We start from the raw sequence: 57671 nt of genomic DNA on the forward strand, positions 1-57671 counted from the left end.
GATCACTCCGTTCCCCCGCCCGTTGCCGAGCAGGTCAGTGTTCTACGTGGGTCAATATTCGATGCAAATTACTGCGTAGGGTGGGTCAGGATTCCGCGCAAATCAACACCCCGCATTCATAATTTTGCTGCGAAGCACTTTCTGTCCGGTCCATAACGTCCCTGTGAAAATTGACGGAAAACGAGCTCGCACTCACATTTTTGCTCCGAAGCACTATCTCTGTTCAGTCGATGCGCCGAGCGGCGATGTACAGAAATGCCTCGGGAAATGTCGGCGGGATCATTGATGGACAGAAATCCGTGCGGGAAAAGCCGAAAACGGGCTTTTCTGACATTTCCCCCCGGGTTTCTGTGCAGACAGCCGGAATTACCACCCACATTTCTGTTCCGTCGATATCTCTATTTAGCGGAAACACGACATCTGAACTTGGGACTCACATCCGAAATGTTGATAATTTATATTATGTCAAATAGCTTGGCTGACTCCGACACTGAAAATTACATTTGTCTGAAGATTGTGCGAAATTGTAAGCACTCTGTTATATTTCGCGCCGCTTCTGATTTTCAGCAGGATTCCAGGTGTCCGCAGAACCACGTCACGGCTGCCTTCATGAGTTTCTCGCCCTGACCGAGGGCCTTTCAATCGCCGCCGTCGCCCGGACATTGCGCTGTTGCTCGCGCTCGGTCCGCAACTACGTGGCCGGCCGCTCGCCTATACCGTGGCACCGCATCGAACTGCTTCGCCTGCTCGCGCTGGAGAATTCCGCGGCGCTCAACAAATCCAGCGGCGCCACGCGGGAGGAAGAAACCCCTGTCGTTGCCAATATCGAACCCGATCCGGCCGCCCCTGACGTTCCGCCTTCCGAATTGCTCGCGTGGGTCGGCGTTCACGCACCGCATTTTCTGTCGAGCCGACGCAGCTTCGCGCTGTACGTCCGCGGATGGAGCGTTGTCGAAAAAATCCGACGTGCAAAGCGCAACGGCACGTTTTCGACCGTGCTCGCGCACTGGCGCCTGCTGGCGGTCGAGCTGCCGCGCATGTGGCGCTCTGGCCGGATGTTTGCGGGCATCGACCCGCCCGCATACGTACACGAGGAACAGGCGCCGTGACGTGGGCGATAGATCCGCAACTGAACCTGAATCAACACAGCCGGCGGCGCGCAGACAAGAAACCTCGCTGCGCGTCGCGTAACCTTGCAACAAATATTTATCGTATGTACAATAAATTGCAAGGGATCGAATTCGACCCGGCAAAAGACCAGGTCAATCGCAGCAAGCACGGAGTGTCACTGGCTCTTGCCGAGAGCTTCGAATGGAGTAGCGCGATCGACGCGCTTGACGACCGGTACGCCTACGGCGAGCAACGCTTTATCGCGTATGGCTTGATCGGCGACCGTGTCTATTGCCTGGTCTATACAGTGCGCGGCGAAACGCTGCGTGCGATCAGCCTTCGCAAGGCAAACAAACGTGAGGTAAGCGACTATGTCGAGCAAACGCAGCATCGTGATGCCGACCGATGAGGAAGATGCAGTAATCAATCGTGGCATCGCGGCAGATGCCGACACGCGAGAACTGAGCACCGAAGAGATTCGACGGATGCGCCCAGCACATGAAACTCTTCCAAAGCGGGTCGGTGAAAGTTTCGCGGCTGAACTGTTGAAGCGTCGAGGCCGCCCGCCGGCTGACATCACCAAGGTCGCGACTAGCGTTCGCTACGATCGCGATGTGCTCGACGCTTTCCGTGCAACTGGTGAAGGTTGGCAGACACGCATGAACGACGCCCTGCGCGACTATGCCAGGTCACACGGAATGATGTGATGAAGGCCCGCTTCCGCGGGCTTTTTTTCTTGTCCGTCTCCCCTTCCCTGCGTGCGCTTCCAAGCCGCGGCGGCCGTCTCCGTCGCGCTACGCCACGCGGGCACAGCGTAGACCTTCGTTACCTGGAATACATTTGCCGTGACAGGTTACGAGGCATAATGCAAGCCTCTCAGGTTCTGGCACGGCCCTCGGAATAGCCAGAACCTTTCGCCGACCGATTTCCGGTCGGCTTTTTTTACCAGATAGTGCCGCGTCAACTTCCGCGACGGTCTCAGGTCGACCCAACTCGGACCGTTGGCGCCCGGTCACGAACGTCTGCAGTCAAACCAATATCGGGCGTTCCCTCATCGTTTCCGTGATCGGCGGAGCGCATGTATCGCCCAGTATCGAAGCACACCGAATCAGGCGGTGCGAGGACGAAATCACCTCGTGCCGAGGTGCGGTATGCCTGCGTGTAGCTGAGGCATGATCCGCCACCGCCCCCAAAAATGGCACCTACCGCAAGCCTGATGACGCGATCGGTCACTGCCGGATTCCGGCCGACTCTTTAGGATTGGTTCGGCCTGAGCCACGCGGAAACCGCACGCAGATACGCACGCAAGCGCCACTCGCCCGATCACGGGGCGGATCGGGCAATGCCTGCAAATATTTCGATTGGCCGCTCGGCACGGGCCTACCAGACCCCTACGATCACAAGGACAAGCAGCATGAAGTCTCATCTGATCTCACGACGCATGGTCATCTCCATGATGTTCGCTATCCCCGCCCTGTTTCCCGTGTTGCCGGCCTATGCCCAATATGTTGCCGCCGACGCGATCGTCGGAACGTGGGAAGCAGACGACGGCACGATCAAGCTCGCCATGGTCAAAGACGGACCGGAATTTCAAGCGCATCTGCTGTACGGCAATCAGGTCGTCGAGTCCGACAATGTCACGTTCAGGAAGGATGCGAAGAATCCCGATCCGGCGCTGCGCTCGCGTTCACTGAAGAACATCGTGTTCCTTCGCGGCCTTCGCTGGGAAGACGGTAAATGGATCGGTGGCTCGCTCTATGACGCCTCGTCGGGTCGGACCTACCGTTGCGAGGTGGTGCTCGAAGACGACAAGATGCGCCTCAGGGGATACATCGGAATCCCAGCTCTTGGTCAGACCCGTGTATTTCACCGCGTGAGTCAGTGATGATGCTGCCATGGTCTGCGCCTTACTACGCGCCACAGAATTGGCGTGAATCGCAACCGCAATGGCGCCTTTCGATAGTGCGTAGGCGTCGCGTAGCCGGTAACGTTCACGACAGTCAAACCCTGCAGAGAGACAACGATGTTTGATAGACGTAAAAAGACGGCGCTTGTGACCGGTGCCTCGTCGGGAATGGGCAAGGAAATCGCGACGCAATTGATACGCGACGGCTACCAAGTGTACGTCGCCGCACGCCATGTGGAAAAGATGAGCGACTTGGCGCAGTTGGGCGCGAGGCCGCTGCGGATGGATATTTCCAGCGAACCTGAAATCATGTCGGCTGTCGATACGATTCTCGCGGAAGTGGGCGGCGTCGACGTACTCGTCAACAACGCCGGATTCGGTCTGTACGGGTCAGTCGAAGACATCAGCATCGACGAGGCTCGATACCAGTTCGAAGTCAACGTGTTCGGCACCGCCCGGCTGACGCAACTGCTCCTGCCGGCGATGCGCAGGAAGGGGGCCGGTACGATCGTCAACATCACGTCAATGGGCGGCAAGATCTATACGCTGCTCGGTGCCTGGTATCACGCGACGAAGCACGCCCTCGAAGGGTGGTCGGATTGTTTGCGGCTCGAACTCGCGCCGTTCGGTATACGTGTCGTGATCGTGGAGCCCGGCTTGATCGAGACGGGATTCGGCGATGTGGTTGCCAGAGGTCTGCTCGCGCGATCCGGCAGCGGTGCCTACGCGCAACTGACACAGGCTGTCGCGAAGTCCACACAGGAAGCCTATGGCAACGGACGCGGCACTGACCCGGACGTGATCGCGCAGGTCGTGTCGCAGGCGGTGCGCGCACGAAAGCCGCGTACGCGCTATGTCGCGGGCAAGTATGCGAAGCCGATGATCTTGCTGCGAGGCTGGCTGGGAGACCGGATGTTCGATCGGCTGATCACGAGCCAGATGGGCTAGGATGGGCGTGCATCCGCATAAAGTCGGCGCATAAGCGGAGTGATGTGTTCCACACGGGATCGAACGATGAGCGGCGTCATTTCGGACAGGTGCAAAGTACCGCAAGCGTTCTGGCATGCAATCGCGCACGCCGGCCTGCCGCCTGCCGCGGTTCTGCGGCAGGCCAGGCTTCCAGCCACGCTTCATCTGAACGCCCAGGCGCTCGTCAGCACGGAGCAATACTTTGCGCTGTGGAAAGCGATCGAGCAACTCACGCCGGAGCCGGGGCTGGGCATCAAACTGGTGACACAAGCCGACACGGCGACCCATCCACCATCCTTACTCGCCGCATTCCACGCCCGCGATTACCGTGACGGCCTGCAGCGGATCGCCCGTTTCAAGCGGCTCTGTACGCCAGAGAAGCTGCACATCGCCGAAGACGGTGCCGAATGCATAGTCACTTCCGAGTGGTTGTACTCTACCGAACCCGAGCCGGCGATTACGACGGATGTTGCGTTCGCGACGCTCCTCGAACTCGCTAGGCGGAGCACTGGTCAGCACCTGACGCCGCGCCGGGTGGAGTTCATCCGGGCAGGCCCGAAGCACGACGTTTACCGCGAGTATTTCGGCTGCACGATCCGCTACGGGGCATCGCGCAATGCGCTGGTGCTGAAGTCAGCAGACTTGGACAGGCCGTTTGCCAGCCACAATCCAGAACTCCTGGAGATGCTGACGCCTGCACTCGCCGCCGCGCTGGGGGAGTTCGACGCGCGCAGTTCGATTCGCGTGCAGGTAAAGGTCGTGCTCAAGCGATGTCTGGCAAGCGGCCGGCCGGAACTGCCGGACGTCGCGCGCGACCTCGGCATGAGCGAACGAACGCTGCAAAGGCGTATCACCGATGAAGGTGCAACGTTCCGGGACCTGCTCGCCGAAGCGAGGCAAGAGCTCTGGCGGCGACTGCTGTCGGACCCTGCGGCAGGCAACGACGAGGTCGCCTGTCTGTTGGGCTATCAGGACCCGAGTTCGTTCTATCGCGCCTTCCGGGACTGGGAAGGCGTCACGCCCAATCGGTGGCGTGAAATGAACTCAACGCGTCCTGCCGCCGAACCGACCTGATACGTATGGGATAGCAGGCCCCGTCGCCGCGCAAAGTACACCCGCTTTTCCGCTTGGCGCGGTGTGCAACAAGCCTGACGGATTTCGCCAATGTCGAAGATGCGATGAAGCGGTACAAATCTCCCTGCAATCGCTGAAACCGCAATCCACTTCGAAAGGCATTCCATGACAGGCAAAGTATGGTTCATTACCGGCGCATCCCGCGGCTTCGGTCGCATTTGGGCCGAGGCCGCGCTCGCGCGCGGCGATAAGGTCGCCGCGACGGCGCGGCAGGTGGTCAGCCTCGACGCGCTGGCGGAACGCTATGGCGACGCCGTACTCCCGCTCGCGCTCGATGTGACCGATTCCGCCCAGGTAAGTCACGTCGTCGCGCAGGCTCATGCGCACTTCGGCAAGCTCGATGTCGTCGTCAACAACGCAGGCTATGCGCTCGTCGGCGCGATCGAGGAAGCGAGCGAGGTCGACGTGCGCGCCGAGTTCGAAACCAATTTCTTCGGCGCGTACCGTGTCATCCAGGCCGCGTTACCGTTTCTGCGTCAGCAGCGCCGCGGTCACATCATCGGCGTATCGAGCGTCGCCGGCATTGTGGCCGGGCCGATCGTCGGTTTTTATCACGCGTCGAAATGGGCTCTCGAAGCACTGCACGAGAGCCTCGTCACAGAAGTCAAGGGCTTCGGGATCAACGTGACCCTACTCGAGCCTGGCGCATATGCGACCGATTTTTCGAGCCAGGTGTCGCTAAAGCTCGCAGCCGGCATCGACGCATATGCGGATCTCAGGGCGCTGGTCTTTGCTTCGAGTGGACAGATCGATTTCGGCGACCCGCAGTCGACCGCAGAGGCCGTCCTGAAGATCGTCGATGCGCCCCAGCCGCCGTTGCGTCTGTTTTTGGGCACCGAGGGGCTTCCACTCGCGCGCGCAGTATATGCCGAGCGCCTTGCCACCTGGCAGGAGTGGGAGCCGGTTTCGAGCGCGGCCCAAGGCGAGTCGAGCCGACGGGACATCTCGCTCTGATCGCGAGTCGATTCCGGCAATCAACCGTGCCTATCACGTGTGCTTCAAGCCACAGTCGCCTTCGGATGTACCGTAGCGCTGCGGCGCACCGATGCCCATCGGGATCCACCCCGTTTCGTGAATCCGTTCGTCGGACAACTGATGCCCTTACATTTTTCGTGCACGATGTGCGGCCACTGTTGCCGCGGTCTTCGTATACCGCTGAACCTTTCAGAAGCTATCGACTGGCTGAGCGACGGTGGAGAAACGCAGCTCCTGTGCGAAGCCATTCCGTGGCCGGCGGAGCCAGCTGTTGACAATCTGCTTGCCGCATACAAGTTTCAGCGTTCGTTTCCAGCGCTGAGCGGTACGTTACCGTTACGCGTGATCGTGACGGTCGTGGCTGCGTTCGACGGCCCGTGCCCTCACCTGAAATCCGATTTGCGGTGCGGGGCGTACGATCGCCGGCCGCGCGTCTGTCGCATTTATCCTGCGGAGATCAATCCGTTCATCGCGCTTCGTCCGGCTGGGAAAGGATGTCCTCCGGAGGCGTGGGACAATCGTTATCCGGTGCTGGAAGCGTCGGGGCGTTACGTGGACCGCACGCTCACGGCCGACATCGAGGCTCTTCGCGCAACGGACATACGAGACGTCGAAGCAAAGCAGATACTGAGTAGCGTCCTTGGCGTCCGCGCGGCCGCACTCGCGAATGAAGGCTTCGTGGTCGTCTCACCGGGCCGCGAGACGATGACGCGAGCAATCGCGCTTGCAATCGACAAGGTTGAAGGCCTCGACGGCAATGTGTCGATCGTATCGTGGACCCTGATCTCGAATCGCTGCAGCACAAGGGACACGCTCGCTTCGGTCGATGCGCAGGCTGCAGCGCCCGAAGCATTGCCCGATGGGCAAACGTATTTGGGATTTGACGCGTCGAGAGACGATTGAGCTGTGGTCGCTGTCTCCGCAGCGGCGCCCGAGCAAGAGGAACAACAAGCTATACGCACGTGCATGCTCTGCGTGGACTTCACCTGCTATTCGCAGCGAAATATTGCTGTGTTTAGTCTGCCAGGTGAGTGGCTGATACCTGCCCAGTACCGGGCAGTGAGCATTCCAGTCCAAGCGGCGGCAAGTGGCCGACTGTTGCCAGACGTAGGTTTGGGTCACTGGCGATGCCCGCTATCTCGCCGAACATCCAACGGCCCAAGCAAGTGACTCGCGCATACGTCGAAAATACCTCGCACGACCGGGTTCCGATAGTCCAGCCGCCAACCATCGGTAAACAGGTTGCTGAGGTACGCCGGGTCCTTCATGACCGGGAAGACCAGCATATTGGACGCAACCAGGAGCGACTCTTTATGCAATCGAAGTCGCTCGACCACGTTACAGTTGCCACCGTTTGCCTTTAGCCACAAGCTCTCAGATTCAATCAGATGTTCGAGCTTTAGCCATTCGCCCGACCTGGCGCGGCCGACCAGTTGCGAGACGACAAGGTAGGTCAGCAGCTCGTTACGGGCTTCGTCGTCGAGATTGTAAGGAATTATCATTTGTCCCCCACCATGCGCACAGGATCAACCGGGGACTCACTAATTCCCTCTCCGCCTGCAGGTGTCAATTGTAGCAACCACGCCACTCCAGCGGTTCATCGCCCTACCGCCCCCCCTTCCTGAAATGCGAGCGGTGCCGGCCGGTAGTCGGATCGTCGCGCACTTCCATTTCGAGATCAGTCGTCAGGCCGCTATCGGCGATCGTGTGCCTCGCCTTTTTCACAAGCCAGGGCGTGTCGTTGATTTCCGGTTTGAAGCCGGAAACGTTGACCGGCATTTCGGGGAACGCTTCAGGCACACCGATCGCGAGGTGATAGCTCATGGTCGCCTGGCTACGCTGCGTGCGGGCCAGCTCGGCTTCTGCTGCTGCGCGCGCTTCGGCTTCGCTCGCATAGTCCTCTGGCAATACCTTGACGTTTTTATTGTTTTCGCCACCGACCACTACCGACTTGCGTCTGGCTGCGCCGGCGGAATGGTAGTGCGCTCGCACGGCTGTATAGCTTTCGCGCTGCGCGACGTGGTAGCGATGCTGGTCACCGCTTGCGCGCGTCAGGTCGAGCGCGTCGAGCGTCTTTCCGCTCGCGGTCTTGCCGGCTCCGACCGGCATAAACAGCAAGTTGAGATCCTTTACGTTCATCACGGCATCGTATCGGCGGGCGAGGCGCGTCAGAAACGACATGTCGCTTTCATGCGTCTGGTCGATGTGCGCGATCGCGACCTGCGCGAGTGCATCGGCGATCGCTGCTTTCAGCGAGTGGCGGCCGGCGATCGCGCGCACGATCGAGCCGAGGGTTTGACCGTGCCAGCTCATTTCCCGCCGCTCGTGCATCTCGTTCGTCATCGACGCCGAGCGCGCGCGGATCGTGATGATATCGGGCGCGCCGCTGTGTTCGACCTCGTCGACGGTGAACGTCCCCTTGTCAGTCAGCGGCTTACCGACCCATCCAATTGCGACCTTGATATCGTCACCGCGCTTCGGTATCGCGAGGCCGTTGACCGCGTCAGCCGCCGCCGTAAAAAGGTTCGTCGGCGATACCTTGCGGGTCGCGTAGGGATGCGCTTCGGGGTTTTGAGCTGCGAATGAAAGTATCTCGGTGCCGAGGCTCGCGGGGCTATCGGTCACGGCCAGCCCGATCAGATAGGCCTGTTTCGTGTCAGCGAAAGACAGATCGATTTCGCATGACGTGTAAATCTTTTGTTTGGCCTTCGTCATGGCGACGAGGTCAGGCGTCGGGACGATTTGCGCATACAGGCCGAGCTTGCCGGCGAGCGGGCCAGCTTCATCGCGGGTTTCGAGCGCGATCACGTCACCATATGCCTTGAACGGGCCATCGGGCACCGTGCCGCGAATATGTTCGAGATTGACGCGTGCGCCATACAACGCAGGGTTGTAGTTCTTCGCCATCTGCGCGAGCCATTCGCGCGAAATGCTGCGCCCGTCAGTCGTCGCACCTTCAACAGCAATGCGGAAAAACTTGCTTGCCGCATGCTTCGCCGACTCGCTGGCACCGGCCGCCGCAACAGAGCCGATAGCGAGCGCGCCGGCGCCGAGGTGGCCGCCGATGACGTCGGAATGATCGAGAACGCTACTCACGGCGAGGGTCGCCGCGTGTACGTCTAGCGTGAAGGCGAAGGCGATCACCGCAACGGCGAACGACATTAGCGACAGCTTGCGAGATTGCATTTGTTAGGTCTCCAACAGGGGCGAAAAGGTTGGTTAGGCGTGAGTCCATATCTTGCTTTCGCGCCCGCCGGGACTCAACGGTTGGCATATGTTCCCGATATGGGTACAGACGCCTGGGGATGCTCGCGCGTGCGCGTCGCGAGAAACTTGGGGCCATGCTAGAAGCCGCTGAAATCGCCCCCGTACTGGAATCAAATGCAGACCCACGCCGTATCGCCCGCGCGCTCTACTGGCAGGGTTGGCGTGTCACGTCGATCGCGCGTCATCTGGAGATCAAGCGCGCGACCGTCGAGGCTTGGAAACAGCGTAATGAATGGGACAAGGCGACGCCGATCGAGCGTATCGAGTCGTCGCTAGAGACGCGGCTTGCGGTGTTGATCGCCAAGCCGGAAAAAGACGGCCGCGACTTCAAAGAGGTCGATTTGCTCATGCGGCAGGTTGAGCGCATGGCGCGTGTCCACAAGTACGACGAGACAGGCAGGGAAAGCGATCTAAACCCCGCGATCGAGGCGCGCAACACGGCGCCGCGCAAGGCCAAGGCAGCACGCAACGAATTCAGCGACGAGCAACGAGATAGGATCGTCGAGGCTTTCCGGGATTCGCTGTTCGATTATCAGAAGGTCTGGTATCGCCAGCGCGATCAGCGCACGCGCAATATCCTGAAATCGCGGCAGATCGGCGCAACGTGGTATTTCGCCCGCGAGGCGTTGGTTGACGCCATCGAGACAGGCCGGAATCAGATTTTTCTATCGGCCAGCAAGGCACAGGCGCATGTGTTCCGGCAGTACATGTGCCAGTTTGCGCGCGAGGCCGCAGACGTTGACCTGTCCGGTGAGCCGATCCTGTTGCCGAACGAGGCAATGCTTTACTTTCTCGGCACGAATGCCCGCACCGCGCAGAGCTATCACGGCAATTTCTATTTCGATGAGTATTTCTGGGTCGGTGGCTTTCGCAAGCTGAACAAGGTCGCATCGGGCATGGCGATGCATAGCAAGTGGAGAAAAACCTATTTCTCCACGCCATCGAGCATGCAACATGAGGCGTATTCCTTCTGGACTGGCGACCACTTCAACCGTGGCCGCGCCAAGGCCGATCATCTGCATCTGGACGTAACGCACAAGGCGCTTGCACGCGGGCGGCTTTGCGAGGATCGGCAATGGCGCCAGCTCGTGACGGTCGAAGACGCCGTGGTCGGCGGGTGCAATCTTTTCGACCTCGACGAACTGCGGCTTGAATACAGCCCCGAGGAATATCTCAACCTGTTGATGTGTCACTTCATTGATGACACAGCATCGATTTTCCCGCTTGCCGACTTGCAACGCTGCATGGTGGATTCGTGGGAGCTGTGGGAAGACTTCAAGCCACTAGCGCCCCGCCCTTTCGCTTACCGGCCTGTATGGGTCGGCTATGACCCTGCCCTGTCCGGCGACTCGGCCGGCTTGATCGTGGTGGCGCCGCCGGCGGTGCCGGGTGGCAAGTTTCGCGTTTTGCACAAGGAGCAATGGCGCGGGATGGACTTCGAAGCCCAGGCCGATGCGATCAAACGCATCACGCAAGATTTCAACGTCGAATACATGGCGATCGATACGACCGGCATCGGCCAGGGCGTGTACCAGCTCGTTCGCCAGTTCTACCCGAACGCGGTGGCGCTCAACTACTCACCGGAGGTTAAGGGCCGGCTCGTACTCAAAGGCTTGTCGGTGATCGGTAAGGGCCGACTCGAGTTTGACGCTGGGTGGACCGATCTCGCGCAATCGTTCATGGCTATCCGCAAAACCATGACCGCGAGCGGAAAACAAGTCACCTATGAGGCGAGCCGCAGCGAGGAAACCGGACACGCGGACCTTGCATGGGCTTGCCTGCACGCGCTCGGCAACGAACCGCTAGAGGGCATGACCGCCAACAACACAGGCTTTATGGAGTTCTCAAATTGAGCAAGCGCACACACAACCATACGCACGCTGCAACACCCGCGTCGGCCGCACCACCGCCAGCGCGAGCCGAGGCTTTCACGTTTGGCGACCCGATGCCCGTAATGGATCGGGCCGAGATCCTGGATTACGTAGAGAGCTGGTCGGCCGGCGAATGGTTCGAGCCGCCGGTGTCGTTCGCCGGCCTGGCGAAGTCATTCCGCGCCGGCGTGCATCACAGCTCCGCGATTTATTTCAAGCGGAATGTGCTGTCTTCTACGTTCATCCCCCACAAGTTGCTCACTCGCGAAGAATTTGACAAGTGGGCGCTTGATTTCCTGGTGTTTGGCAATGGCCCTGTAGAGAGGCAGAAGAACCGGCTAGGCGGCACGCTCGCGCTCAAGCGCGCGCCGGCAAAGTACATGCGCCGTGCGACCGATTTGCAGCGTTTCTTTCAGGTCAACGGCATACAGGAAATGCACGAGTTTGAACCCGGCGTGATCTTTAACTTGATGGAACCGGATATCAACCAGGAAGTGTATGGCCTGCCCGAATATCTCGGCGCGCTGCATGCAGCATGGCTGAACGAATCGGCGACCCTATTTCGTCGTCGCTACTATGAGAACGGATCGCACGCCGGATTTATCCTGTACATGACGGATGCCGCGCAGAAGCAGGAAGACGTAGACGCGTTGCGCGAGGCGTTGAAAAACAGCAAAGGTCCAGGAAATTTCCGCAACCTGTTCATGTACGCGCCGAACGGAAAAAAGGAAGGAATTCAGCTAATCCCGGTCTCCGAGGTCACGGCGAGAGACGAATTTTTCAACATCAAGAACGTGACGCGCGATGACTTGCTCGCCGCTCATCGCGTACCGCCGCAGCTAATCGGCGTGGTGCCGAGCAACACGGGCGGGTTCGGGGCCGCAGACACGGCGGCCGAGGTATTCGGTGCGAACGAAATCGAACCGTTACAGCGCCGCTTCACGCAGCTCAATGAGTGGTTCGGCGACGAGGTCGTCCGGTTCAATCCTTACAGTATCAAGAGGGCGTCCGCCGCAGCTTGAGCCGCATCCTGCCGACCGCGAGGGGCTGTCTCCGAGCCTGTTTAGACGTCCGTTGAGTCGTTGCGAATGGCGGTTCCAGTCTGTAACGCCCATTGGCGATATTCGGCGGCGCGGTAATTTTCTGCCTACGGCGCAGTTACGGTCTTGAAATCAGACCGAAATTTTGTCGACTAAGACGCCGTGGTATTCCGCGTCCGCACACCTACGGGGCGCGGCTATAGAATCCTGTTTCGAATTATATTGTCGATAGTTTCCTGTTCGTCAGTGCTCAGGTCTGAAAACTTAGATTTTCCCCTATACACCTTTTTGGTTACATAGTTCTTCAGGAGCATCGCATCATTTCGTATCCTAGAAGCTTCCCGCTTCTTCTCCCGAGCATCGAGAAAAGCTGATAGAAGAGGGAGGCTTGCAGTGAAGTTCTTCGTAATGGACGCGTGCAGATTCTCTGGACTGCGAAAATCATCCAGACTCGCAGTTTTATAGGGCGTGGCAGTACTCTGATCGTTAGCACCGGCTCGATCAACGAGCGCGTCCCACAGGCCAAGACTATCCCAGGCGGGCGGCCCGTCGGCAGTCTTCGGCTCATCGTGTTTCTGCGTTCCGACCCACGAATAAAAATCTGTCCAGGACGTCCCTTTTCCAAAACCCGTCTGCTTCATCACGCAGTACCATTGAATACGATGGCTAAACTCGCCATGTCCATATGAGACGGTCGGGTCTTTGAATGGCTGTCGCTTTTCGATTATTTGTCGGAACTCATCTGCCGGCACCAATCCAGTCAGCGTCACGGCCCGCACTGGTTTGTTGGGGGCCCTGACGCCAAGTACAAAGTTATTCGCAAACTCGACTTGACTGAGTACAGTAGTCAGAAGACCCTGAAGGTGAGTAGCGATTTTTTCGCCGCTTGCGCGTGAATGGAAATCCGACTGGGCCGCTTGGACATCCAATTTAGCGCCATTCAGACGCTGATTGGCCAAGTGGTGCATTTCAGCCTCGAGTTGCCCCAATTCAGTCGTCATGCCTTGACGGTCACTCAAGTAGTGGCCGACCTGACCCGTCAGCGTACGTGCCGCAGACGGCCACTCCTTTTCTGCTCCACGCATGCGCACCTTAATTTCATTGATGACCTCATCAGTGGAAACCGGCATGACGTCTCCCATGAGTGCTGTTCAAGAGGTTGGTGATTCGAGTTTCAATAAACATTCCGGGTTCGCGCGGTTGACATCGCTTGCACATGGGTTTTCGTATGAACAATACCGCGAAGCGGGCTGTTTGCCAACGTGGTATGCGATCGGCTTGGTTGCAGCCGCTTCGCGTCCTTCCGCCTGCGAGCGAATACGCGATTACGTCTGCCGCGCTCGTGAGCGGCCGCCGCCAACATTGAAGCAGACGATGCCTAACTGGGCGCAAAACGTCGGGTTGCATGGCGCGGGCACTTGTACTTGTATTTCTCGATAGCGGACACTCAGAAGAACTGAGTTATGCAGGTCACTAATGACAGTGCGCACTATGTCTGCCGCCAAAAACGGAAGGGACGTTCTGGGGGGGGGGTGTGGCGAGCCGATGGCCTAAGGCCGCTCAGGCCGTATCCGGAATACGTGGCGGCTCCCGACACGGTTTCCCGGCCCACGTGGACTGGTCGCGAGCCGGCAGCGGGGTGCGGGACCAATTTGGCCGCTGTTCGGTCCTAGCGGCTTCAGGATCGCAGTCCCCCTCCCCGCCTGCCGTCCTCTTGGGTGGATGGTTTTGATGCAGCATGCGACCGCGCGCCGCAGCACCAGTCTGCGCATGGTCCCGGGGAATTTCAGGGACGGCGGGATGATGCGTTGTGATGCGCGCAGCCAGTCTTGCACGCGATTCACTGTTCGGTTGCCCGTCGCAAGTTCGACCAGTTTCAGTCACTCGCCGGTTGCGTCGCAGGGCCACTCACGCGACAGCTCCGTGACGACTAGCTTTGAAACAAATGGCGCCGCTAGATAGTGAAGTACGAGATATTCCGTTCGAGATCTGTAATGCACTGCTCAAAGCTACCGCGGGGCATCTTTTTTTCAAGAATATTCATTTTTTTCTTATACAAAAGAAAATAAAAATTTCGGAGTATGAACAGTAAAAAAGAATGTGGTGACACAGGCCGGTCCACCGGAATTCTACAGTTTTCAAAATGGCCGAAGGTGAGATGCGAGTGCGGATGGTGTCGCGGTTTGTAGTTGATAGGATCGTAGTCAAATCGTACTGGAAACCGTACTATTTTCCTTAATACTATATCGCCATACACCTCGTCTTTCTTGTAGAGTTCAGGCGCTTCCTCTACCGTTGGTAATTTCGGACAGGGGAAAAATGCTAGACGGTGTTTCGCAAGCAAAGCGTCAGCGTCCGTGCTGAAGGAATATTGAAAAATCAGCAGGCCGCCATCCGGAAGCTTGATGTGATACTGATTGTTCTTGTCAAGCTCGGCATACATATCAGCATACGGCACATCCCGCAATGCGATAGAGGTCGCTTTCAGGTCGCCAATCGATTGAAAAGCCTGCGACCGTGATTGCACCGGGCGAAATTGAGCAACGGAGATACCCGCTTCGATTGCGCGAGTCATCACGATGTCTAGTTGTGCGCTAACATCGGCAATTTTCATTTTTATTTTCCGGGCGCCCTTGCTTTTTTTAGATCCTCGATCAGTTTATCGACATCGATGTCGCCGGAACGGGCCGCCTGCAATAGCTCCTCATGTTGACGCTTTAACTTGCGCTCACGCGCAATTTGTCTCGGAGTTGAATCAACGTTTATGAGGCGGAGCTCCTTCTTTTGTTCATCGGTCGGATAGGTAAAGGTTAGTTTGTAATCTTGTTCTTTGAGGCGCTCCCACTCTTGAGTGAGGGCGTCCATTCGGGGGCCAACGCCAAGAACACGTACCCATGCCTTCGAGCGCGTAATCGCCGTGAACAAGCGATTTCTGACTAATGCGACCATCGATTTGGTGAACGCCGAATAACAATCGTGGGCGTTGATAATATACACCATCCCCGCTTCGTTACCCTTCGCTCGAAAAATACCCGTGAATGTGACCGCCCCCGTCTTTGTAAAAATGTCACGCGAGGTGCTAACGCCCGCAATTTCCGAGTTAATCCCGGCTTCGAAAAGCAAAGCTCGAACGTGTCCCACCGCCTCAGTAGTTTTTATAGGGTCAGGATTGATAACTACGATATCTTCCGGGCGAAGCTCCTCGTCTCTTATATCGTGTTGGACGCTTTCTGCGAGCCAAGCACTCTGTGCCAGAGGACTCTCGAAACTTAGGAACTGGATCAAGTCATCCGGTGCCGAATGATCTTCAAGAAACAGCGGAGACGTCTGCGCGCTTCGTGCGAGTGTTACAGGACGGCCAGGGGTGATCGGTCCATCGACGATAGAGTAGCCAACGTCTGTCCAGAGCGAGTCATGATCGAAAAATTGAACGAGTCCCTGATCTCTGTAGATGCCGAAGCCAAGCGCATGGGCTGTTGCAAGCACGGGACGAGGATTTCGGTAGCATTTTTCCAAGATAATGTCTTGACGAGGCACCGCCGTTTCAGACGAGTCAAAAGTGACGACAGGCTTGCCCGTCTGATCTTTACCAAACAAATCCTCGGGTGGAAGAACAGCGTTTCCAGTCAGCGATTGGAGTTCGTCATAAGCGTATACGAGTCGCTTTGGGTCTCTTAGAAACCGGTAGCACAATCGCAAAAATTCGGGCGGGAAATCTTGAGCTTCGTCGACGAGAATCAGATCGTACAAAGGCCTTTGCTCTTCCTGATGCTTCAGCGCATCGGCGCATGCTCCCGCAAAAGCGCGGTCGGATGAGGCAAATTTGGCCTTGGCCGTTCCAAAGTCCAAGAATGGAATATTATGCTCGCGGCAATACTTGTGATATATGCCATCTTGTTCGCGATCGCCGGGGCCGCCCCAAGCATTAATGATGTCGATGCAATCCCAATCGGGCTCCATGCTGGTTTGCTCGATTGTAAAACTGTTGATAAGTCGCTTGAACTGCTCCTTCAGAGAGCGCGTATTAAAAGTGACCGCAATTCGCCAGTCAGGATTCTGCGAATGCAGATATGCGACCTTCAACGCGAGGATGATGGTCTTTCCCGAGCCCGCTAGGCCGCGAATTCGTTGAATACCTTCGACGGTTTCAATGACTGCTCTGGATTGATGTTGATCGAGATTCGCAATCGAATCCTCGACTTTCTTAAGACGCGCACCTCGGGAATTCGGCTTCTTCGGTTCGCGCTTTTGTTTGCCTGCGCGAATTGTCGTAACAACTTGAATCGCCGCTAACAGGTGGGAGAATAGGTCCACACCGTCAATTGGCTTCCCTTCCAAGACTTCCTTCACCAGGTTGTCACGGTTTGTGCAGATATATGGATCTTCGTTTGCGGGTATCGTTCTTTTTGCCGGTGCGAACGCGAACGTCTGGATATCAAAAAGAAGGTTGCGGCCTTGTTTAAGTGTCGGGTAAGGCTTTAACTTCACTTCGAGCATAGACGCAATTTCATCCAGCCGCGCCTTGTAGTCCCCGAGATCAACCCCTTCGACGAGATCAAACGCGATAAGGCCATACTTCTTGGAGAGAAGCAGCGCATCGAACTTCACGGGGCCGAGCGGGGAACCGATAATCGGATAACCGATGTAAAGGTACCCGTCTATTTCCTCGACGACCGACAATAGATCAGCCAAAGCCTTTCCGGCTTCCGGCTTTTCTTTGTTGGAGCCCCAGATGATGTTCAGCATAATTTTCCTTGATCCGGCAGGCTCAGCGACCGTGGAGCTACCGGCGACGGCTGTTAATAGTGCGTACTCGCCGCTAGAACATTAGCGACAATTCCCGGGATTGTAACAGCTACGCGCCGGCGCCGACCTAGGTAGGACGGGCTTCGCGCCCCGCCAAAGCAACGCGTTTCTGCACCTCACCGCAGCAGGCAGATTAGAGTCAAAGGTAGATTTGCCTTCCGCGACAGCAGTCATTCGCGATCGATAACCTGCGAACGTCGTCAAACCGACGTACAACGACCCGACCAACGGGAATACTCGAATGACGGCAATGGCCGAACACGCTTATCCCAATGCGCTAGGACGAACGGCCGATGCGCCTTGGAAGCCGCCGTTGAGGTCGCGCAGGCTCTATGGGCCGCAATGCCGGCGACATATGCACTCTTCGCAAGTGGCCAACTTCGGTCATTATCAAGTGGGCAAGTGACTGGATTGAATTTGTTGCGCTAGCTGTTTGCGGATGGTTGCGGCCTTCGCCTGCGAGCATCCAAGGTGTTTCCGAATCTCGGCGACTGTGCCGCGTAGCGTTCCGTTGCAGGTCGCGGTCAGCACACGGGTAAGGTCATCCGCCTGCTCGCCCGCCGGTAAGGTGGCGGCATCCTGCCGTCCGGATGTCCCGTTACCGCTGTGCGCAACGAGTGTACTAGCGCGCATTACTGGTGTGACTGGCAGTACGTGACTGGCGTCCTGTGCCGGCGTGACTGTCTTAACGGGCGCTTCCGCAGGCCGTAGAGCAAGCAACCAACAGAAGCAGGCGACACCTTCAATCACCACTGCAAACGCCATACCGGCTACTAGATCGACGCGATCGGCGGCGACGCCGAAATCAGTCAACAACCCGGCAAGCGGATCAGCTTTCGCCGCTGCGCGCTCGGCGTCCGCGCGATCAAGCGCCAATTCGCGACGCATCACTTCGGCCGACTCGGCGTCGAGTGCAACGAGTTTCGCATCAAGGGTCGTGTGTTCGATGCGGACCGCTGCACATCGGTCGCCGCACTTACGTTCAGTCACGCGGGCCAGTCGCGCGACGATGCTGGCACGGTCATTGGCGATTTCTGCCAGATTGCGACCGGGAACGGAGACTACCGGGACGACCGCCGCGCGGAAGTCGCCGGCGTGTTTCTCGGCCATGACGAAAAACACTGCGTGGCCGTAGCAGGTTGCTGTCATGCAGCCGATCCAAAGCGCTAAGCCGAGCGCCCGAATCCGCCAACCATGCGGACGGCACAATGCGGGGAGCAGGTGAGCGGCGACAACCAGCACGATGCCCACGCAGACCAGGAGCACACGCTCCGCAAATAAGCCGCCCCGCTGCCATCCGGCCAGTATCGATAGACAGGCCGCAGTTATGGTGGCCGCGAGTGCGAGTAACGCTGGTGGTGGTCTCATTGGCATAGTCATCCCGTTTCGCTCCCCCGGAGCTGGTTAAAGGTCAAACTGCAATTCGGTGTTGCTTCGCCTCTGCCGTTTAGGTATCGGCAGTTCGGGCGGGAACATTTCGAGCTTCGTTCGATATGTGTGACCGCACGTCACGTCATCGCACTGAAAGTCTATCTCCCAGTTTGTCGCCGACTTCTTTTCCATCGCTCGCGCAATTCCGCGAGCGCCACAGTGCGGGCAAGCGATCGTGAATCTCACGGCCGGGTCTCCCGATTCAACGTCGTCCGCGCGTTCACCGCGCCGCGCAGCATGGTCGACGGCCGCACTTCGAGCGACACGCCTTCTCGCGGCCGGGACGACGCCGACAACGAAAACAGGATTTCGAACCCCGCCGGCGTGCGATAGCCGCAGTCTTCGCAAACGAAGTACATGCGGCGCAGCGTTGTAGACAGACCTTCGGTATGGCGTGCGTCAATTTCGCCACCGCAGCACGGGCAATCGATTTGCATTTGTGTCACGGGAATTCCTCGCTCTACAGGTTCCATTGGCCCCATTTCACGCCGTTCCCTTCCCCGCTGACGCTGATTTCGTTGCTGTGATCCAGATGCGCAACTGGATCGACCACCCCTGGCCAAACGCTGCGCGTACAGTTATTGACACGAGTCCGAGTGCTCGCGGCTTCGCCGCTGCGCTGAACCTTCCGCCACTCGTAGCGAGTGGCCGGAACAAAAATCTCTGTTTCCTTCGAGTACGCGCACATACCGTCTACGATGTAAGCAGTGCCCGTTGCTGCAACACCGTGCGGCACCTTGACTGGCGCAATGCCGTACCGGCCTTCGCGGTGCTGTGTGGTGCGTTTAACGTAGATCAGGCGTTCTTCGCCCGCGATGCCGCCCATCGCTCGCGCATATTCAGCCCAGTCCGCCTTGTGGGTTTCGGTCTTCTGCGCCGCATGCCACGCCGCCACGATTTCCGGCGATTCCTCGGCCGGCGGCAAGTCTTCGGCCTTCACACGCCGCAGCTCGCGCCACACGCCGACAGGTGCACCGCCGAACTGTTGAAACTGGCGGATACCCCAAAGCGCGGCCCACGCTTCGACACGCTGCGATGGCGTAATTTCGTCTTCGCCCCACATATCCGCCTGGACGATGTAGCCCTCCTGCGTCTTGTGGTCGCCGACCGCGTGGCCGTCGATATTCTTCGCGATGTACTTCGCGATATAGCCAACTGCCGAGCCCTTGGCGCTGTCGATCCGCTGAAACTTCACGCGCCGTTCCTGCGCGCCTGCCTCATTGCCCGAATCGCGCAGACCATGGGCGCGAATCACCGCGCACACGCGATCGATGTTGTTCGAGAAAATCAGACCGTGCCAGTGCGGTGTGGCGTCGTGGTGCGGCTCGGCCACGCGCATCCCGAAATAGGTCACGCCCTCGCGTTTGAGTTGCGCGCGAATCCGTGCCCACACCTTGCGCAGATACACTTGCCCGTCGCGAGCCGATGCGCCGTTGTATTTCTTGTTTGGAATGAACCGGGAGCCGTTACCCAATTGCCGGATTGCGTGAAAGCGGCTTGGGCAGGTGAGCGTGAACATCACGCCCTCGAAATGAGCCGCCACGGCGAGATCTTCACAGCCGCGCAGACGCGTCATCAGTTCACCGCGCTTGAGTGCTTTGTTGGAAATGCTCTTTGCCGCCAGCTCGGCAAGCGTGAAACGGTGGCCGAGTTCGTTTTCGAGCGAGACCGATTCGAGCGTGGCCGCGTTGCGCCGGTTTTGCGCGATACGCCGGCGCACTGCCTCATCGCTCGCATACGGCTCGGCCTTGTAGTGAACGTAATGCAGGCGGATATTTGAATGTTCCAGCGTGCGGATATGCAACCGTCGCAGTTGGCGGCGCCACCACAGTTCACACTTCACGCGCAGCACCTGTTGCGCCGGATCATCAAACGCTGGCATAGGCACGCCATATGCCGCACAGGTGCGCGCAGCGACCACGAGCGCCTGGGCAACGTTGAGACCCAGCGCACGAAGCACAACATCATTAGCGAGCCTGCGCGCCTTCATGCAGATTTCGTAGTCGGAAGCGTCGGGACGCACCGGCATTGAATCTGGCGCGTGTTCGCCGACAAACGCGCTCATGCTGCGCTCGGCCGCGGCCATATCGAACATGTACGGCGCACCCATCTTGCGGGCGCTTTCGCGCCCCGCGACTTCCGCCGTCCGGTATGCCCGTCGATACCATTTGTACGGGAGGCGCTTACGTGCCTTCTGCACAGCCGGCAGCTTCGGCAGCTCGGTCTCCGCCGCGTTCGCGTAGATCCACATCACTCACCCGCCGCAAGTGAGTCGGCCAGGTGAATTCGTACCCACTTGCAGCGCATACGCGAACAGACAGAGCCGTAAATCATTGCGATCCACCTGGCTCAGTCAGGCTTTCCGTTCAGCCAGGCAACACGGCCGGCCGCTTCTTCTGGCGAACCACAATCCGACTCCGGACGCCACTTGCCGGACGGATCGTAGAAACCTACGGTGTAATTCACGCTGGTAAATCCTTCGCTGTCACGGGCGCGCTCGGATTCGATATAGACGTACATTCGTTATCCCCTAGTCGATCAACTACAAACAACCGGCTGCACCGGTACGGCGTAATGGTCCTGCGTCTCTCCATGCACGCCACACCACGCGAGGATGGCAAGTAGCGAGATCAGCCAGATTGCCCACAGGGGCATAGGCCTGTCGAGTTTCGGTTTTTCCATGGAATGCCCTATCGAATGACCCGGCGCCGCCGCGCCATCTTGTTCAGGAGCGGCCGCAGCTCATCCAGCGCACGGGCTGCGGCCAGGTCTCCGCGCGCGGTACGCGCCGGGGCGTACAGGACGAACGGGGGCACCATCACCCCGGCGCCAACGCCAAACGCGGCGAGATCTTCAATCAGTTCGCCGAGTCCCTGCCTCAGCTCGTTGGGTGGGATCGCGGGAATCACACGCGCCCTTTTGTCTCATGCAACGCAGCACTAAGCGCCTCGTCGCGCGTCAGCAGATACGTGCCGCCCAGCTGGATATTTTCTTCGTACCAGTGAATCTGGCGCTTCCCCACCATGAAGTAGCCGCCGCGTGCGTGCTGCTCAAAGTACGGACCACACTCCACGACACCCGGGGCCACTGCTCGCGGCTTCGCCTGTTCGACATCGACATCCGTCATGCGACACCTACGGCGCTCAGGTGCGGGCGCCCTTGTCGGCGCGCATGTATCACATGCCAGCTTGCTGAACGCGCCCGGTAGCGCGCGCGTTGCACTTCGTTGTGTGCATTCAACTCGCGACGAATCGCATCCGACTCGTCGCCTATTACGTTAGTAGTCCGATTCATATTCACTATGAAATCTCCACTGCAATATTGATTGATTCTGGCTATTCGAACGCGGCGTTCGTGTCGGTTGCGTACTCGATCGTTTTCATTCTGTCCATCCAGCACATGTCACGCCGGGCGTCGCAGTCTACTTGTGGACTAAATGAAAATTTAAGTCCATTTGAGAACAAAGAAGATGCGATGGGCTGACGTGCAAATGCCGAAGGTGTAAGCGTTTGTTGCAACGAAACTTGCATTTGACCTCCCCTTGTTCAACCCCTTGAACGATGCATTTAGTGAAAGTCGCCCGGCGGCTGGGTAGCTAATCCAACACCGGCGGGGTTGGGAACCGGTTGCCGGGACGACGGGTGGACTATAGTTCGACACGGTCGAACATGTCAACCGTGATCGAACGTTTGGTTACGTCGAACGTTGCCTCTGGTCGAGCGTTCGGATAGTCTTGACACCGGGTTGAATTAACTGGGGTTGTCAATGAAAACAACGATTGAATGGCTTGACGCTGTTAAGGCTGCTTTGGAATTGCCTTCTGACTATGCTGCCGCTAAGGCGCTGGGCGTCACGCGCTCAACCGTCAGCGCCTATCGCAACGGCAAATCCACCTTCGACGAAGACACCTGCTTTCGGGTCGCGGAGATTCTGGGTGTAAGGGCTTTTGAAGTCGTCGCGGCGACGCACGCTGAGCGCGCCCGCGATGATCGTCACCGCGACTTTTGGATGGACGCTTTGGAAAATTTTTCCAAGGGTTTTCGGTGGCTGGCGCTACCCGCTAACGCTTGTGGGGCTTGGTTCCCGCAGGTGTAACGCCAGCTATTAGTTAGCTAAGCTGTTTATATTATGTCAAATTCGATGCGTAGGCTACGCCGTTCGCTGAACGCAATCAAGACAGCCTGCAGAGCGGCAACGCTTCGACCGGTAACAAGCTAAAAGCTCCAAAATCTCGTGCTTCGAAACGCCTGCCATGAGCAGGCGTTTTTTATGCACCGCCCGCCATCTGGCGATACACCGTACGCCGACGCGCCTCGTTCACCCCACGCCGCGAGTTGCGGATCAACCAATACGGGGTCTGCTGTTGAATCCAGAGCGTGACGGGTTGGTGCATCAATGAAAACAGCGCAGTGTCGTCGCGCAACGATGCAATATCGATGGTCCAGGAATAATCGCGCCCAATTCTGGCCGAGCCTCGCGCCCGCAATGGAATCAATGCATTTTTGCCGAGCGGCGTCTCCGGTCTACGGCACACCCGCTCCAAAACCGCCAGAATCGCAATCCCCCTCCCCGCCAGCCCCTCTCTTGAGTCTCTGCACTCTTAGTTCAGCCAGGAATGGACCCTTGGTCCCTAGGCTCAGGTCGTTGGCAATGGGCAGGCGAATTTGCGGGAGTCCACACCTCGAAACCACGGCGTATTACTTGTCTACCATTCCGTCTAATTGGGGGTAACAGGTCCGCCACACAAACGCCAAATGTCTTGTGGTATCGTGCGCTTGTCTGACAAACCGATCTTTAAAAATGACTTAACAATGTGCGGCGGATCTTTGTGTGCCGCATCGAGAAAAACTCGTTACCCGACACCCATGAAAATCAAGCTCCTTTGGATCGCATCGTTGGCACTCAGTCTACTGTCTGCCTGTGCCGATATGCCGAATGCATCGATTCCCGCTCCGCCTTCTTATGCTTCCACCGAGTGCGGACGCAATTTTACGAGTAGCGGCGATCCGCGTAATGGCGCCACTTTGGCGACATTCGTGAAACTCCAGGATCTGGATGTCCATAGCGCGATTGGGCAGGTTGAAAAAATCGCCATGGATCAAGGAATGCAGGTCGGCGCGGATCAGGTCGACAATACCTTCGGCAAAGTGACGATAATCGTAAAAGACCCAGCTGGAGGGCATGATTATCCGATGATCGCCGGCGCGCAGAAGTCGTCGGGGCGTCTGACGCTTATCGCCCAATTGACCCGTGACCAGATTGTCGATCCCAACGTGATGCGCGACCGCATGTGTAACGTCATTGCGAATGTGAAGATGGACGCAGCGGGTGCGAGCGTCGCCGCGGCCGCGCAAAGCAAGCTCGGAACCGGCCAGATTATAGATATTAAAGCGGTGGATTTGGCAAACGAGGTGGCTGAAGCATTGCGGCAAAAGCAGGACTCCACCGATGTCACGATGAAATATGCTGGCAAGGTATATCGAATTGATGGAAGGGTAATGCGGCCTACTTCGGGAATGGCATTGTATGGCGACGTGCAAATGGCCAGCGCCACCAGATCCTTCAGCATTCCGTATATCACTGAAGTTCATGCCGGCCTGCTGGGAATTGGCCCAATGGTCCAGACCAGGGTTCAGATCATGTGTCACTCCGCGCCCGATCAATATTCGCGCTTTTTGGCCTTGCGCAATGGAGACTACGCGACGTTAATCGCGAAGGTGACTAATTTCAATGGTAAAGGCCGGCCGAAGTCGATGATCGTCGACAATCCGCTGACGACGACAGGGTCCATTCTTACTGACCAGTCGTATGGCGGCATTCTCAACGTGGATTGTTCGTTCGAGAAATAATTTTTAATGCCGTCTCGACTATGCGGGCTACCTCCGGTGGGATTGGGCGGGAGTTCGCATTCGTCCTTCACCGTAAAGCAATTGTGGCCAGACAGGCTGCCAGTCGAACCATGTCGCTCGCAGCCGTGTGGCCACTTCTGGCATCGGCGTCAGTACAAGGCCCAAGTCATTCGCCGGCTCACCGGCCCGTGATTTGGCCGTTTCCTGTCGGTCGCATCGTTACCGCCAGCTCGTTGGCCACGGTGAACCGCTGAAATCCCTCATTAGGAATGTCCGAGGCATAGATGATGCCGATGCACCACACCATCCTGAACGACCGCCGGCACGTGAGCAGCACCATCCATAACCGTAACCGACAACTCGAAGAAAAAACTGGTCTGCTTCTGGCGCAGGCAAAAACTCCAAGTAGCCTTCCGCAAGATTTCTTGCTCGAGCTATTTATTTCCCTCGAAATCGTACCTCTCAGGCTTAAAGCCCTTATATTTCTCGGGAATTTTTAGAGCGTCTTCGTCCTCTGCAGTTAAAATCAATTCGAACTCTTGCCCTGGAAGTACTGGCGTCTCCTGATCTCCCTGCTTGAACCCGGCTTTTATGTAAGAATCTTTTGCGGAATATGCCGAGGTTACTCCTATGGAACTGCCAGGTTTTTCACTTAGTAATATTTTTACCGCAGCCAAAAGAGCGCTGCCGCCACCTTTAATTTCCGGATTCCCAATCAGCCACCGCAAATATAAAGAATCTTCAGTCTCTTCGTTCTCTTCAGTCTCTACAATTAATACACCTACCAGCTCATCCGTCTCTTCATTAACCGCTTTAATCCTCCACTGCCCTTCCTTGACGAATGGCTCATGTTCTTCGTCGGCGACATCGGTCGCCACATTAACACCTTCATCGTACTGATCCCAGTTTCTCCCTGACGGCTTCCCACCCCCTCCTTCGCTTTTGCGTTTCATGTCCAATGCATCTATATCGAGTACGCCCTTGCTCTTTGTTCTACGGAGTTCACCTTGATGCCTCCATTTTTCTGCGATTTCCCTCAATTTTTCTGGTATTTCTTCGCCTTCCCAATCCTTGATGTTAGCCAAGGAGATTTTATTCAGACCGCCCGGTTGCTGCCCACTCGATTCCGACAATATCTTAATAGTCTCCTTCCTGACATACATGGCAGCATCACCTGAAAAATCACGCTCCTTCCCGTTTAATGGAATTATTTTCAAAACGCGCAACCATTGATATACTTTATTTCCCTCTTTATCTTCCGCTCTTTTTTCGCGATTCTCCTGATTCGATCCGCGCCTTGAAATAACGACCGGTGCATCATCAATCACCAGCATGTCGCCCTTCTTCAGCTGACCGCCGTCAATTGGTTCAACTTCATTTGCCAGCGCGTCATCGGTCCCAAACAATGATGCGTCCTGCAGTTTGACGATATGCGTGATGCCCCATTCGACTCTCGCCTCCTGTTGCACTCTTTGAACAGGCAATGCGTCAGCAGTTGTATTCGACGCCGGCCTCAGGGGGAAATCCGGCGCTTTGTCCATCCTTTGCAAGGCCATTGCCCCCATCAAATCCGCTTCCCTCTCCAGGCCAGCATCATCATTCACCGTCGCACCCTGCATCTGCAACGTAGGCTTAACCCGTCCCTGGGCCTGCTGAACTACATGCCATGCCTCATGCGGCACATGCCGCTCCTGTCCCGGCGCCACATGAATCTCGCTGCCCTGCGCGTAGGCATGCGCCTGCAGCGAGGCCGGCTTTTGCGAGTTGTAGTGCACCTTCACGTGATCCATGCTCATGCCCGAGAGCGACTCTATCCCTGACTTCAACTGATTGGGCAGGCCGGTATTGTTGGGTTTTTCTTTGCGCTGCGCGGGCGATAACTCAGCGGGCATTGCGCCGCCTCCTTGCAGTTGAGCTGCCCCGCCAAAGCGCGCATTCATTGTGTGGCGCTGCGCCGCCATCCGCGGACTGTTCTGAATGGCGTCGCTTAGCGCCCGTTGCTGCAACACGGGCGGGCTGTTATTCATCATCTCGGCCAGTTCGCGTTGCGCCACCGCCGCTGGCCGGTTGTCCACCAACCTCGGCTCCTGCGTTGCTGTCCCGGCAGTTTTCGTCTGGACGGCATCACAGTCATTTCGTAATTGCAGTGATGCACGCATGGGGTGGCCTTTGTCGATGAGTGACGTTATCGATATGACTGCGTGATCATAACCTCATTTATCTTGACTCGATCAAACCGGCTTCTTTCGCTATCGAGTACAGGACAAGCGACAAGTCCTCTTCGTGAAGTTTCCCTTGTCCCCACAACCAGCTAGTCGCCTAGAGACAATCGCTGCGCGGACGTCTACGGCCATGCGCTTGTGGCTTACCAATGTTGAAGCAACGCGACAGGCGCGTCACGACCCTCAAGTGCCGCTGCTGTTGCACACGTGAACGACCATAGTTCACCTTGGATCAGTCGTTCGCGCGATGACAAGATGTTGTGCCTGTAGCCATCCGGTGACGATTTTTCGCAAGCTTTCGTGTGTGAGCGCGAGCCGCACGCGGGTTATCTTGTAGACGGTGTGCGACCGCCGGCGCGGAAAAGTTGACGCGTTCGGCGATGCGTCGCCAAATTGTTCTTCTGCACCAACTCAAGAATATGACGGTCGAGATCGTCAAGCATGCAATTCATGCGACGGTTCCCAATACTATTTTCCTCAGCGCGCCTTCATGCCAATAGTTCGGGCAGTGTGACAACGCTTATGCCTGCACGACGCAGCGCCTCGTGTAGTTCGATTACGACCGCGACAGCGGTCGGCTCATCGCCGTGAACGCAGAACGTATCAATTCGAGCCGGAATCTTCTTACCCGACTCAGAGATGATCGCTTCTTCCTCGATGATGCGGATGACGTGTTCCGCCGCCTTCAGCGGATCTTTGATAACCGCGTTGGGCCGGTCACGCGACAGCATCTTACCGTTGTCATCGTAGACACGGTCCACATACGACTCCATGGCGACCCTGAGGTCCACCTGATAAGCCGCCCGGACCATTTGAGAACCCGCATTCGCCACATAAATCAAATCCGGGTCGGCCGCCTTGATGCCACGCCCGATAGCCAGCGCGTATTCAATGTCGTCGTGCGCCATATTGTTCAACGCGCCATGGGGTTTGACGTGCGTCACTGCGCCACCGTTCGAACGTGCGATTGCTTGAAGTGCTCCGATCTGATAGGTGACCAGGTACTCGAGGTCGCGAGCGCTCATGAATATCTGACGACGCCCGAAACCCCACAAATCATTGAAACCTGGATGTGCGCCCAGCGACACGCCTGATCCCAACGCGAGCTTTACGGTCTCGACCATGATCGACGGATCGCCCGCGTGCATTCCGCACGCAATATTCGCCGATCCTATGAGCGGCATCAAAGCCGCATCATGCCCGACACGATATTTCCCGAATCCTTCTCCGATATCCGCGTTTAGATTGATTTGCATACGTCCCTCCCCCTTTGTCATCCTTGGCGCAACATTGCGTCGGTTCCAAATATAGGTTGATGATTCTCTTGCGTCCAATGCAAAATATGCCGCATTCCATATGCACTGGGAGCATAAGCATGATTGACTTGCGGGCGTTAAGTCTTTTCGTGGGCGTGGCGGAGCGCCTGAACTTATCGCAGGCTGCCAAGGCATTTCACATCAGCCAGTCGGCGCTCTCCCGGCAGATACAAACGTTAGAGCGCGGGTTGGATATCACGCTGTTCGATCGCGCTGGAAAACGTCTCCTTCTGACGGCAGAAGGCGAAGATCTGCTACCGCGGGCACAAGCGCTTCTCGATCAGGCATACGCTTTGTCGGAACGAGTGGATGCGGTGGCACGAGGCCGTCTGGGTTTGCTGCGAATCGGGGCAACGCCTCAAACGATCGAAGCGCTTCTGGCGCACGCGCTCATTGACTTCAAACAGACGTGGACAGAGATTGAAACCGTCCTGGTCGAAGGTTCTAATGATTTTTTGCTTTCGCAGGTCGAAATCGGCACTGTCCATGTTGCCGTCGCAGCATTGCCAGACCATCACGACCTGGAAGGCATCAACCTGTTCACCGCACGGGTTTGCGCGGTCATGGCGCGCTCGCACCCCTTGGCAAAAAAATCCCGCATCGAAGTGAGCACGCTTCGAGAGCAGCCGTTACTGCTGCTGCAGGAAGGTTTTATGACCCGCAGTCTTTTCGACAGCGCCAGCGCGAAAGCCGGCTTACGTGGGCACGGCATCCTGGAAAGCAGCAGCATGCATACGCTTTGCGCTCTGGCTCAGGCGGGCCATGGAATCGCTATTGTGTCGTCGACATCAACGCCGCCGCCTGAATGTGTCGGCATTCCATTGACTGTGAGTGGACGATACCTTCAGCAAACCGTGTCCGCAGTCTGGAATCCGCGCAGGTATAAATCAGGAGTCGTCGATGCGTTTATCACCGCGCTCGCACAGCATATCGGCACTTCCCCTCACGCTCGTGTATTCCGCGTCTGATCACCTTGCGCCAGCCGCATATATGAGTTGTCCGCGAATATACCTGGAGCTTTGCCAGGCACTTCAGGAAACGCGAGCATGGATGAGATTTGCGTCGATGACCGCTGTATGTCGATCCCCGGACTTTCGTAGAAATGTTGGAACGTCTCTTCTTCCTTGAAGCCGGTTTCCGGGTGTCGATGAAGGTGTTGACGCCGGCATGTCAACTGCGCGTAAAAATCATGTTCCGTCAGCGGTTGTTTCCAGGGCCTCCCTGTTAGAGCCCGATGAACTGTGCCTTGTTGCCGCTTTATTGAACGGAGCTTTCCCGCCACGCCTTCTGACGTGCCAGGACGGCCTGTGCAGGCTCGCCTACAAGCTCGCGATAAACCGCAGGCGCTGTCGCCCCTTCGGTGCTGACGAGCAGCACCCGGGAGTGGCTATCCAGACCCACTGCCTGCGCAAGATGCGGATCCTTTGCCAGCACGATAAGCCCCGCCAGACCCGCGGCCCCGGACTCACCCGAAACCACCGGCACGTCCTGCTCATTGCCGGCCGCAAGCACGCGCATTGCCTCAACGGCATCGTTATCGCTGATCGTCAGAAAATCGTCGATGCAAGGCTGCAGAATCCTCCATGCGAGCGGCGACGCCTCACCGCAGGCAAGGCCCGCCATGACCGAATCAACCGACCCGGTCGCGCGGGCAGCGTGGCCGAGCTGGGCGCTCCGGTACAGACAATCGGCCTGCTGCGGTTCAACCACGATGAAGCGGGGGCGATGCTCACTGTGGAACTCCCACAGATAGCTGGCGACCCCCGCTGCGAGGCCACCCACGCCACCCTGCAGGAAGACATGGGTAAAAGCGGGCTTGTCCGTCTCGCTGCAGGTTTGCTCGATGATTTCGGCCGCGATGGCGCCATAGCCTTGCATCACATCGCGGGGAATATCCTCGTAGCCTTCATACGAGGTGTCCGAAACGACGTGCCAGCCATTGTTGTCGGCGAGTCGAGCTGCTTCCTCAACTGACTCGTCGTAATTACCCTTGATACGCACAATTTCCGCGCCGTAGGCAGCGATTGCCTGTTCCCGCTCGACGCTGACATGTGCATGCAGCAAGATCACGCAACGGCAGCCGACAGTTTGTGCGGCGGCGGCGAGCGCCTTGCCATGGTTGCCGTCAGTCGCGCTGATCACAGTGAAATGCTTGAGCAGGTCGCGATACTGGCCGGTGATCAGCGCTTGCGCGTCCAGCCTGTGCTCTGGCCAGAGTCTAAGAATCAGCCGCACCAAGGCGATCGGAGCGCCCAACGCCTTGAAGCTTCCGAGAGGGGAACGAACTGATTCGTCCTTGATGCTGATCTGCCCAACATGGAGACTGGCCGCCAAACCCGGCAGATTCCACAGCGGCGTGGCGCCGGTATTGATCTGTTGCCAGTGCGAGAGCCACTCACGACTCTGCGCAGCAGCCTCGATGCTCAGAATCTGCCTGAGTTCTGGGAAATAGAACGTACGTGAGGCACGTGCATTAGCGGTCAGCATGGCGGTAACTCCGGAATTTGGGGTAAAGCAAGGGCAGGCGCGACCTCGAACTTGCCGGACCACGTAAAGACAGAATATTATTTCTTTAGGCATGATGCTTCAGTGCAATTTTCGGCACTGAAATGCAAAAACATTCCATCTGATCGCGCTATTTCCGGATGACATTCACCATGACGGCAGCCCTCGACGCGTATGACTACAAGTTGCTCGCAGAGGTACAGAGCGATGCACGAATTCCGCAGAATGAGTTGGGCGCACGCGTGAACCTGTCCACTGCAGCGGTGAACCGGCGGCTCAAACGGATGGCTGATGAGGGCGTCATTGAGAAATACACAGCAGTCGTCGCTCCCGAGAAGGTCGGATATTTGTTGACCATCGTGGCCAACGTGGAAGCGGAGAGCGAACAGATCGACCTGCTCGATGCCATGCGGCGGTCCTTTGAACTGTGCCCGCAGGTACAGCAGTGCTATTACGTCGCAGGAGAATGGGACTTCGTACTTGTGCTTACCGTGCGTCATATGGAGCAATACAACGAACTCGCGCGACAGTTGTTCTTCGCGAATAACAATGTAAAACGATTCAAAACCCTGGTAGCCATGAGCCGGGTCAAGGTGGGCTTGAATGTGCCGGTTGACGTGGCGCCCTGACGGCGAGCCGGGTACCGGCCCTGCCACCGCCCTGGATAAAGCATGTGCAGTCTCGATAGGTAGGATTGGGGCCGTGGCTGCTGTCGGCACGCTACATTGAACGCTGATCGCTCTCTAAGCGGATTCGATCGATCCGGCCGAACACGTTGATTTCCCTGGCTCATGAACTTCGCGGCACTGAAATGACTGATTCTGCTGATATCCGTTTCCTCCTGACGATCCAGCAAAGCGGCAGCCTGATTGCTGCCGCACGCAAGCTCGGCCTCACGCCCTCTGCGGTATCTCAACGGCTGCTGCAACTCGAAAAGAAACTCGGCACCAGGCTGGCCGACAGAACCGCACGCAAGCTGATCTTCACAGACGAGGGCATGTTGCTGTGCCTGCGTGGATCGGAACTGATCCAGCAATTCGACACACTGCTGGAAGAGCTACGAATTCACCATGGAGGATTGGTCGGCACATTGAAGGTCAACGCGCCGCTCGGTTTCGGCCGTCGGTATATCGCCCCAGTCATCGCAGATTTTCAGCGAGAGAATCCGGACGTCGATGTGGCGTTGACGCTTTCCGACCAGCCCTTGACCGAGGCGGCCGACCGTTTCGATGTCGTGGTGCATATCGGTGAATTGCGGGCATCGAATCTCGTCGGCCATGCCATTGCACCCAACGCGAGATTTGTCTGCGCCTCCCCTGCCTTCGTCAAACGTTTTGGTAATCCGAAGACACCCGACGATCTCGCGCGATTGCCGTGCATCGTCCTTCGTGAAAACAATGAAGACGTATCGTTGTGGCATTTTCGCAAGGGAAAAATCAGTCGCAGCATCAGGGTGGCGTCGAAACTCAGTTGTAACGACGGTGATGTGATTCGCCACTGGGCTTGCGAGGGACGGGGCATCATCCTGCGTTCGGAATGGGACGTCGCGGACGACATCCGGCGCGGAACGCTGGTGAGTCTGCTACCCGCATGGAAGGCGCCGGACGCCAACGTCATTGCGCTGACCCACAACCGATCGGGCTTGCCCAGAAGAACCCGGGATTTCATGCAGTACCTGCAAGCGCGCTTCAGGCCGCTCCCGCCGTGGCGGGTTTAGCCGCTCCCACCACGCAACACTCGTGTCTGCACGAGACCCCGACGTTTAATTTTTCTAAATTATTGAGTTAATTCCTCTTAATTCGCAAAGGGACCTCGGAGCCTATACTCGAATCCAACTCAGGAATACGACTACCGAGGCAGATGACATGGAAGACTCCTCGCTCCATCCCCGCTATCCGAAGGCCGTTCTGTTTGACCTGCTGACCGCATTGCTGGATTCCTGGTCACTCTGGAATCGTTCGGCTGGAACCGAAGAGGCCGGCAAAGCCTGGCGTGCCGAGTATTTGTGCCTGACGTATGGTTGCGGTCAATACGTCGAATACGAAACGCTGGTGAGACAGGCCGCACAACATGTCGGTCTTCCTGAATCCGCGCCACAAGTACTTGAGGAACACTGGCTTGAGCTCACCCCATGGAGTGGGGCCGTGGCTGCGTTGCAGCAACTGCGGCCGTACTGCAAGCTTGCCGTCGTTACGAACTGCTCCAATCGACTCGGTCGACAAGCCGCATCGATTCTGCCCGTTCAATGGGATGTGGTGGTGACGGCAGAAGAAGCCGGGAGCTACAAACCCGATCCCCGTCCCTATCAGCTTGCGCTCGACAAACTCAACGTTGCGCCACACGAAGCGGCGTTCGTCGCCGGCTCCAGTTACGACATGTTCGGTACCGCCTGCGTCGGATTGCGGACGTACTGGCACAACCGCATTGGTTTGCCGCTCGTCTCCGGCGCGCAGCGGCCAGAAATCGAATCCCCGAAACTGGATTCACTCATCGCGTGGGCAAGCCACTTTCAACCGGCCACTCAATCGTGACACCCGAGAACACCATGACGCTCGATTCATTGGATACACCTGCGGCCATCATCGACGTTCGCCGCATGGAAAGGAACATCGCATTGATGCAGCAACGCATGAACGCCCTGGGCGTGAAATTCCGGCCGCATGTGAAGACAACGAAATGCCTCAATGTCGTAGAGGCACAGCTATCGGCCGGAGCACAAGGCATTACCGTTTCTACCCTGAGAGAAGCGGAAACTTTTTTCGCGGCGGGCATCAGGGACATTCTCTACGCGGTCGGCATGATTCCCTCGAAACTCCCCCGGGCTATGGCGCTCAGGAAACAGGGATGCGATCTGAAGATCATCGTCGACAACGCCGGCGCCGCCGAGTCTATCGTCGAGTTCTGCCAAACGGCGGATGAATCGCTCGAGGTGTGGATCGAAGTCGATATCGACGGACATCGCTCGGGCGTCACGCCCGAAGACGATGCGCTGCTGGAAATCGGCCGCATTCTGCAGGCGGGCGGCGTCAAGGTGGGCGGGGTCCTCGCGCATGCCGGCTCGAGCTACGAACTGCATACGCAGGAAGCCTTAGCGGCGCTCGCCGAGCAGGAACGTGCCGGCTGCGTGCGCGCTGCGCAACGGCTGCGCGCCGCCGGCATTTCGTGCGAGAACGTCAGTGTCGGCTCGACGCCGACTGCGCTGGCCGCAAAACGTCTCGATGGCGTCACCGAAGTCCGCGCGGGTGTCTACGCGTTATTCGATCTCGTGATGCACAACGTTGGCGTGTGCCGGATCGACGACATCGCGCTCAGCGTGCTCACCACCGTTATCGGCCATCAGCAGGACAAGGGCTGGGTCATCGTGGACGCGGGCTGGATGGCCATGAGTCGCGATCGCGGCACGTCGAAACAAGCGCGCGACTACGGCTACGGACTGCCCTGCACACTGGACGGCACCCCGCTCGACGGCTACGTGCTGGTTGGCGCCAATCAGGAACATGGCATTCTGGCCCGGACCGATGCCGGCCATACGCCCGACGATGGTGACCTGAAAGCTCGCTTTCCGGTTGGCACGCGACTGCGCATTCTGCCGAATCACGCTTGCGCGACAGGCACGCAGTTCCCCGAATATCACGCGCTGGAGCCGAGCGGCGAACTTTGCGTATGGAGCCGCTTTCATGGCTGGTGAAAATATTATGCGGTGAATCATCAGTTACGGCGTGTGCTCAAGGAGTGGTCCGGCGATCGAGGCGCACACTCATTGCATTCCCGCAACCGCGTCCGCATGATACGACGAACGCACGAGCGGCCCCGCCACCACTTCTCTGAACCCCATCTTCAGGCCTTCATCGCGCAGCATGTCGAAAGTCCCGGGCGGCACGTATCGCCGCACTGGCATGTGATACCGCGACGGCGCGAGATACTGCCCGATCGTCAACACGTCGACCTCGTGTGCGCGCACATCCCGCATCGTCGCGAGCAGTTCCTCGTCGGTTTCGCCGAGGCCGACCATCAGCCCGGACTTCGTCAGCGCCGCCGCGTTCTGCCGCTTCGCGCGCGCAAGCAACTCGAGCGAACCGCCATAGTCCGCACCGGCCCGCGCCGCCCGATACAGCGACGGCACCGTCTCGATGTTGTGATTGAACACGTCGGGCCATGCAACGGACAACGTCTCGAGCGCCCGGTCGATTCGTCCGCGGAAATCCGGTGTCAGCACTTCGACGCGAATGCCCGGCACGCGCTCGCGCACGAGCGCAATACAGCGTGCGAAATGCGCGGCGCCGCCGTCACGCAGATCGTCGCGGTCAACCGACGTGATGACGACGTATCGCAACCCAAGCGCCGCGACGGCGTCGGCAAGCCGCGCCGGCTCCCCGTCGTCGAGCGCATCGGGCCGTCCGTGTGCGACATCGCAGAACGCGCAGCGCCGCGTGCAGATCCCTCCCATGATCATGAACGTTGCGCTGCGCCGCGCGAAACACTCGCCGATGTTCGGACACATCGCCTCCTCGCATACCGAATGCAGTTTGTGCTCGCGCAGAATCGCCGCCATGCCCGCAACGGTCTCGCTCATCATCGGCGGCGCATGCAGCCAGGGTGGCTTGGGCAACCCATTCGAGCCATCCGCCGGCACGATCTTCACGGGAATGCGGGCAAGCTTGTCGCGGTTGCGCTTGCCGTGCTGGCCAAGCGCCGTGACGCTGCTGGCATGAAGGGCGTCGTCCATCGCTATTGGCCGAAGAACTCGTTCAGGAGGCGATTCACTTCCGATGCGGCCTCCATCTGCACCATATGCCCCTTGCCATCAATCACATGCACGCGCACGTCGCCCGGCAGCCCCAGCGCCTGCGTGGCGGGAATGATCTGGTCCTGTGCCCCCCAGATCACCAGGGTGCGCGGCGCGAGCGTGCCAAGCCGGTCCCGATAGACGCGCCGCTGCACCCCGCCTTCGAACGCGGACGCGGCGATCTTCCGCAACGCCTCGTGCACGCCTTCGAGCCGCTTGTACTTGACGATATCTTCGATCAATTGCCGTGTGACGAGCGACCCGTCGGCGAACAGCTTCAGCAAATGCGGCTTCAGCGAGTTACGGGTGCTGCCCGCAACGAAGCCATCGATGTACTCGAGATTGATCTCTTCTCCAAGACCGGCGCCCGCGATCAACGCAAGCGATGCGACCCGCCCGGGCGCTTTCGCCGCGACCGTCATCGACACCGCGCTGCCCATCGAATGCCCGACGAGATGGGCACACTCGATGCCTCGGTCATCGAGAAACGCGATCACGTTGTCGGCCAGTTCGTCGAGGCTTCCCGTTTCGACCGCCTTGCCCGACTCGCCGTGCCCCGGCAGATCGAGCGCCCACACAGCGCGATGCGCGGCGAGATCCGCATGATTGAAGAGCCAGTTGTTCAGATCGCCGCCGAAGCCGTGGATTAGCACCGCCGGCGTGCCCCCGTCGCCGATCTTCAGATAACGCACGGTACGGCCGCCGATCCGCGCCTTTTCCGGCTGCGGCCCCGCATCCGCAGTGTCGGCCGTGACCGGCACGAAGTCGCGCTGGAACGCTTCAACCGCCGCGTCGATCTGAGCGTCGGAGTCGGCTTCGTCGGCCACCACGCCGAGCAGCGCGCCGATCGGCAACGTGTCGCCCTCCTGGGCGATCTGCCTGCGCAGCGTGCCGTCGAACGCGCACTCGACGCCCGACGAAATCTTGTCGGTCTCGACGTCGAGCACCTCGTCACCCTTCGCGACCTTCTCGCCTAGCGTCTTCAGCCAGCCGTTAACCTGCCCCTGCTCCATCGACAGGCCCCACTTGGGCATTGTGATCATGTGAATCGACATCGCTCAGCTCCTCACTTTCCGCACCGCCGCGGCGATATTGTCTGCCGACGGGATATACAGGTCTTCAAGCACACCGGCAAAAGGTGCGGGGGTATGCGGCGCAGTCACGAGTTCGATGGGCGCCTTCAGCGAATGGAACGCACGCTGCGCGGCAAGCGCGGCGATGTCCGTCGCAATCGAGCAACGGGGATTCGCCTCGTCAACCACGACGAGGCGCCCGGTGCGTTCCACGCTTTCGAGTATCGTGTCCTCGTCGAGCGGCGAGGTCGTGCGCAAGTCGATCACTTCGGCCTGGATGCCTTCTTTTGCGAGTTTTTCTGCGGCTTCCGTGGCGTGGTGGACCATGCGGCCATAGGTCACGATCGTGGCGTCGTCGCCGTCTCGAACCACGTTCGCTTCGCCGAATGGGATCGCATACGACTCTTCCGGCACGTCGCCTTCGCGGCCGTACAGCAGCTTGTGCTCGCAGAAGATGACCGGGTCGTCGTCGCGAATCGCCTGGATCAGCAGTCCCTTCGCGTCGTACGGTGTCGACGGGCACACCACTTTCAGGCCAGGTATGTGGGTGAAGAGCGAGGTCAGCATCTGCGAGTGCTGCGCGGCGGCCCGCAGGCCCGCACCCTGCATCGTGCGGATCACGACCGGCGTCACCGCCTTGCCTCCGAACATATAACGGAACTTGGCGGCCTGATTGAAGATCTGGTCGAAACATACACCCATGAAGTCGATGAACATCAATTCGGCAACCGGGCGCATCCCGCACGCGGCCGCACCAACCGCCGCACCGATGTAGCCGCCTTCGGACAGCGGCGTGTCGAGCACGCGCCCCGGGTACTTGTGAAAGAGCCCTTTCGTGACGCCGAGCACACCGCCCCACGCATCCTGTTCACCGGGCGAGCCCGCGCCGCCCGCATTGTCCTCGCCCATTACGATGACGCTTTCGTCGCGCGCCATCTCCTGACTCAGCGCTTCATTGATCGCCTGAGAAAACGTAATCTTCCGTGCCATGTCTGTCTCCTGAGATTGAAGGGTTCGGGATGTGTTACGGATACGACACGTAGACATCGGTCAGCAGATCGTCAGCCGTCGGTAACGGCGCGGCCTTCGCGTCCGTTACCGCATCGTCGATCAACTGCTTCACCTGGGCATCGATGCGGCGCAGCTCGTCGGACTTGAGCACTTCGGTGCGCACCACGCGCTCTTCGAAGCGCTTCAGGCAGTCCTTTTCATCGCGCAGCTTCTGTACTTCACCGGGTGCGCGATAAGTTTGCGCATCGCCTTCGAAGTGTCCGAAATAGCGGGAAAACTTCACTTCGACGAGCGTCGGGCCGCCGCCGTTGCGCGCCCGCTCGATCGCGGCGCCGAGCGCTTCGTGCACGGCGAAGAAATCGAAGCCATCGACGATCACACCCGGCATGCCGAAGCCGCTCGCGCGGTCGGCGATGTTGTCGGATGCGACCGACCATGTCGACGACGTCGCCTCCGCATAGCCGTTGTTCTCCGCGACGAAGATCACCGGCAGGCGCCACACGGAAGCGAGATTCATCGATTCGAAGATCACGCCCTGGTTCGACGCGCCGTCGCCGAAGAAGCACACGCCCACGCCGCCGGTCTTCCTGAGCTTTGCGGCGAGCGCCGCGCCGCACACGAGCGGACCGCCGGCGCCGACGATCCCGTTGGCGCCGAGCATCCCTTTCGACAGATCGGCGATATGCATCGATCCGCCCTTGCCGTGGCACACACCCGTCGTGCGGCCGTAGATCTCGGCCATCATTCCGTGCACGTCGACGCCTTTCGCGATGCAGTGGCCGTGACCGCGGTGTGTGGTCGCGACATAGTCCGCGTTGTTCAGGTGCATCATCGTGCCGACCGCTGACGCTTCCTCGCCCGCATACAGGTGCACGAAACCCGGTATCTCTCCGGTCGCGAACTCGACATGCAGACGCTCCTCGAACTCGCGGATCGTGCGCATCATCCGATACGCCTCCAGCAGTTTTTCCTTGCTCAACTGAGTCGAAACAGACATGGTTTGTCTCCTTGGAATGATCTCGATGGTGACTGCGACTTCGCTACTTCATCCGGCGTTGATTCGAGCAATCGCTTCCTCCTGCGCGGACTACCTACGATGCGCCGCCACTTCGCGCATCAACTGCCGCGACGCCGAATAGCGCAGCGTGCGGCCGACATCCACGGTGAGCGGCCCTGCCCAGTCGAGGGCGATCTCGTAGCGGTCGTGGCGCTCCAGCTCGATTTCGCGCTCGCCGTCGAATGCGAGCGTCCCCTGGTCCGTATGCAGTGGCATCCAGCAGCCGGCTTCGAAACGCTCACAGGTGCGCATCGTGACCTGGTCGACGCGGCCCGGCGCAATCGGCGCGAAGATCGGCACGCCGGATTCGCCCGCGCGTGTGAACGTCATATGCAGCCCGTGCGGCGCGGTCCGCTCGACGGGCGCCCACGCGCCGCCGAGCGACGACAGGCCGATGCCGTCCGGCGCTGCAAACGTGAGAAAGAGCGCTTCGATATCCGCCGGCTCGGAGACGGCCCGGGCGCCGACGAAGCGCTGCCGGCTCACGCACACATCGACCAGTGCGATCTCTTCGCGCCCCTCGTGCGGGCCCGCGACGCAGCGGACCACGAGGCGTTTGTTGCGACTCAATGCGACATCGAGCGGCACGAGGCCGGATACGGCGAGCGCGCCCGCCAGGCCCGCCACCGTCGCTTCGCGCATATCCGGAAACGCGTTGTTGGTTCCTGTCGAGAGCGTCAATAGCGGCACGTCGCCGCAATGCGCGGCCACTGCGCGATGCGTGCCGTCGCCGCCCAGCACTGCGATCAGGTCGACGCCCATGAGAATCATCTGCGCGACACCCGCATGGGTGTCGGTCACGCTGTCCGTGACCGGCAGATCGAGGAACTCGACGTCGGGCCAACGCTGCGGCTCGGCCACTGCCGTATGCGTTTCCAGCGCGCGCAGCACCAATGCCGCCACACCTGTCCTGTCGCGCAACGTAAGCACACGACTGACGCCAAGAATGCCGAGGCCCGCGAGCAGGCGCACGACCATGTTCGCTTTCTCGGCGGTCGGAAAGACCGAAGCGTGCGTGGTGAGGCGTCGAATGTCGCGGCCGGATGCGGGGTTCGCGATCACGCCGACGGTGATGGGCGATGACACAGGCCTGTCTCCTCTTCGCGGGCAGCGATGCCGCGGATTTGTCGTGATGAAGCGCTGTTGCGCTCGATTGCGAGTGCTACTGCAAATGACATGCCAAAAGACTTCCGCGTGGGGCACATGCGCCGAAGGCAGCCTATCCAAAGGGCTTTGCGCGTGTGAGCGGCGCTCGCGGCGGCTGCCATCCGAGGCGCGGCTCGAGGTTCAACGCGTCTCACGGGCGCGTCCTTCGATGCGGTTCAAGGCGGCAGTCGCACAGCGGCGAGCCCTCCGCGCCCCGGCACACAAGCGTTTGCGCGATGAGACCATCGTCTCGCCAATCGGTGAGACGTTCGTCTCACGCTTCACGCGTGCTGCATTGCAATGTGATCACCCACGGCGGATGTGCTACAAGACAGGAACCCTCCCTGCTCGGTGTCGCTCGTCCGGAGTCGGCCATGCCTTACGTTTCTCAAACGCAGCACGTCGATCGCGTACGCGGGGTAATCGAAGGACGGTTGCCCGCTCCCGCCAATTCGCCGCGGCTCGTGTCGTCGTGGCAGCGTTCGTACGACCAGTACCGGCTCGACCCGAGTTCCGTGATCGGCCCGCGCGTGCTGTCGTCGGCGGAATTGCGCGAAGTCCAGGGCAAGGAGGAGGCATTTCTGCGTGCGTCGGGTCAGTGCCTGACACGGCTGCATGACATGATTCGCGTCGCTGATTACTGTGTGATGTTGTCTGACGCGCACGGCGTCACGATCGACTACCGGATCGACCGCGACCGGCGCAACGATTTCAAGCATGCGGGGCTGTATATCGGCTCGTGCTGGTCCGAACGCGAGGAAGGCACGTGCGGCATCGCGAACGTGCTCTCCGATCTCGCACCCATCACCGTGCACAAGACCGATCACTTCCGCGCCGCGTTCACGACACTGACATGCAGCGCGTCGCCGATCTTCGCGCCGACGGGCGAGCTGATCGGTGTGCTCGACGCATCGGCGATTCACTCCCCGGACAACCGCGACAGCCAGGGCCTTGTCTTTCAACTGGTGAGACAAAGCGCGAGCCTGATCGAGGATGGTTACTTCCTGAATCAGACGACCCAGCACTGGATTCTCTTCGGCCATCAAAGCCGCCATTTTGTCGAAGCGCAGCCCGAAGTGCTGATCGGGTTCGACGAATGCGGCAACATCGCGGCCGTGAACCGCAAGGCGCGCGAGAGCATCGCGGGCCTCGACGGCCCGCGTCACATCGACGAGATATTCGACACCTCCTACGCCCATCTCCAAGATGTCGCGCGCACGGATAGGATCGTTGCGCTGCGGCTCCGGGCGACGGGCGCGATGTTGTACGCGCGCATCCGTGCGCCGATGAAACGTGCGACGCGCATCGTCTCGGCCGCCACGCAAGGCGAGGTTCGCGAGGTTCGTGGCAATAGCAGCATCGGCGCGATGGGTCGCTTTTTGCACAGCCAGGACGAACGGATTGCGCACAATGCGGAAGTCGCATTGCGGATCGCCGGCAAGCGGCTGCCGGTTCTTCTGCTCGGCGAAACGGGCGTTGGCAAGGAGGTGTTCGCGCACGCCATGCACGACTCGGGTTCACGGCGCGCGCGGCCGTTTGTCGCCGTCAATTGTGGTGCGATTCCGGAACCGCTGATCGAAAGTGAACTGTTCGGCTATGCGCCCGGCGCGTTCACCGGCGCACGCAGCCGCGGCGCGCGCGGCAAAATCGCGCTCGCGCATAGCGGCACGCTGTTTCTCGACGAAATCGGCGACATGCCGCTCGGCCTGCAAACACGCCTGCTGCGCGTGCTCGCCGAAGGCGAGGTGGTGCCACTCGGGGGGGATACACCGGTGCACGTCGATATCGATGTCATCTGCGCGACCCACCGCGATCTCGCGCAGATGGTCGAGGCAGGATCGTTCCGCGAAGATCTCTACTATCGCTTGAGCGGTGCGACGCTTCAGATACCGCCGCTGCGCCAGCGCGCCGACATCCGCGACGTGATCGATGGGGTGTTCGAGGAGGAGGCGCAGGCGGCCGGCCATGTGCTCACGCTCGATCCGCAGCTCGCCGAACGTCTTGCCGCATTCGCGTGGCCGGGCAACATCCGCCAGCTGCGCAACGTGCTGCGCTATGCGTGCGCGATCTGTGATTCGGCTCGCGTAGAGCTGCGGCACGTGTCGCCGGAGTTCGCGGCGCAACTCACACCCGACACTGCAAAGGAACCCGCCTCGTTGGGCGGTACGGGCGGTACCGACGACGAACGCGCATGGATCGTCGCGGCGCTTACCCGCCACCATTGGCGGCCGAATGTGGCCGCGCAGGCGCTCGGCATGTCACGCGCGACGCTGTACAGGCGGATCGCGAAGCTGGGCATTGTCGGGCCACACCGCAGATAGTCGGGGAGCATTGTGCCGTTCAATTATCCGCAGTCTCAGTATTAACATACATCGACTGAATTCCCACCCTTCCCGGCCCCGTGAATCGGTTCACGATGAAATTCATGCCTGCGCCAAAGAGCCCGCTCGAGAGCTTATCGACCACCGTTTCCATCCTGACGCCCGGCGTCTTGTACAGCCACCCACCCGGTTCGATATCAATGGTCTCACCCGCGGCGAGTTCCTTCTCGAACACGTTCCCATAACCGTGCAGCCAGAGCACCCCTTCACTCGACTCGCTACGGAACCTGTCGATAAAGAACCCAGTTTGCCCAAACAGCATGTTGCTGAAACCGCGCACGCGCTCGAACGTATATTCGACGTTCGCCGTCGCCGCAAGGAACTGATGTTCGCGAACATGCAGTTCCTCGCCCCTTCCAAGGTGAATCGGGACGATGTGCCCTGCCCCATCCCGGCTGAAAGCGATCACGCCATTGCCGCTCGCCTCGGTGACAAAAATCTGCATGCCCGCCATCATGCGTTTCAATGCGCCCTTCATCGGACGCAAGCCAATCTTCACGTTTGAATTCTTCCAGAGCAGGATGTGATGCTCGAAGAAGACTGACTGACGCGACACGTCGACCGAGAGCACCGGCACAAGCTCGCCGCCAATGTGATAGGTGACGCCGCCATAGGTTTCGTCGGCGGCGCTGGTAGGCATGAGTGTCGGCAACTGGTTCATCCTTGCTCCCTTGTATGTCAAAGCGGTCTAGGCTGCCACCACACCGGACTGATGCGCAACCAGCCGCGCATACGCGCCCCCTGCCGACAGCAGTTCGTCATGACTGCCGGCCTCGACTACCCGCCCGGCGTCCATCACCAGAATCGTGTCGGCGTTCTGGATGGTGGACAGGCGGTGCGCGATGATGATCGAGGTGCGCTCCGTCATCAATTCGTCGAGCGCGGCGCGAATCTGCTGCTCGCTGATTGTATCGAGATGCGAGGTTGCCTCGTCGAGTACCAGGATCGGCGCATCCTTCAGAAACGCGCGTGCAATCGCCACCCGCTGACGTTGCCCGCCCGAGAGCTGCACGCCGCGCTCGCCCACCCGGGTGGCGAGTCCATCCGGCAAGCGCTCGACAAAGTCGCTCAGTGCGGCCCGCTCGAGTGCGCGGCGCACATCCGCGTCGGACACATCGCGCCCGGCGAGACGGATATTCGCCTCCAGCGTGTCGTTGAACAGGTAGGTGTCCTGCGCCACCAGCGCGATGTGGCTGCGCAGGTCGTCAAGGCGCAGCCGGCGCAGGTCGATGCCGCCTAGCGTGATGGCGCCTTGCTGCGGGTCCCAGAAGCGCAACAGCAGGTTGGCCACCGTCGACTTGCCCGCGCCGGACGCGCCGACCAGCGCAACCGTGCTGCCTGGGCGCACGGCAAAGCTCACGCGGTCCAGCGCCGGCACGCTGCGCCCGGGGTAAGCGAAGCTCACCGCATCGAGTCGCACCAGCGGGTTCGCGGGAACAGGCAGGTCGCCATCGGTAACCGGTTCGGGCTCCGCTTCGACGACATGCAGCCGGCGTGTCGAGGCGATCGTGTCGGCCAGTTGGCGGGCTACCTGGCCAATCTCGGCCACGGGCATGAAGGCCGCCACGGAAACCAGCACCAGCAGCGGCAGCCATTCATGCGCAAACCAGCCGCGCGAGGACAGCACGGCGCCGAGCAAGGCGACCGCGAGACCACCCACGCCGGTGGCCACTTCGAGCGCCGCGCTCTGGCGCGACAGGTCGTCCAGCAATGCCGAGCGCTGCTTCTGATAAGTGGCGATGTCGGCGAGAAATACTGCCCGGCGCCGGCCGGTGGCCTGGAAGGCTGCGAGTTCGGCGAGGCCCTGAATGGTTTCGGTGAGGTGCGCGCCAAGTTGCCCCAGCGCGGCGCGCGCCTGGCCGCCGAGGCGGTCGATCTTGCTGCGAGCGAAGACCGGGGTCAGGCCTGCCCAGGCGAGGAACGGCAGCAGGACCACGGCGAGCGGCCAGGCCACCCATGCCAGCAGCGCCAGCACACCGGCGGGAATCAGCAGCGCGACGAAAGCCGGGGCCACCGTGTGGGCATAGAAATACTCCACCGTCTCCACGTCCTGGGTTGCCAGCGCCACCAGGTCACCGGAGCGCCGGCGCAGGAGATAAGCGGGAGCCAGGCGCTCGAGCTTGGCGAACAAGGCAATGCGCATTTCAGCCAGCAGGCGGTAGGCCATGTCATGCGCGAGCCACGATTCCAGCCAGTGCAGCGTGGCCGCAACGGGCGCTGCGAGCAGCAGTCCGACTGTCAGTCCGAGCACCGGCCGTCCCGAGGCGACGCCGGCCACCACCAGTGCCCCGAGGGCGCCCACGCCGATGAAAGCCAGCACCCGGCCGATGCCGCACAGCACCGTCAGCGTCAGCTTCACACGCCACGGCCAGACGAAGCGCATCAAGGTACGCAAGGTATCGCCCCAGCCGATGCCCGCGGCGTCCTCGGCGAGCGGCCGCACTTGCGGTCCGGACGACGTCGGCGCGGCGCTCGAAGCTTCCAGCACGGCCGGGCGTTCGGCGCTCGCCGCGACCTGCGGACCCATCAGGCGGCGATACGCCCCGGAGCGGACGATCAGCTCGGCATGCGTGCCGCTCTCCACGACCCGGCCCTGATCCAGCACGAGGATGCGGTCGGCGCCGATGACGCTCGAGAGGCGGTGGGCAAGGATCAGCGTCGTGCGGCCTTGCATCAGCCGGTCCAGCGCCTGCTGGATGATCGCCTCGTTTTGCGCATCGACTGCCGACAGCGCTTCGTCCAGCAGCAGAATGGGCGCGTCGCGCAGCAGCGCGCGGGCAATCGCAATGCGCTGGCGCTGCCCGCCCGAGAGCGTCGCGCCCCGCTCGCCGATGCGCGTCGCGTAGCCCTGCGGCAACGCCATGATGAAGTCGTGGATATTGGCTGCCGTGGCGGCGGCGATCATCTGCGCATCGCTGGCGTCATGCCGGCCGAGCCGCAGATTGTCGGCGATCGTGCCGTCGAACAGCGTGCTGTCCTGGGAGACGATCGCGATCATGCCGCGCACCTGATCCGGGTCGAGGCTACGGATGTCGTGGCCGCCAATGCGGATCGCGCCGGCCTGTGCGTCGTGCTGGCGCAGCAGCAGTCGCAGGATGGTGGATTTGCCGGCGCCGCTCGGCCCGACGATCCCGACAGTCTCGCCGGCGCGGATCTCGAAGCTGAGTCCGGCATGGGCATCGGCGCGACGGCCCGGATAGGCGAAGCCGACCTTGTCGAACGAGATGCTGGCGGCCAGTTCCGGCACCCGCGCCCCGCCCCCGGCCGGCGCCTCGCTGCGGGCTTCGAGCAGCGCATGGATGGCGTTTGCCGCCGATTGCCCGATCATGCCCTGGTGCAGCACGGAGCGCAGGTCGCGCAGCGGTCGGAAGATTTCCGTTCCGGCCATCAGGATGATCAGCAGCGCTTCCAGGCTCATTGCGCCGTGGCTCACGCGCCACGCGCCCAGCGCAATGGCGGCGGCCGCGCCGAGGCCGGTGCCGAGATCCGTGAAGAAGCGGGTCAGCAGGCCCAGCGCGAGCACCCAGAACGTGCTGCCGGACAGGGCTCGCGCGCGCTCGGCCAGCTTTTGCGCAAAGGCCGCGCTCTGGCCGAACGCCTTGAGTGTCGGCAGGCCCTGCACTGCGTCGAGGAACTCCTCACCAAACGACTTGAACGCCCTTGAGCGGGCGATGGCCGCGCGCTTGTCGGCGTTGTGGACCAGCATGGGCAGCGCGAGCGTCGCAAGCGCGGCGACCAGCAGCACGGCCGCGGTCGGCACGTCCCACCAGGCCAGCACCGCGAAGATCACCACGGGTGCGCAGGCGGCAATCACGAGCTGCGGCACGTAGGCGCCGAAGAAGGTCTGCAACTGCTCCACGCCGTCGATGACGGCCAGCATCACGCCGCCGGTGCGCTCCGCTCCGAACCACGCCGGTCCGAGCTCGGCGATGCGGTCGAACAGGCGCGCACGCAGCACCGACTGGACCCGCCCGGCCGTGCCTTGCGCGAGGACGACCCGGCGATGATCGAGCCCGGCGCGCAGCAGCATGCAGGCAACCGTGCCGGCTGCGGCAAGGGCAACCTGCCGCGCCGCGGCGCCCTGGTAGGCAAGCGCGAGCACCCGGCCGAGGAAGACGAAGCGCATGACGCCAAAGCCCATGGCGATCAGGCCAAGACACACCGCGCCGGCCACACGCAGGCGCAGCCCTGCCATCATCTTCCACAACCTGCTATCAAAATACATGCCTGCCTCCGGTCTGTTTTCAGTGCCACATCGGGTTTTATGTGACGTTACCTTGTGCCGGAGAGTCAGGCAAAAGATGGTTTTTCAAGGGGTGTTGAATCTCCTACAATACCTCCCTATGTCCAACATTCCTCCACTCCCAGCGTTGCGCGCCTTCGAGGCGGCGGTGCGGCTCGGCGGCTTTGCCCGTGCGGCGGCCGAGCTGAACGTCTCGACCAGCGCCGTGAGCCATCAGATCCGCGGCCTGGAAGAGGCGCTGGGCGCCCGCCTGCTGGAGCGCAGCACGGGCGTGGGCGGCATTCGCCTGACAGCGGCCGGGGCCAGCCTGCTGCCTGCGGCGAGCAGTGCGCTGTCGCTGCTGGAGGATGCGTGCTCGCAGATCAAGGGCGTCGCGCGGCAATTGACCGTCTCGGCCAATGGGCCGTTCTCCGCCATGTGGCTCGCGCGCCGTCTCGCGGAGTTTTCAGGCCGTCATCCCGAGACGCGGCTGAACGCCATCATTCAGGATGGCGAACCAGATTTCGCCCGCTATGACATCGACCTTGCCGTCGTGCATGTGCCGCAGAGCAAGCTGCGTCCCGACGACGTGATCCTGTTGCAGGAGGAGGTGTTTCCGGTGTGCAGCCCCGAGCTGCATCCGTTCGCATCCAAGGCGGTGTGCCGTTGCCGCCTCTTGCAGGAGGCGCATGACGACTCTCCTGAAATCGATTGGCACACGTGGTCGGCGCGGTTCGGCCTGCCTGACGATTTCGAAACGAAGATCGTGCGCTACAGCAGCTTCAGTCAGGTGATTGGCGCGGCGATTGGCGGCGCCGGGCTTGCGCTGGGCCGCTCGCCGCTGATCGACCCGGAACTGGCAAGCGGCCGCCTTGTGCGGCTATTTCCCGACCTGTCGCGTCCGGCTTCCTGGCGGTTCGTCCTGCGCCGGGGGCCGGTGCGCCGGCACCGGATGCTTGATCCCTTGATTGACTTCCTCCGCGCGGAGGCGGCCGTGCCTGCCACGCGCCCTGCTCTGCCCTCCAACGCCTAGCCGGAGAGGCCGCGAGCGCGGCCAGGACACCTCGGTCAACCTCAGGCCGTCTCCAGCGGCGCGCGCCACGTCTGCGGACTGCTCCACGACAGGCCGTTCAAACCATCATGCCGGGGGTTGGCCGGAGGATGGTTCAATGCATCGCCAACCGGGCCTCGCAGTGAAACGTTGCGGCCGGCAGCGTTGAGCCGCCTGATGATTTCGGCAAGCGTCCCGTCGGCTTGCCACTCTTCAAAGCGACGCCGGCAGGTCGGGCGCGACGGATACCATCCCGGCACCCGGGACCAGCTATGTCCGGTCGATAACGCCCATAGCACCGCGTTGACCACCGCGCGCGGTCCGACACGGCGCCGACCGGAGCGCTCCGGCGGCACCACTTCATTGCAGAACAACCCTTCGATCAGGGCCCATTCGCTGTCTGTCAAATCGTCAAACTGAATCATGTCTTTTCTCAGCGAAGCTCGTCTCGAGCCGGCAGCCGTTGCCGGCGACGCTCGCAATCTTAGGTGCCGTGCGCCGTTCGCCTAAGTGATCTTTCGCGTTAAGCAAAGCTCCGGACGTGGATAGAGGCTGCTTTCGGTCCCGGAAATGAATGGCCGATTTTGTCCCGTTCCTGTCCGCAAACGCGCTCGATATCGTTATTATTGGCATCTATGATGGAGTCCTCTACCCTAGGAGTTACAAGAAATGTCCGCTCTTAACGCCGCTAGATCCGCTCTCATCATCATCGATGTGCAGGAATCGTTTCGTCAAATGCCCTTCTGGTCCGACACGGACCTGCCCGCCTTCAAGGAAGCCGTTCTGCGGCTCGAGCGCGGTGCGCGCGAGCAAGGCATTCCGGTGGTCCATATTTTCCATATCGGCCAGGCCGGTCCGTTCACCAAGGAGTCCGGTTTCGTCACTCCGCTGGACTGGCTGCCGGGCGCGCCGGACGTCGCGTTCGAAAAGCATACCCACAATGCCTTCACCGATACCGGGCTGGACCTGTGGCTGCGCCGCCAGGGCATCAACCACCTGGTCATTACCGGCATCCGCACCGAACAGTGCTGCGAAACCACCACACGCGTCGGGTCGGACATCGGATACAAGGTGGACTACGTGACCGAGGCCACCCTCACGTTTCCGATGACGCACGCCGGCAGCGGCCGGGTCTATTCACCTGAGGAAATCAAGGCGCACACCGAACTGGTCCTGGCGGGACGCTTTGCACGCATCGCCAGCGTCGACGACGCGTTGGCCGGCTGGCAATCGCAACGCGCGGCCTGATCATGAAGACGTCCGTATGGTTCGTGCTGACGCCCCCTGTGCTGCTGCTCGACTATGCGGGCCCTGCTGAGGCTTTGCGCATGGCGGTGGGGTCCGGCGCGCCGTTTGAGCTGCATCATTGCGCCCCGGTGCCGCGCCTGACCACCTCGATCGGAACCGCGCTCGACGGACTCGATCCGCTCCCGGACACACTGCCGCCGGACAGCCTGGTGATTGTGGTGGGCTGCAACGAAACGCCCGGGCGCGGCGCGAGCAAGGCATACGATGCCGTTACGGACTGGCTCAAGACCGTGCCCGCAGCCGATACGCGCCTCGCCAGCATCTGCTCGGGCGCGGTTCTGCTGGCGCGTGCAGGGCGGCTGGTCGGCCGCCGCTGCACGACCCACTTCGGCCTTGTGGACCTGCTCAGGCAGGAGGAGCCCACGGCGAGCGTGCAGGACGACTGCCTGTTCGTTGACGACGGCGACGTGCTGACGAGCGCCGGCATCACGGCGGGTGTCGATCTGGCGTTGTATCTGATCGAGCAATACGGTGGCGCGGAACTGGCCGCCGAGATTGCGCGCCGCCAGGTGGTATATCAACGCCGTGCGGGCGAATACACGCAGCTGTCGCCCTGGCTCGCGCATCGCAACCACATGCATCCGGCGGTGCACCGGGCTCAGGACGCCATCTCGCAAGACCCGGCACGCGCGTGGAATGTAACCGAGCTTGCAGATGCCGCGCACGTCAGCGCGAGGCATCTGAGCCGGCTCTTCGCCGAGCATGCGGGAGTCACCATTCTGGCCTATCAGCAGGGCCTGCGCGTGGCTCGCGCGCAGCAGCTGCTGGAACGCCCGGAACTCACCATCGAGCGCGTCGCGGAACAGGCGGGGTTTGCCTCGGCACGCGATTTCCGGCGCGTATGGCGGCGCTATTACGACACCCCGCCCGGTCAGGCGGCAGCGCGCGCCCGGCGCGCTGAAGGCTGAGAGTCGCGCGCAGTTTGCCGCACGCAGTGTGCCGCGGGATGGCGCACCTGCCCCAGTGGGCGGCTGGATGGCGCAAAGACGCCTTCGTGCTATGGATATGCAAAAAAAATGGTTCGACCCGCTCGCATGATTGCGGACACTCGATATGTTGAATTCGACGTGTCTATCATCATGAAGGGATTCGGATATCACCCTCATCGAACGCTCGATGAGGCCACGCAAGACAGCGCCGCTCCATCGGACCTGCCGCGCGTATCCGCCAGGCGGGCGGCCACCGTGCTGCTGGTCGGCGCCATTCTGGCGTGCCTCCACCGGGAAATCTCCGGCTCGGCCGACGGCTCGCTCCTGTCCGCCGTCACGGCCTATGCTGGCGGCACGCTGCACCATCTGGCGTCGATCCTGCTCAACCGCGCTCCATGATGCGCGCTACCGGCGTGCTTATTGGTGTACTTGTACGCGGCTGCAATCCGGGAGCATGCCGATGACCACCGACGCCCAAGGCCTGCAGGTGACGGCATCCGCCGAAGCTGCCGCGGCGTTTGACCTCGCGATCTCGGACTACTTCGGCTGGAAGGGCGACCCCGTCGCCCGCTTGCAGGCCGCGGTAGACCAGGACCCCGGCTTCAGTCTGGGCAGCAGCGCCATTGCTGCGCTGTTTCTGCTGGGTGGATTTCGCGGCGACCATCCGCGCGTCGTCACGGCCCTCGCGGCGGCCGAGCGCGGCCGCTCCGGCGCGACCTCACGCGAAACCCGCCATCTTGCTGCCGCGAGGTTGCTGGCCGCGGGCGAAATGGCCAATGCGATCCACATCTGGGAAAACATCCTTGTCGAGCATCCGACCGACGCGCTGGCATTGCGCTTCGCGCACGACGGTTACTTCTGCCTCGGTCAGTCGCTGAGCATCCGCGATTCCATTGCGCGGGTGCTGCCGCACTGGGACCCGCAGGGTGAAAACTACGGCTATGTTCTCGGTCAGTACGCGTTCGGCCTCGAGGAAGCAGGCGAACTGCGTCGTGCGGAGGAAGTCGGCCGCGCTGCCATTGCGCGCAATGCCGAAGACGCCTGGGCGATTCACGCGGTCGCACACGTGCTCGAAACAGAAAGCCGCCAGGCCGAAGGCATTGCGTTTCTCCGCGCTGCCCGCCCTGACTGGAGCCGCGCTCATGCGCTTGCGATCCATAACGGCTGGCATCTTGCCCTGTATCTGATCGAGGAAGGACGTTTCGACGAAGTGCTGGCCGACTACGACCGGTACGTAGCGCCGAAGCTTGCAGGAGACTTTCTGCTCGATCTCGTGGATGCTTCCGCCCTGCTGTGGCGGCTGGAACTGGCAGGAGCCGACGTAGGAGAACGCTGGGGCCCGCTCGCCGCGCAATGGCTGACCCATGTCGACGACCATGTGCTGCTGTTCAACGATCTGCATATTGCGCTCGCCGTTGCGCGCGCCGGCAACCAGTTGGGTATCGAGCGCCTGCGCCGCTCGCTCGACCGCTACGCGCGTGAGGGCCAGGGTGACAACCGCAACGTGACCGCTGAGGTGGGCCGCCGCCTGATCGACGGTGTGCTCGCGTTTGCCGCCGGCGAATACGGGCGCGCCGTCGAATTCATCCTCCCCGTGCGTTACAACGCGATCCGCATCGGCGGCAGTCATGCGCAGCGCGATCTCATTACGCAAACACTCATTGCGGCCGCCGAACGCGCGGGCCAACTCAGCCTGACCCGCGCGCTGCTTGCCGAACGTGTTGCGCTGCGCCCGACCGAGCGCACCCGGCAGCACTACGCGAGAGCCGGCGGGGTCGGCAACTTTTCGTTTAACGCCATTTGATTGACGGGATCTTTCGCCATGTTTGCTACACACCGAGCCGGCGCGCGCCGGAAGTTACTGCGGCGCCTTGCTGCCCCGTTCCTGTTATCACTGGGAATCGCCGCCGCATGCGTGAGTCCATCGGCATCGGCCGCGACCGCCGCTGCAACCGGCGAGCCCCTGTACTTCGGCGTTAGCGGCCCGCTGACCGGACCGAATGCGCAATACGGCGCGCAATGGAAGGCCGGCTTCGATCTCGCGCTCGATCAGATCAACGCTAACGGTGGCATCAACGGACACCCGCTGCAATATGTCTTCGAAGACAGCCAGAGCGACCCGCGTCAGGCGGTGTCCATTGCCCAGAAATTCGTGGCCGATCCGCGCATTCTGATTGAACTCGGCGACTTCTCCAGCCCCGCGTCCATGGCCGCGTCGCCGATTTATCAGCGCGCCGGACTCGTGCAGCTCGGCTTCACGAATTCGCACCCGGACTTTACCAAGGGTGGCGACTTCATCTGGAGCCCTTCGGTCAGCCAGGCCGATGCGCAACCGCTGCTTGCGGATCTCGCGGCCAAGCAGGGTTTCCGGCACGTCGCCGTGCTTTACCAGAACACGGACTGGGGGCGCGCGAGCAAGGACGTATTCGTCAAGTCCGCGGCTGCGCGCGGCGTGGAGGTGGCGGCGGCGGAAGGCTATCAGCCGACGGATCAGGATTTTCGCGCCACGCTTTTGCGCGTCAATGCCGCTCATCCTGACGCGCTCGTGCTGATTGCGTACTACGCGGACGGTGCCCAGATTGTCCGCCAGGCCCGCGAGAGCGGTATCAGCTTGCCTGTCGTCGCGGCCAGTTCGGTTTATTCGCCGAAGTTTTTCGAACTCGGCGGCAACGCCGTGAATGGCGTGACCACCAATACGAGCTTTTTCCCCGGCGATCCGCGCCCGGAAGTGCAGAACTTCGTCCATGACTTCGAGGCGAAATATCATCGCGAGCCCGATGCGTTCAACGCGTTTGCCTACGATGCGGTGGTGATCGCCGCTTCCGCGCTGCGTGCCGGCGGCGCCGATCGCCGCGGCGTGCGCGACGCGCTGCCGAAGCTTCACGACATCCCGAGCGTGGTGTTCGGCAAGGCGAACTTCGATCCTGTGACGCGGCGCGTGATCGGCGTGAAAAGCATCAACCTCGTTGCCCGCGACGGTCATTGGGTACTGCTCGACAAGACCGCCGCGGTTGCGGCGAAGTGATCCGTGGCCGGGCATAACCAGGCATAACCAGGCGTAACCCGGCATAACCCGAAGTGACCTTCCTGCGGAGATATCTGCTTCATGTCGATCCCATCGGCCCGCTTCGGCGTCTGGGCGCTGGTGCACGGCAGCCGTGCTGCCCTGCAGGACCCCGACGAACCCTATGACGCCTCCTGGGCCCGCAACAAGGCACTCGTGCTGGAGGCGGAGCGCCTCGGATACGACTCGGTGCTGGTGGCGCAGCATACGATCAATCCGCACGACCCGAATCTGGACCAGCTCGAGGCGTGGACCGCCTCGGCCGCACTCGCGGCGTTGACCGGGCGCATCGAGATTATCGCGGCCATCAAGCCTTATCTGTATCACCCTGTGGTGCTGGCCAAGATGGCGCAGCAGATCGAGCACATCAGCCAGGGGCGCTTTGCGATCAATCTCGTCAACGCATGGAACCGGCCCGAGCTGGAGCGCGCGGGCATCGGCTTTGCGGAGCACGATGCGCGCTACGCCTATGGCCGGGAGTGGATCACGGTCGTCGACGCGCTGCTGCGCGGCGAACGCACACGCTTTGACGGCGAGCATTTCCATATCGACGACTATCTGTTGCGGCCCGCCGATCCGTTTCGTGCCCGGCCGCGCATCTATGTCGGCGGCGAATCGGAGCCGGCCCGTCAACTGGTGGCGGATAAGGGTGACGTCTGGTTCATCAACGGCCAGCCGCTCGAAGACGTCACGCGGTTGATCGCCGACGTGTCCGCGCGGACCCGGCCGGCGGCGCTCGATTCCTTGCGCTTCGGCCTGTCGGCGTTCGTGATTGCGCATGAGTCGGATGAGGCCGCCAATCGACACCTCGCGCATCTCTTCGAACTGGCCGCTAAAGACGCCCCGTTGCGGGCTCAGCAAAAAGCCAATATCGATCCGAAAGCGGTGATGTTCCAGACTTTCGCGCAAACGCCGCGCGTTGGCTCGAACGGTGGAACGGCGGCTGGCCTGGTTGGCAGCTACGAGACGGTGGCGCGGCGCATCGCCGCTTTTCAACGGGCCGGCATCGAACTGTTCATGCTGCAGTTCCAGCCGTTCGAAGCCGATATGCGAACCTTTGCCGAAGAAGTGATTCCGCGCGTGCGTGCCCTGCACGCCTGATAAGACGGCTCCTGGCCGCTGTGCGTTCGGGGGCCGGCGCAATGGCCGGCGTCGTCGCTCAAGGCCAGGCTCAAGCTCAATCCAGCCAGACCCCATCGAACCGGTGACCCCCTAGCGGCGAAAAGACGAGTCCCTTCACGCGCTTCGAGGCAGGCTGCGACACGATGGAATGCGCAATTGGCGTATAAGGCACCTGCTGCTTGAAGATCACCTGTGCCTGCTCGTAGAGCGTCGTGCGTACCGCGGGGTCCGAACTGGATCGGGCCTTGACGATCAGCGCGTTGAAGGCGGGGTCGCACCACTTCGATACGTTGCTGCCATGCACCGCATCGCAGCCGAGCAAGGTGCCGAGCCAGTTGTCGGGATCGCCGTTGTCGCCCGACCAGCCATAGAGAATGGCATCATGCTCGCCGCCCTGCTTCGCGCGCCGGTTGTATTCAGCCCATTCATAGCTGACGATCTTCGCGCGCACGCCGATATTCGCCCAGTCCTGCTGGATGAGCTGCGCCATCAACTGGGCATTCGGGTTGTAGGGCCGCTGCACGGGCATCGCCCACAGCGAGATGTCGAAGCCGTTCGGGAAACCCGCCTGCGCAAGCAGCGCTTTTGCCTTCACGGGATCGAACGGTGCATCCTTTAACTGCTTGTCGTAGGACCATTGCGACGGCGGCATCGGATTGGTGGCGACGGTCGCGTTGCCGGCGAACACGGCTTTGATGATGGCGGGCTTGTCGATCGCCATGTCGAGCGCGCGACGCACCTCCACGCGATCGAGCGGCGTGTGCTGCGTGTTGTACGCGACAAAACCGACATTGAAGCCCACCCCGGACACCAGCGTCAGGTTGGGGTTGCTTTTAACGACGTCCAGATCCGCGGGGCGCGGGAACGCCGACACCTGGCACTCGCCGCTCGCGAGCTTCTGCACGCGCACGCTCGGATCGGGCGTGATGGCAAAGACCAGATGGGCGAGCTTGACGTCGTCGGGGCGCCAATAATCGGGGTTGGCGTCGTAGCGGATCAGGGCATCCTTCTGATACGAGCGGAACACGAACGGACCCGTGCCGACCGGCAACTGGTTGATGTCGGCCTCATGATGCGCGGCGCTCAACTGTGCCGCGTACTCCGCAGACAGGATGGAGGCGAACGCCATCGCAAGATTACGCACGAAGATCACGTCCGGCTGCTTTAGCTGGAAGCGCACCGTGTAGTCGTCCACCTTCTCGATCCGCTCGAGATTCTTGTCGAAGCCCAGATCGCTGAAATACGGGAAGCTCGTCGGATACGCCTTGCGGAACGGATCGTCGGGGTTGAGCATGCGGTTGAACGTGAACAGCACGTCGTCCGCGTCGAAATCGCGCGTGGGCTTGAACCACGCGGTCGTCTGGAACTTCACGCCATGCCGCAGATGAAACGTGTAGGTGCGTTGATCGTCGGACACATCCCAACTGGTCGCAAGCGCGGGCTCGAGATCGAGCGTGCCGCGGCGAAACTCCACCAGCTCGTTGTAGATGGCGTTGCTGCTGGCGTCGAAATCGGTACTGGTCGTATGCTGGCCCGGGTCGAACCCGGCCGGGCTGCCTTCGGTGCAGAACACCAGTGTCTTGCTGCCGGCTGCGTTTGCCGGTGCGCAAACCGCCAGTGCCGTGGCTAACACGCCGAACGATGCGGCGCAGAGGGACGCGCGAACCGCGCGTTGCAGCGCGAACGCCGAATGCTGGAGAGTACGGTTGATCATTGCAGTGGTGGGAGTTCGAGATTCGAGCGCAGATCGCCACCGCGATAGTCGGTGTCGATCAGGTTGCGACGGCGCAGTTCGGGCAGCAGTCCATTGAGCAGCAGGTCTTCCTGGTCGGGCTGACCGAGCCCGTGCAGGGACAGGATGTCGACAAATCCCGCGTGAAAGCGCTCCTCGATCGCATCGGCGAGCTGCTCCGGCGTGCCGGCGACGGACCAGTGGCCGGTATCCTGGGCGCGGATGATCAGCTCACGCAACGTAAGCCCCTGCAAGGCATAACTGCGGAAGATCGCAACGCGCCCGCGCCGCCGGTTGACGTTTTCGACCGAAGGCAGCAACGCTTCGCGCAGCGGGCGGTCGAGCGGCAGCTCGCTCAGGTCGATGTCGCCGCCGAGCATGTCGGCAAGCTTGAGCCTGCCCTGCTCGTAGTCGATCCGCTCGTGCTTGTCGTGCAGCCGCCGTGCGACATCCGCGGGGGATTCGCCGATCACCGAATGAAACGAGTTCATCACGAACGGCAGCCGCTTGGCGCGGCCGAAGCCGACCGCCTGGCGACGCAGTTCGGTCACGAATGCGCGCGCCTCGCCAAGCGTCGGTTGCGAGGTGTAGACGACTTCCGCGTAGCGCGCGCCAAGCGTCACCCCGCTCGCCGACTGGCCGGCCTGGAACAGCACGGGCCGGCGTTGCGGTGGCGGCGGCACATTGAGCGGCCCCTGCACCTGGAAATGCTCACCGTGATAGCCGATAGCGCCGAGCTTGAGCGGGTCGACGGACACCGAGCCCGCAGCTGTGCGGCGCGCGGCCGCCGGGTCGTTGGCATCGAAGAGCGCGTTGACGATCTCGACGAACTCCGTCGCGCGGGCATAGCGGCGCTCCGGGTCGGGTAACGCGCCTTCGCCGAAGTTCTCCTCGCCGACCGACGACGTGACCGCGTTCCACGCGGCACGGCCGCCGCTCACGTGATCGAGCGTACCGATCAGCCGCGCGATGTTGTAGGGATGGTGGTACGTGGTCGACACAGTTGCGACGAGCCCGATATCCGACGTCGCCTGGCTCAGCGCGGCGAGCGCGACGATCGGCTCCTGGCTGCCGGTATTACCTGCGAGCCCGGCTGGGTCCGCCTGCAGCAGGTCGGCCGTAAAGAGGCCTGTGATCTTCTCCGCCTCGGCTTTGCGCGCGAGCGCCGCTGCGCGACGGATGCCCTGTGCGACCTCGGTGTCGCCGCTCGCGTATAGCACGTTGCCGGCGCCGACTAGTGTCTTCAAGCGTCTGCGTACGACGCTCATGCTGCGGTCCTGCTGTTCGAGCGGCAAGGTGCCGCAAAAGCCGATCTCACGATGCGGTCGCGGCCGGTTCCGGCGCGCCGCTCCTGTTGTTCATGCATAAGGATTCCTTTTTGATTCGCTAACCATACCGCAACCCACCCGGCCAGCATGAACAAATATTTTCGGCTTTTCATATTCTTCTTGATTGTTTGACCACCCGATGCGCCACGAAAAATAATTCCGGATGCCGAATCGGATCGCCGATTTCTATTTATCCGCCCTATATTCGATTTCGATGCAATGACATTTCAAGTCAGCCAATCCGGCCAGGATGCTGCGAAGCCCACTTTCAGGTTGAGTGTGCTGGACAAGAGCCCGATCGCCGCCGGCGAGAGCGCGGCCGACGCGCTGGCGCGCAGCGTCACCCTCGCCCGCGCGGCCGATGAATGGGGTTATCACCGCTACTGGCTCGCGGAGCACCACAACTCCGCCGGGCTCGCCTGCCCGTCGCCGGAAATCCTGATTGCGCACCTGCTGGCGCACACCCGTCGGATCAGGGTCGGTTCGGGCGGCGTGATGCTGCAGCATTACAGCCCGTACAAGATCGCGGAGAACTTTAATCTGCTCGCCGCGCTTGCGCCTGGGCGCGTCGATATGGGCATCGGCAAAGCGCCCGGCGGATTTCCGCTGTCAACGCGCGCACTGCAGGCGACAGGCGATCCCTTGCATCGTCCCGATTTCGCGGAGCTGGCATTCGCGCTGGATCGCTATCTGCGCGCGGCCGATGCGCCGCCCGCCGGCAGCGGGGATCACGAAGCGGTGCTGCGCGCGACGCCGCTGCCGCCCGAATCCGCAAGTCCGTTTCTGCTCGGCTCCAGCATCGAAAGCGCGACGCTGGCGGCCCGGCTTGGCTGGGATTTCGTCTACGCGGCGCACATCAATGCTGCGCCCGCAGATATCGAACGTGCATTCGACAGTTACCGCTCCGCGTCCGGCGGCGGTGCGCCGCTGCTTGCGATTTCGGTGGTCGTTGCCGATACCCGTGCCGAAGCCGAGCGGCTTGCCGACGGCTTGCGGCGCTTTCGCGTGCAGGTCGGCGACGCTCAGGCCGTCAATGTCGGCAGCCTCGAACAGGCCGAGG

Annotated in this window: 50 protein-coding genes and 3 pseudogenes (1 of these 53 running past the window's edge); 26 read left to right on the forward strand and 27 right to left on the reverse strand. The window is 60.7% G+C overall.

Annotated features, from left to right (window positions below; genetic code table 11):
• Nucleotides 1-578: 578 nt before the first annotated feature.
• The 8 genes from FFS45_RS27050 to FFS45_RS27085 all read left to right on the forward strand — a co-directional run bounded on the left by FFS45_RS27050 (nt 579) and on the right by FFS45_RS27085 (nt 6997).
• Entirely contained in the window at nt 579-1109 is a 531-nt protein-coding gene (locus FFS45_RS27050; RefSeq protein WP_137957706.1) for an IS21 family transposase, read from the forward strand.
• Nucleotides 1106-1519 carry a BrnT family toxin gene (locus FFS45_RS27055; protein WP_349292330.1) on the forward strand — a complete coding sequence of 138 codons (414 nt, stop codon included), beginning with the start codon at nt 1106-1108 and terminating at the stop codon, nt 1517-1519. The genes FFS45_RS27050 and FFS45_RS27055 overlap by 4 nt, the downstream gene beginning before the upstream one ends.
• The gene (locus tag FFS45_RS27060) at nt 1482-1817 is read left to right on the forward strand and encodes a BrnA antitoxin family protein (RefSeq protein WP_137957707.1); all 336 of its coding nucleotides are present in this window, start codon (nt 1482-1484) and stop codon (nt 1815-1817) included. Before FFS45_RS27055 ends, FFS45_RS27060 begins: the two co-directional genes overlap by 38 nt.
• A gap of 707 nt (nt 1818-2524) precedes the next feature.
• A complete protein-coding gene (locus tag FFS45_RS27065) occupies nt 2525-2995 on the forward strand; it encodes a DUF2147 domain-containing protein (protein WP_137957708.1) in 471 nt (156 codons plus the stop codon).
• Nucleotides 2996-3133: 138 nt separating this feature from the next.
• Nucleotides 3134-3964 (forward strand): oxidoreductase, encoded by an 831-nt coding sequence (locus tag FFS45_RS27070; protein ID WP_137957709.1) that lies wholly within the window; start codon nt 3134-3136, stop codon nt 3962-3964.
• Between the two features lie 66 nt (nt 3965-4030).
• Nucleotides 4031-5059 (forward strand): AraC family transcriptional regulator, encoded by a 1029-nt coding sequence (locus FFS45_RS27075; RefSeq protein ID WP_137957710.1) that lies wholly within the window; start codon nt 4031-4033, stop codon nt 5057-5059.
• A 165-nt stretch (nt 5060-5224) separates the two neighbouring features.
• Nucleotides 5225-6073 (forward strand): SDR family oxidoreductase, encoded by an 849-nt coding sequence (locus tag FFS45_RS27080; RefSeq protein ID WP_137957711.1) that lies wholly within the window; start codon nt 5225-5227, stop codon nt 6071-6073.
• A 165-nt stretch (nt 6074-6238) separates the two neighbouring features.
• A complete protein-coding gene (locus FFS45_RS27085; protein ID WP_249362951.1) occupies nt 6239-6997 on the forward strand; it encodes a YkgJ family cysteine cluster protein in 759 nt (252 codons plus the stop codon).
• Nucleotides 6998-7212: 215 nt separating this feature from the next.
• Here the strand turns inward: FFS45_RS27085 and FFS45_RS27090 are convergent, their stop codons facing one another.
• The 3 genes and pseudogenes from FFS45_RS27090 to FFS45_RS42470 all read right to left on the reverse strand — a co-directional run.
• Nucleotides 7213-7596 (reverse strand): hypothetical protein, encoded by a 384-nt coding sequence (locus FFS45_RS27090; protein WP_137957713.1) that lies wholly within the window; start codon nt 7594-7596, stop codon nt 7213-7215.
• 103 nt (nt 7597-7699) lie between these two features.
• A pseudogene (locus tag FFS45_RS27095) lies at nt 7700-8599 on the reverse strand (contractile injection system protein, VgrG/Pvc8 family); the annotation flags it as partial.
• 3 nt (nt 8600-8602) lie between these two features.
• Nucleotides 8603-9280: pseudogene (locus FFS45_RS42470) on the reverse strand (GPO family capsid scaffolding protein); the annotation flags it as partial.
• Between the two features lie 155 nt (nt 9281-9435).
• On the opposite strand from FFS45_RS42470, the gene FFS45_RS27100 reads away from it, so the two are divergent.
• Together FFS45_RS27100 and FFS45_RS27105 are read left to right on the forward strand one after the other, a co-directional pair.
• Nucleotides 9436-11214, forward strand: coding sequence for a terminase ATPase subunit family protein (locus FFS45_RS27100; protein ID WP_137957715.1), 1779 nt, complete (start codon nt 9436-9438; stop codon nt 11212-11214).
• Nucleotides 11211-12254, forward strand: coding sequence for a phage portal protein (locus FFS45_RS27105; RefSeq protein WP_249362945.1), 1044 nt, complete (start codon nt 11211-11213; stop codon nt 12252-12254). Before FFS45_RS27100 ends, FFS45_RS27105 begins: the two co-directional genes overlap by 4 nt.
• 215 nt (nt 12255-12469) lie before the next feature.
• Here the strand turns inward: FFS45_RS27105 and FFS45_RS27110 are convergent, their stop codons facing one another.
• From FFS45_RS27110 to FFS45_RS27150, 10 genes are all read right to left on the reverse strand, one after another.
• Nucleotides 12470-13402, reverse strand: coding sequence for a LirA/MavJ family T4SS effector (locus FFS45_RS27110; RefSeq protein WP_137957717.1), 933 nt, complete (start codon nt 13400-13402; stop codon nt 12470-12472).
• Between the two features lie 824 nt (nt 13403-14226).
• Nucleotides 14227-14886: a DUF2290 domain-containing protein gene (locus FFS45_RS27115; protein ID WP_137957718.1), complete on the reverse strand. Its 660-nt coding sequence runs from the start codon at nt 14884-14886 to the stop codon at nt 14227-14229.
• Nucleotides 14887-14888: 2 nt separating this feature from the next.
• Nucleotides 14889-17018 (reverse strand): ATP-binding domain-containing protein, encoded by a 2130-nt coding sequence (locus FFS45_RS27120; protein ID WP_137957719.1) that lies wholly within the window; start codon nt 17016-17018, stop codon nt 14889-14891.
• A 450-nt stretch (nt 17019-17468) separates the two neighbouring features.
• Nucleotides 17469-18227 carry a hypothetical protein gene (locus FFS45_RS27125; RefSeq protein ID WP_249362946.1) on the reverse strand — a complete coding sequence of 253 codons (759 nt, stop codon included), beginning with the start codon at nt 18225-18227 and terminating at the stop codon, nt 17469-17471.
• 255 nt (nt 18228-18482) lie between these two features.
• Nucleotides 18483-18695 carry an ogr/Delta-like zinc finger family protein gene (locus FFS45_RS27130; RefSeq protein ID WP_137957720.1) on the reverse strand — a complete coding sequence of 71 codons (213 nt, stop codon included), beginning with the start codon at nt 18693-18695 and terminating at the stop codon, nt 18483-18485.
• On the reverse strand, nt 18692-18946 hold the full coding sequence (locus FFS45_RS27135) for an ogr/Delta-like zinc finger family protein (RefSeq protein WP_137957767.1): 255 nt from the start codon (nt 18944-18946) through the stop codon (nt 18692-18694). Before FFS45_RS27135 ends, FFS45_RS27130 begins: the two co-directional genes overlap by 4 nt.
• Nucleotides 18947-18969: 23 nt before the next feature.
• Nucleotides 18970-20760: a replication endonuclease gene (locus FFS45_RS27140; protein WP_137957768.1), complete on the reverse strand. Its 1791-nt coding sequence runs from the start codon at nt 20758-20760 to the stop codon at nt 18970-18972.
• Nucleotides 20761-20858: 98 nt separating this feature from the next.
• Nucleotides 20859-21029: a hypothetical protein gene (locus FFS45_RS41890; protein ID WP_171029773.1), complete on the reverse strand. Its 171-nt coding sequence runs from the start codon at nt 21027-21029 to the stop codon at nt 20859-20861.
• Nucleotides 21030-21199: 170 nt separating this feature from the next.
• Complete coding sequence (locus FFS45_RS27145; protein ID WP_137957769.1) at nt 21200-21415, reverse strand: hypothetical protein; 216 nt, start codon at nt 21413-21415, stop codon at nt 21200-21202.
• Nucleotides 21415-21636 (reverse strand): hypothetical protein, encoded by a 222-nt coding sequence (locus FFS45_RS27150; protein WP_137957721.1) that lies wholly within the window; start codon nt 21634-21636, stop codon nt 21415-21417. The genes FFS45_RS27145 and FFS45_RS27150 overlap by 1 nt, the downstream gene beginning before the upstream one ends.
• Nucleotides 21637-22274: 638 nt before the next feature.
• Between FFS45_RS27150 and FFS45_RS27155 the strand changes: the two genes are divergently transcribed.
• Nucleotides 22275-22604 carry a helix-turn-helix domain-containing protein gene (locus tag FFS45_RS27155; protein WP_137957722.1) on the forward strand — a complete coding sequence of 110 codons (330 nt, stop codon included), beginning with the start codon at nt 22275-22277 and terminating at the stop codon, nt 22602-22604.
• A gap of 259 nt (nt 22605-22863) precedes the next feature.
• On the opposite strand, the pseudogene FFS45_RS42475 reads toward FFS45_RS27155, so the two are convergent.
• A pseudogene (locus FFS45_RS42475) lies at nt 22864-23085 on the reverse strand (hypothetical protein); the annotation flags it as partial.
• A gap of 289 nt (nt 23086-23374) precedes the next feature.
• On the opposite strand from FFS45_RS42475, the gene FFS45_RS27165 reads away from it, so the two are divergent.
• Entirely contained in the window at nt 23375-24358 is a 984-nt protein-coding gene (locus FFS45_RS27165; protein WP_137957723.1) for a hypothetical protein, read from the forward strand.
• A 434-nt stretch (nt 24359-24792) separates the two neighbouring features.
• On the opposite strand, the gene FFS45_RS27170 is transcribed toward FFS45_RS27165, so the two are convergent.
• The gene (locus FFS45_RS27170; RefSeq protein WP_137957724.1) at nt 24793-26517 is read right to left on the reverse strand and encodes a DUF4157 domain-containing protein; all 1725 of its coding nucleotides are present in this window, start codon (nt 26515-26517) and stop codon (nt 24793-24795) included.
• Nucleotides 26518-27068: 551 nt separating this feature from the next.
• Nucleotides 27069-27836, reverse strand: a complete 768-nt coding sequence (locus tag FFS45_RS27175; RefSeq protein WP_137957725.1) for a 5-oxoprolinase subunit PxpA — start codon at nt 27834-27836, stop codon at nt 27069-27071.
• Between the two features lie 119 nt (nt 27837-27955).
• On the opposite strand from FFS45_RS27175, the gene FFS45_RS27180 reads away from it, so the two are divergent.
• On the forward strand, nt 27956-28864 hold the full coding sequence (locus FFS45_RS27180) for a LysR family transcriptional regulator (RefSeq protein ID WP_171029774.1): 909 nt from the start codon (nt 27956-27958) through the stop codon (nt 28862-28864).
• Nucleotides 28865-29153: 289 nt separating this feature from the next.
• On the opposite strand, the gene FFS45_RS27185 is transcribed toward FFS45_RS27180, so the two are convergent.
• Nucleotides 29154-30383 carry a diaminopropionate ammonia-lyase gene (locus FFS45_RS27185; protein WP_137957770.1) on the reverse strand — a complete coding sequence of 410 codons (1230 nt, stop codon included), beginning with the start codon at nt 30381-30383 and terminating at the stop codon, nt 29154-29156.
• Nucleotides 30384-30553: 170 nt separating this feature from the next.
• Here FFS45_RS27185 and FFS45_RS27190 point away from each other — a divergent pair, with 170 nt between their 5' ends.
• The 4 genes from FFS45_RS27190 (at nt 30554) to FFS45_RS27205 (ending at nt 34089) form a co-directional block, all read left to right on the forward strand.
• Entirely contained in the window at nt 30554-31030 is a 477-nt protein-coding gene (locus FFS45_RS27190; RefSeq protein WP_137957727.1) for an Lrp/AsnC family transcriptional regulator, read from the forward strand.
• Between the two features lie 182 nt (nt 31031-31212).
• Entirely contained in the window at nt 31213-32118 is a 906-nt protein-coding gene (locus FFS45_RS27195; protein ID WP_137957771.1) for a LysR family transcriptional regulator, read from the forward strand.
• 148 nt (nt 32119-32266) lie between these two features.
• Nucleotides 32267-32932: an HAD-IA family hydrolase gene (locus tag FFS45_RS27200; protein WP_137957728.1), complete on the forward strand. Its 666-nt coding sequence runs from the start codon at nt 32267-32269 to the stop codon at nt 32930-32932.
• A 14-nt stretch (nt 32933-32946) separates the two neighbouring features.
• Nucleotides 32947-34089, forward strand: a complete 1143-nt coding sequence (locus FFS45_RS27205) for a DSD1 family PLP-dependent enzyme (RefSeq protein ID WP_137957729.1) — start codon at nt 32947-32949, stop codon at nt 34087-34089.
• A gap of 69 nt (nt 34090-34158) precedes the next feature.
• Here the strand turns inward: FFS45_RS27205 and lipA are convergent, their stop codons facing one another.
• The 5 genes from lipA to FFS45_RS27230 all read right to left on the reverse strand — a co-directional run bounded on the left by lipA (nt 34159) and on the right by FFS45_RS27230 (nt 39414).
• A complete protein-coding gene (gene lipA, locus FFS45_RS27210) occupies nt 34159-35127 on the reverse strand; it encodes a lipoyl synthase (protein ID WP_137957730.1) in 969 nt (322 codons plus the stop codon).
• A 2-nt stretch (nt 35128-35129) separates the two neighbouring features.
• Nucleotides 35130-36242, reverse strand: a complete 1113-nt coding sequence (locus tag FFS45_RS27215; RefSeq protein ID WP_137957731.1) for an acetoin dehydrogenase dihydrolipoyllysine-residue acetyltransferase subunit — start codon at nt 36240-36242, stop codon at nt 35130-35132.
• 3 nt (nt 36243-36245) lie between these two features.
• Nucleotides 36246-37250, reverse strand: coding sequence for an alpha-ketoacid dehydrogenase subunit beta (locus FFS45_RS27220; RefSeq protein WP_137957732.1), 1005 nt, complete (start codon nt 37248-37250; stop codon nt 36246-36248).
• Nucleotides 37251-37284: 34 nt separating this feature from the next.
• Entirely contained in the window at nt 37285-38268 is a 984-nt protein-coding gene (locus FFS45_RS27225) for a thiamine pyrophosphate-dependent dehydrogenase E1 component subunit alpha (RefSeq protein WP_137957733.1), read from the reverse strand.
• 90 nt (nt 38269-38358) lie between these two features.
• Nucleotides 38359-39414 carry an NAD(+)/NADH kinase gene (locus tag FFS45_RS27230; RefSeq protein WP_137957734.1) on the reverse strand — a complete coding sequence of 352 codons (1056 nt, stop codon included), beginning with the start codon at nt 39412-39414 and terminating at the stop codon, nt 38359-38361.
• Between the two features lie 434 nt (nt 39415-39848).
• Here FFS45_RS27230 and FFS45_RS27235 point away from each other — a divergent pair, with 434 nt between their 5' ends.
• A complete protein-coding gene (locus FFS45_RS27235) occupies nt 39849-41795 on the forward strand; it encodes a sigma-54-dependent Fis family transcriptional regulator (RefSeq protein WP_137957735.1) in 1947 nt (648 codons plus the stop codon).
• A 19-nt stretch (nt 41796-41814) separates the two neighbouring features.
• On the opposite strand, the gene FFS45_RS27240 is transcribed toward FFS45_RS27235, so the two are convergent.
• Together FFS45_RS27240 and FFS45_RS27245 are read right to left on the reverse strand one after the other, a co-directional pair.
• Entirely contained in the window at nt 41815-42516 is a 702-nt protein-coding gene (locus FFS45_RS27240; protein WP_137957736.1) for an AIM24 family protein, read from the reverse strand.
• Nucleotides 42517-42543: 27 nt separating this feature from the next.
• On the reverse strand, nt 42544-46080 hold the full coding sequence (locus FFS45_RS27245) for an ABC transporter ATP-binding protein (protein WP_137957737.1): 3537 nt from the start codon (nt 46078-46080) through the stop codon (nt 42544-42546).
• Between the two features lie 118 nt (nt 46081-46198).
• On the opposite strand from FFS45_RS27245, the gene FFS45_RS27250 reads away from it, so the two are divergent.
• Nucleotides 46199-47110, forward strand: coding sequence for a LysR family transcriptional regulator (locus FFS45_RS27250; protein ID WP_137957738.1), 912 nt, complete (start codon nt 46199-46201; stop codon nt 47108-47110).
• 41 nt (nt 47111-47151) lie between these two features.
• Here the strand turns inward: FFS45_RS27250 and FFS45_RS27255 are convergent, their stop codons facing one another.
• Nucleotides 47152-47553 (reverse strand): transposase, encoded by a 402-nt coding sequence (locus FFS45_RS27255; RefSeq protein WP_137957739.1) that lies wholly within the window; start codon nt 47551-47553, stop codon nt 47152-47154.
• A gap of 244 nt (nt 47554-47797) precedes the next feature.
• Between FFS45_RS27255 and FFS45_RS27260 the strand changes: the two genes are divergently transcribed.
• The 6 genes from FFS45_RS27260 to FFS45_RS27285 all read left to right on the forward strand — a co-directional run bounded on the left by FFS45_RS27260 (nt 47798) and on the right by FFS45_RS27285 (nt 53530).
• Entirely contained in the window at nt 47798-48376 is a 579-nt protein-coding gene (locus FFS45_RS27260; RefSeq protein WP_137957740.1) for an isochorismatase family protein, read from the forward strand.
• A 2-nt stretch (nt 48377-48378) separates the two neighbouring features.
• Entirely contained in the window at nt 48379-49344 is a 966-nt protein-coding gene (locus FFS45_RS27265) for a helix-turn-helix domain-containing protein (RefSeq protein WP_137957741.1), read from the forward strand.
• A gap of 159 nt (nt 49345-49503) precedes the next feature.
• Nucleotides 49504-49764, forward strand: a complete 261-nt coding sequence (locus tag FFS45_RS27270; protein ID WP_137957742.1) for a hypothetical protein — start codon at nt 49504-49506, stop codon at nt 49762-49764.
• 61 nt (nt 49765-49825) lie between these two features.
• Nucleotides 49826-51169 (forward strand): tetratricopeptide repeat protein, encoded by a 1344-nt coding sequence (locus tag FFS45_RS27275; protein ID WP_137957743.1) that lies wholly within the window; start codon nt 49826-49828, stop codon nt 51167-51169.
• Between the two features lie 18 nt (nt 51170-51187).
• Nucleotides 51188-52390, forward strand: a complete 1203-nt coding sequence (locus FFS45_RS27280) for an ABC transporter substrate-binding protein (protein ID WP_137957744.1) — start codon at nt 51188-51190, stop codon at nt 52388-52390.
• Between the two features lie 81 nt (nt 52391-52471).
• A complete protein-coding gene (locus FFS45_RS27285; RefSeq protein ID WP_137957745.1) occupies nt 52472-53530 on the forward strand; it encodes an LLM class flavin-dependent oxidoreductase in 1059 nt (352 codons plus the stop codon).
• Nucleotides 53531-53606: 76 nt separating this feature from the next.
• Here the strand turns inward: FFS45_RS27285 and FFS45_RS27290 are convergent, their stop codons facing one another.
• Together FFS45_RS27290 and FFS45_RS27295 are read right to left on the reverse strand one after the other, a co-directional pair.
• Nucleotides 53607-55265, reverse strand: a complete 1659-nt coding sequence (locus FFS45_RS27290; protein WP_137957746.1) for an ABC transporter substrate-binding protein — start codon at nt 55263-55265, stop codon at nt 53607-53609.
• Nucleotides 55262-56551, reverse strand: coding sequence for an NtaA/DmoA family FMN-dependent monooxygenase (locus tag FFS45_RS27295; protein WP_137957747.1), 1290 nt, complete (start codon nt 56549-56551; stop codon nt 55262-55264). Before FFS45_RS27295 ends, FFS45_RS27290 begins: the two co-directional genes overlap by 4 nt.
• A gap of 279 nt (nt 56552-56830) precedes the next feature.
• Here FFS45_RS27295 and FFS45_RS27300 point away from each other — a divergent pair, with 279 nt between their 5' ends.
• A protein-coding gene (locus FFS45_RS27300) for an LLM class flavin-dependent oxidoreductase (RefSeq protein WP_137957748.1) crosses the window boundary here: on the forward strand, nt 56831-57671 show its 5' portion. Its footprint extends 269 nt past the window's final position; only the first 841 of its 1110 coding nucleotides appear in the window; its start codon is at nt 56831-56833; its stop codon lies off the right edge, out of view.

It is taken from the genome of Burkholderia sp. 4M9327F10, from assembly GCF_005503145.1.
In the GTDB taxonomy this organism is placed as follows: Bacteria; Pseudomonadota; Gammaproteobacteria; order Burkholderiales; family Burkholderiaceae; genus Paraburkholderia.

Excerpts from the sequence above, each read along its gene's own strand:
- FFS45_RS27060 (WP_137957707.1), top strand. The coding sequence starts at position 1,482 with ATGTCGAGCAAACGCAGCATCGTGATGCCGACCGATGAGGAAGATGCA.
- FFS45_RS27065 (WP_137957708.1), top strand. The coding sequence starts at position 2,525 with ATGAAGTCTCATCTGATCTCACGACGCATGGTCATCTCCATGATGTTC.
- FFS45_RS27070 (WP_137957709.1), top strand. The coding sequence starts at position 3,134 with ATGTTTGATAGACGTAAAAAGACGGCGCTTGTGACCGGTGCCTCGTCG.
- FFS45_RS27075 (WP_137957710.1), top strand. The coding sequence starts at position 4,031 with ATGAGCGGCGTCATTTCGGACAGGTGCAAAGTACCGCAAGCGTTCTGG.
- FFS45_RS27080 (WP_137957711.1), top strand. The coding sequence starts at position 5,225 with ATGACAGGCAAAGTATGGTTCATTACCGGCGCATCCCGCGGCTTCGGT.
- FFS45_RS27085 (WP_249362951.1), top strand. The coding sequence starts at position 6,239 with ATGTGCGGCCACTGTTGCCGCGGTCTTCGTATACCGCTGAACCTTTCA.
- FFS45_RS27090 (WP_137957713.1), bottom strand. The coding sequence starts at position 7,596 with ATGATAATTCCTTACAATCTCGACGACGAAGCCCGTAACGAGCTGCTG.
- FFS45_RS27100 (WP_137957715.1), top strand. The coding sequence starts at position 9,436 with ATGCTAGAAGCCGCTGAAATCGCCCCCGTACTGGAATCAAATGCAGAC.
- FFS45_RS27110 (WP_137957717.1), bottom strand. The coding sequence starts at position 13,402 with ATGCCGGTTTCCACTGATGAGGTCATCAATGAAATTAAGGTGCGCATG.
- FFS45_RS27115 (WP_137957718.1), bottom strand. The coding sequence starts at position 14,886 with ATGAAAATTGCCGATGTTAGCGCACAACTAGACATCGTGATGACTCGC.
- FFS45_RS27120 (WP_137957719.1), bottom strand. The coding sequence starts at position 17,018 with ATGCTGAACATCATCTGGGGCTCCAACAAAGAAAAGCCGGAAGCCGGA.
- FFS45_RS27125 (WP_249362946.1), bottom strand. The coding sequence starts at position 18,227 with ATGACAGCAACCTGCTACGGCCACGCAGTGTTTTTCGTCATGGCCGAG.
- FFS45_RS27135 (WP_137957767.1), bottom strand. The coding sequence starts at position 18,946 with ATGCAAATCGATTGCCCGTGCTGCGGTGGCGAAATTGACGCACGCCAT.
- FFS45_RS27140 (WP_137957768.1), bottom strand. The coding sequence starts at position 20,760 with ATGTGGATCTACGCGAACGCGGCGGAGACCGAGCTGCCGAAGCTGCCG.
- FFS45_RS41890 (WP_171029773.1), bottom strand. The coding sequence starts at position 21,029 with ATGTACGTCTATATCGAATCCGAGCGCGCCCGTGACAGCGAAGGATTT.
- FFS45_RS27150 (WP_137957721.1), bottom strand. The coding sequence starts at position 21,636 with ATGACGGATGTCGATGTCGAACAGGCGAAGCCGCGAGCAGTGGCCCCG.
- FFS45_RS27155 (WP_137957722.1), top strand. The coding sequence starts at position 22,275 with ATGAAAACAACGATTGAATGGCTTGACGCTGTTAAGGCTGCTTTGGAA.
- FFS45_RS27165 (WP_137957723.1), top strand. The coding sequence starts at position 23,375 with ATGAAAATCAAGCTCCTTTGGATCGCATCGTTGGCACTCAGTCTACTG.
- FFS45_RS27170 (WP_137957724.1), bottom strand. The coding sequence starts at position 26,517 with ATGCGTGCATCACTGCAATTACGAAATGACTGTGATGCCGTCCAGACG.
- FFS45_RS27175 (WP_137957725.1), bottom strand. The coding sequence starts at position 27,836 with ATGCAAATCAATCTAAACGCGGATATCGGAGAAGGATTCGGGAAATAT.
- FFS45_RS27180 (WP_171029774.1), top strand. The coding sequence starts at position 27,956 with ATGATTGACTTGCGGGCGTTAAGTCTTTTCGTGGGCGTGGCGGAGCGC.
- FFS45_RS27185 (WP_137957770.1), bottom strand. The coding sequence starts at position 30,383 with ATGCTGACCGCTAATGCACGTGCCTCACGTACGTTCTATTTCCCAGAA.
- FFS45_RS27190 (WP_137957727.1), top strand. The coding sequence starts at position 30,554 with ATGACGGCAGCCCTCGACGCGTATGACTACAAGTTGCTCGCAGAGGTA.
- FFS45_RS27195 (WP_137957771.1), top strand. The coding sequence starts at position 31,213 with ATGACTGATTCTGCTGATATCCGTTTCCTCCTGACGATCCAGCAAAGC.
- FFS45_RS27200 (WP_137957728.1), top strand. The coding sequence starts at position 32,267 with ATGGAAGACTCCTCGCTCCATCCCCGCTATCCGAAGGCCGTTCTGTTT.
- FFS45_RS27205 (WP_137957729.1), top strand. The coding sequence starts at position 32,947 with ATGACGCTCGATTCATTGGATACACCTGCGGCCATCATCGACGTTCGC.
- lipA (WP_137957730.1), bottom strand. The coding sequence starts at position 35,127 with ATGGACGACGCCCTTCATGCCAGCAGCGTCACGGCGCTTGGCCAGCAC.
- FFS45_RS27215 (WP_137957731.1), bottom strand. The coding sequence starts at position 36,242 with ATGTCGATTCACATGATCACAATGCCCAAGTGGGGCCTGTCGATGGAG.
- FFS45_RS27220 (WP_137957732.1), bottom strand. The coding sequence starts at position 37,250 with ATGGCACGGAAGATTACGTTTTCTCAGGCGATCAATGAAGCGCTGAGT.
- FFS45_RS27225 (WP_137957733.1), bottom strand. The coding sequence starts at position 38,268 with ATGTCTGTTTCGACTCAGTTGAGCAAGGAAAAACTGCTGGAGGCGTAT.
- FFS45_RS27235 (WP_137957735.1), top strand. The coding sequence starts at position 39,849 with ATGCCTTACGTTTCTCAAACGCAGCACGTCGATCGCGTACGCGGGGTA.
- FFS45_RS27240 (WP_137957736.1), bottom strand. The coding sequence starts at position 42,516 with ATGAACCAGTTGCCGACACTCATGCCTACCAGCGCCGCCGACGAAACC.
- FFS45_RS27245 (WP_137957737.1), bottom strand. The coding sequence starts at position 46,080 with ATGTATTTTGATAGCAGGTTGTGGAAGATGATGGCAGGGCTGCGCCTG.
- FFS45_RS27250 (WP_137957738.1), top strand. The coding sequence starts at position 46,199 with ATGTCCAACATTCCTCCACTCCCAGCGTTGCGCGCCTTCGAGGCGGCG.
- FFS45_RS27255 (WP_137957739.1), bottom strand. The coding sequence starts at position 47,553 with ATGATTCAGTTTGACGATTTGACAGACAGCGAATGGGCCCTGATCGAA.
- FFS45_RS27260 (WP_137957740.1), top strand. The coding sequence starts at position 47,798 with ATGTCCGCTCTTAACGCCGCTAGATCCGCTCTCATCATCATCGATGTG.
- FFS45_RS27265 (WP_137957741.1), top strand. The coding sequence starts at position 48,379 with ATGAAGACGTCCGTATGGTTCGTGCTGACGCCCCCTGTGCTGCTGCTC.
- FFS45_RS27275 (WP_137957743.1), top strand. The coding sequence starts at position 49,826 with ATGACCACCGACGCCCAAGGCCTGCAGGTGACGGCATCCGCCGAAGCT.
- FFS45_RS27280 (WP_137957744.1), top strand. The coding sequence starts at position 51,188 with ATGTTTGCTACACACCGAGCCGGCGCGCGCCGGAAGTTACTGCGGCGC.
- FFS45_RS27285 (WP_137957745.1), top strand. The coding sequence starts at position 52,472 with ATGTCGATCCCATCGGCCCGCTTCGGCGTCTGGGCGCTGGTGCACGGC.
- FFS45_RS27290 (WP_137957746.1), bottom strand. The coding sequence starts at position 55,265 with ATGATCAACCGTACTCTCCAGCATTCGGCGTTCGCGCTGCAACGCGCG.
- FFS45_RS27295 (WP_137957747.1), bottom strand. The coding sequence starts at position 56,551 with ATGAGCGTCGTACGCAGACGCTTGAAGACACTAGTCGGCGCCGGCAAC.